51 protein-coding genes, 3 tRNA genes, 1 pseudogene and 2 riboswitches (2 of these 57 cut by a window edge) are annotated in these 57,671 nt (G+C 59.2%); of the genes and pseudogenes, 27 read left to right on the forward strand and 28 right to left on the reverse strand.

The window, feature by feature from the left end:
- From V8J63_RS03720 to V8J63_RS03735, 4 genes are all read left to right on the forward strand, one after another.
- Nucleotides 1-72, forward strand: the 3' portion of a protein-coding gene (locus V8J63_RS03720; RefSeq protein WP_042609811.1) for an NAD(P)-dependent oxidoreductase. The gene continues 780 nt to the left of window position 1, outside the view; the window shows 72 of its 852 coding nt (coding positions 781-852); the start codon falls outside the window, past its left edge; its stop codon occupies nt 70-72.
- Between the two features lie 34 nt (nt 73-106).
- Nucleotides 107-439 (forward strand): chorismate mutase, encoded by a 333-nt coding sequence (locus tag V8J63_RS03725; RefSeq protein WP_042609810.1) that lies wholly within the window; start codon nt 107-109, stop codon nt 437-439.
- Nucleotides 440-485: 46 nt separating this feature from the next.
- Nucleotides 486-1,139 (forward strand): hypothetical protein, encoded by a 654-nt coding sequence (locus V8J63_RS03730; protein ID WP_110599395.1) that lies wholly within the window; start codon nt 486-488, stop codon nt 1,137-1,139.
- Nucleotides 1,140-1,371: 232 nt separating this feature from the next.
- Complete coding sequence (locus V8J63_RS03735) at nt 1,372-1,764, forward strand: RidA family protein (protein ID WP_009049394.1); 393 nt, start codon at nt 1,372-1,374, stop codon at nt 1,762-1,764.
- 191 nt (nt 1,765-1,955) lie between these two features.
- On the opposite strand, the pseudogene V8J63_RS03740 reads toward V8J63_RS03735, so the two are convergent.
- Nucleotides 1,956-2,557, reverse strand: a pseudogene (locus V8J63_RS03740) (terminase small subunit).
- A gap of 256 nt (nt 2,558-2,813) precedes the next feature.
- Here V8J63_RS03740 and V8J63_RS03745 point away from each other — a divergent pair.
- The 3 genes from V8J63_RS03745 to V8J63_RS03755 are packed head-to-tail and all read left to right on the forward strand — an operon-like array spanning nt 2,814 to nt 4,330.
- Nucleotides 2,814-3,095, forward strand: a complete 282-nt coding sequence (locus V8J63_RS03745; RefSeq protein WP_373877960.1) for a hypothetical protein — start codon at nt 2,814-2,816, stop codon at nt 3,093-3,095.
- Entirely contained in the window at nt 3,092-3,298 is a 207-nt protein-coding gene (locus V8J63_RS03750) for a DUF4224 domain-containing protein (protein WP_083368980.1), read from the forward strand. The genes V8J63_RS03745 and V8J63_RS03750 overlap by 4 nt, the downstream gene beginning before the upstream one ends.
- Nucleotides 3,299-4,330, forward strand: coding sequence for a site-specific integrase (locus V8J63_RS03755; RefSeq protein ID WP_336463602.1), 1,032 nt, complete (start codon nt 3,299-3,301; stop codon nt 4,328-4,330). It abuts the gene before it with no gap.
- 93 nt (nt 4,331-4,423) lie between these two features.
- Here the strand turns inward: V8J63_RS03755 and V8J63_RS03760 are convergent.
- A tRNA-Leu gene (locus tag V8J63_RS03760) sits at nt 4,424-4,510 on the reverse strand.
- A 495-nt stretch (nt 4,511-5,005) separates the two neighbouring features.
- On the opposite strand from V8J63_RS03760, the gene V8J63_RS03765 reads away from it, so the two are divergent.
- Nucleotides 5,006-5,539, forward strand: coding sequence for a GAF domain-containing protein (locus V8J63_RS03765; protein ID WP_163012213.1), 534 nt, complete (start codon nt 5,006-5,008; stop codon nt 5,537-5,539).
- Nucleotides 5,540-5,620: 81 nt separating this feature from the next.
- Here the strand turns inward: V8J63_RS03765 and V8J63_RS03770 are convergent.
- From V8J63_RS03770 to V8J63_RS03795, 6 genes are all read right to left on the reverse strand, one after another.
- Nucleotides 5,621-5,694, reverse strand: a tRNA-Cys gene (locus V8J63_RS03770).
- A gap of 46 nt (nt 5,695-5,740) precedes the next feature.
- Nucleotides 5,741-5,816, reverse strand: a tRNA-Gly gene (locus tag V8J63_RS03775).
- A gap of 60 nt (nt 5,817-5,876) precedes the next feature.
- The gene (pgsA, locus tag V8J63_RS03780; protein WP_016774513.1) at nt 5,877-6,437 is read right to left on the reverse strand and encodes a CDP-diacylglycerol--glycerol-3-phosphate 3-phosphatidyltransferase; all 561 of its coding nucleotides are present in this window, start codon (nt 6,435-6,437) and stop codon (nt 5,877-5,879) included.
- 32 nt (nt 6,438-6,469) lie between these two features.
- A complete protein-coding gene (gene uvrC / locus V8J63_RS03785; protein ID WP_024012762.1) occupies nt 6,470-8,293 on the reverse strand; it encodes an excinuclease ABC subunit UvrC in 1,824 nt (607 codons plus the stop codon).
- A 2-nt stretch (nt 8,294-8,295) separates the two neighbouring features.
- Entirely contained in the window at nt 8,296-8,937 is a 642-nt protein-coding gene (gene gacA, locus V8J63_RS03790) for a response regulator transcription factor GacA (RefSeq protein WP_336463603.1), read from the reverse strand.
- Between the two features lie 127 nt (nt 8,938-9,064).
- On the reverse strand, nt 9,065-9,508 hold the full coding sequence (locus V8J63_RS03795) for a GNAT family N-acetyltransferase (RefSeq protein WP_122699220.1): 444 nt from the start codon (nt 9,506-9,508) through the stop codon (nt 9,065-9,067).
- A 603-nt stretch (nt 9,509-10,111) separates the two neighbouring features.
- On the opposite strand from V8J63_RS03795, the gene V8J63_RS03800 reads away from it, so the two are divergent.
- The gene (locus V8J63_RS03800) at nt 10,112-11,185 is read left to right on the forward strand and encodes a 3-deoxy-7-phosphoheptulonate synthase (protein ID WP_071172273.1); all 1,074 of its coding nucleotides are present in this window, start codon (nt 10,112-10,114) and stop codon (nt 11,183-11,185) included.
- A gap of 17 nt (nt 11,186-11,202) precedes the next feature.
- Here the strand turns inward: V8J63_RS03800 and V8J63_RS03805 are convergent, their stop codons facing one another.
- Nucleotides 11,203-12,315: a hypothetical protein gene (locus tag V8J63_RS03805; RefSeq protein WP_336463604.1), complete on the reverse strand. Its 1,113-nt coding sequence runs from the start codon at nt 12,313-12,315 to the stop codon at nt 11,203-11,205.
- 334 nt (nt 12,316-12,649) lie between these two features.
- On the opposite strand from V8J63_RS03805, the gene V8J63_RS03810 reads away from it, so the two are divergent.
- The 10 genes from V8J63_RS03810 (at nt 12,650) to V8J63_RS03855 (ending at nt 25,575) form a co-directional block, all read left to right on the forward strand.
- A complete protein-coding gene (locus tag V8J63_RS03810) occupies nt 12,650-13,519 on the forward strand; it encodes an esterase/lipase family protein (RefSeq protein WP_051600704.1) in 870 nt (289 codons plus the stop codon).
- Nucleotides 13,520-13,614: 95 nt separating this feature from the next.
- Entirely contained in the window at nt 13,615-13,896 is a 282-nt protein-coding gene (locus tag V8J63_RS03815; RefSeq protein ID WP_016774509.1) for a peptidylprolyl isomerase, read from the forward strand.
- Nucleotides 13,897-14,027: 131 nt separating this feature from the next.
- Entirely contained in the window at nt 14,028-15,896 is a 1,869-nt protein-coding gene (locus V8J63_RS03820; RefSeq protein WP_336463605.1) for an extracellular solute-binding protein, read from the forward strand.
- Complete coding sequence (locus tag V8J63_RS03825) at nt 15,896-16,957, forward strand: microcin C ABC transporter permease YejB (protein WP_125926815.1); 1,062 nt, start codon at nt 15,896-15,898, stop codon at nt 16,955-16,957. Before V8J63_RS03820 ends, V8J63_RS03825 begins: the two co-directional genes overlap by 1 nt.
- On the forward strand, nt 16,957-17,979 hold the full coding sequence (locus tag V8J63_RS03830) for an ABC transporter permease (protein ID WP_122610514.1): 1,023 nt from the start codon (nt 16,957-16,959) through the stop codon (nt 17,977-17,979). The genes V8J63_RS03825 and V8J63_RS03830 overlap by 1 nt, the downstream gene beginning before the upstream one ends.
- A 9-nt stretch (nt 17,980-17,988) precedes the next feature.
- A complete protein-coding gene (locus tag V8J63_RS03835; protein ID WP_336463606.1) occupies nt 17,989-19,563 on the forward strand; it encodes an ABC transporter ATP-binding protein in 1,575 nt (524 codons plus the stop codon).
- 132 nt (nt 19,564-19,695) lie between these two features.
- Nucleotides 19,696-21,135, forward strand: a complete 1,440-nt coding sequence (locus V8J63_RS03840; RefSeq protein WP_130887827.1) for a sigma-54 interaction domain-containing protein — start codon at nt 19,696-19,698, stop codon at nt 21,133-21,135.
- Between the two features lie 253 nt (nt 21,136-21,388).
- Nucleotides 21,389-22,780: a GntP family permease gene (locus V8J63_RS03845; RefSeq protein WP_016774505.1), complete on the forward strand. Its 1,392-nt coding sequence runs from the start codon at nt 21,389-21,391 to the stop codon at nt 22,778-22,780.
- A gap of 7 nt (nt 22,781-22,787) precedes the next feature.
- The gene (gene hbdH, locus V8J63_RS03850; RefSeq protein ID WP_262138069.1) at nt 22,788-23,561 is read left to right on the forward strand and encodes a 3-hydroxybutyrate dehydrogenase; all 774 of its coding nucleotides are present in this window, start codon (nt 22,788-22,790) and stop codon (nt 23,559-23,561) included.
- A 58-nt stretch (nt 23,562-23,619) separates the two neighbouring features.
- On the forward strand, nt 23,620-25,575 hold the full coding sequence (locus V8J63_RS03855) for an acetoacetate--CoA ligase (protein ID WP_336463607.1): 1,956 nt from the start codon (nt 23,620-23,622) through the stop codon (nt 25,573-25,575).
- A gap of 48 nt (nt 25,576-25,623) precedes the next feature.
- Here V8J63_RS03855 and V8J63_RS03860 read toward each other — a convergent pair whose 3' ends face one another.
- Nucleotides 25,624-29,382 (reverse strand): hypothetical protein, encoded by a 3,759-nt coding sequence (locus V8J63_RS03860; RefSeq protein WP_336463608.1) that lies wholly within the window; start codon nt 29,380-29,382, stop codon nt 25,624-25,626.
- A 134-nt stretch (nt 29,383-29,516) separates the two neighbouring features.
- Complete coding sequence (locus V8J63_RS03865; protein ID WP_336463609.1) at nt 29,517-30,626, reverse strand: PilT/PilU family type 4a pilus ATPase; 1,110 nt, start codon at nt 30,624-30,626, stop codon at nt 29,517-29,519.
- A 109-nt stretch (nt 30,627-30,735) separates the two neighbouring features.
- Between V8J63_RS03865 and V8J63_RS03870 the strand changes: the two genes are divergently transcribed.
- Together V8J63_RS03870 and V8J63_RS03875 are read left to right on the forward strand one after the other, a co-directional pair.
- The gene (locus tag V8J63_RS03870; RefSeq protein WP_336463610.1) at nt 30,736-33,285 is read left to right on the forward strand and encodes a PAS domain-containing hybrid sensor histidine kinase/response regulator; all 2,550 of its coding nucleotides are present in this window, start codon (nt 30,736-30,738) and stop codon (nt 33,283-33,285) included.
- Nucleotides 33,286-33,325: 40 nt separating this feature from the next.
- Nucleotides 33,326-33,601: a peptidylprolyl isomerase gene (locus V8J63_RS03875; protein WP_007912322.1), complete on the forward strand. Its 276-nt coding sequence runs from the start codon at nt 33,326-33,328 to the stop codon at nt 33,599-33,601.
- A gap of 116 nt (nt 33,602-33,717) precedes the next feature.
- Here V8J63_RS03875 and V8J63_RS03880 read toward each other — a convergent pair whose 3' ends face one another.
- From V8J63_RS03880 to V8J63_RS03925, 10 genes are all read right to left on the reverse strand, one after another.
- Nucleotides 33,718-34,638 carry a sugar kinase gene (locus tag V8J63_RS03880; protein WP_336463611.1) on the reverse strand — a complete coding sequence of 307 codons (921 nt, stop codon included), beginning with the start codon at nt 34,636-34,638 and terminating at the stop codon, nt 33,718-33,720.
- A gap of 134 nt (nt 34,639-34,772) precedes the next feature.
- Nucleotides 34,773-35,987, reverse strand: a complete 1,215-nt coding sequence (locus V8J63_RS03885; RefSeq protein ID WP_336463612.1) for an amino acid deaminase — start codon at nt 35,985-35,987, stop codon at nt 34,773-34,775.
- A 38-nt stretch (nt 35,988-36,025) separates the two neighbouring features.
- Nucleotides 36,026-36,790 (reverse strand): IclR family transcriptional regulator, encoded by a 765-nt coding sequence (locus V8J63_RS03890; protein WP_130901692.1) that lies wholly within the window; start codon nt 36,788-36,790, stop codon nt 36,026-36,028.
- A gap of 158 nt (nt 36,791-36,948) precedes the next feature.
- A complete protein-coding gene (locus V8J63_RS03895; protein WP_130926602.1) occupies nt 36,949-37,338 on the reverse strand; it encodes a RidA family protein in 390 nt (129 codons plus the stop codon).
- Between the two features lie 31 nt (nt 37,339-37,369).
- On the reverse strand, nt 37,370-38,161 hold the full coding sequence (locus V8J63_RS03900; protein WP_262138059.1) for an amino acid ABC transporter ATP-binding protein: 792 nt from the start codon (nt 38,159-38,161) through the stop codon (nt 37,370-37,372).
- Nucleotides 38,158-38,820, reverse strand: coding sequence for an amino acid ABC transporter permease (locus V8J63_RS03905; RefSeq protein WP_122507098.1), 663 nt, complete (start codon nt 38,818-38,820; stop codon nt 38,158-38,160). Before V8J63_RS03905 ends, V8J63_RS03900 begins: the two co-directional genes overlap by 4 nt.
- A 9-nt stretch (nt 38,821-38,829) precedes the next feature.
- On the reverse strand, nt 38,830-39,492 hold the full coding sequence (locus V8J63_RS03910; RefSeq protein ID WP_024012746.1) for an amino acid ABC transporter permease: 663 nt from the start codon (nt 39,490-39,492) through the stop codon (nt 38,830-38,832).
- Between the two features lie 51 nt (nt 39,493-39,543).
- Nucleotides 39,544-40,392, reverse strand: coding sequence for a transporter substrate-binding domain-containing protein (locus V8J63_RS03915; protein ID WP_016774493.1), 849 nt, complete (start codon nt 40,390-40,392; stop codon nt 39,544-39,546).
- Nucleotides 40,393-40,673: 281 nt separating this feature from the next.
- The gene (locus tag V8J63_RS03920) at nt 40,674-40,955 is read right to left on the reverse strand and encodes a type II toxin-antitoxin system RelE family toxin (RefSeq protein ID WP_336463613.1); all 282 of its coding nucleotides are present in this window, start codon (nt 40,953-40,955) and stop codon (nt 40,674-40,676) included.
- Nucleotides 40,945-41,193: a type II toxin-antitoxin system Phd/YefM family antitoxin gene (locus tag V8J63_RS03925; RefSeq protein ID WP_039758605.1), complete on the reverse strand. Its 249-nt coding sequence runs from the start codon at nt 41,191-41,193 to the stop codon at nt 40,945-40,947. The genes V8J63_RS03920 and V8J63_RS03925 overlap by 11 nt, the downstream gene beginning before the upstream one ends.
- Nucleotides 41,194-41,441: 248 nt before the next feature.
- On the opposite strand from V8J63_RS03925, the gene V8J63_RS03930 reads away from it, so the two are divergent.
- Both V8J63_RS03930 and V8J63_RS03935 read left to right on the forward strand, forming a co-directional pair.
- On the forward strand, nt 41,442-41,873 hold the full coding sequence (locus V8J63_RS03930; protein WP_125926827.1) for a thioredoxin family protein: 432 nt from the start codon (nt 41,442-41,444) through the stop codon (nt 41,871-41,873).
- A 115-nt stretch (nt 41,874-41,988) separates the two neighbouring features.
- Nucleotides 41,989-43,065 carry a GGDEF domain-containing protein gene (locus tag V8J63_RS03935; protein ID WP_125926828.1) on the forward strand — a complete coding sequence of 359 codons (1,077 nt, stop codon included), beginning with the start codon at nt 41,989-41,991 and terminating at the stop codon, nt 43,063-43,065.
- Between the two features lie 35 nt (nt 43,066-43,100).
- Here V8J63_RS03935 and V8J63_RS03940 read toward each other — a convergent pair whose 3' ends face one another.
- The 5 genes from V8J63_RS03940 to cobW all read right to left on the reverse strand — a co-directional run bounded on the left by V8J63_RS03940 (nt 43,101) and on the right by cobW (nt 51,834).
- The gene (locus V8J63_RS03940) at nt 43,101-44,660 is read right to left on the reverse strand and encodes a TerC family protein (protein ID WP_130889008.1); all 1,560 of its coding nucleotides are present in this window, start codon (nt 44,658-44,660) and stop codon (nt 43,101-43,103) included.
- A 357-nt stretch (nt 44,661-45,017) separates the two neighbouring features.
- Nucleotides 45,018-45,710 carry a vWA domain-containing protein gene (locus V8J63_RS03945; RefSeq protein WP_336463714.1) on the reverse strand — a complete coding sequence of 231 codons (693 nt, stop codon included), beginning with the start codon at nt 45,708-45,710 and terminating at the stop codon, nt 45,018-45,020.
- Nucleotides 45,683-46,693: an ATP-binding protein gene (locus V8J63_RS03950; protein ID WP_110646494.1), complete on the reverse strand. Its 1,011-nt coding sequence runs from the start codon at nt 46,691-46,693 to the stop codon at nt 45,683-45,685. The genes V8J63_RS03945 and V8J63_RS03950 overlap by 28 nt, the downstream gene beginning before the upstream one ends.
- Before the next feature lie 224 nt (nt 46,694-46,917).
- Entirely contained in the window at nt 46,918-50,766 is a 3,849-nt protein-coding gene (gene cobN / locus V8J63_RS03955) for a cobaltochelatase subunit CobN (RefSeq protein ID WP_197890166.1), read from the reverse strand.
- A 3-nt stretch (nt 50,767-50,769) separates the two neighbouring features.
- Nucleotides 50,770-51,834, reverse strand: a complete 1,065-nt coding sequence (gene cobW / locus V8J63_RS03960) for a cobalamin biosynthesis protein CobW (RefSeq protein ID WP_042610347.1) — start codon at nt 51,832-51,834, stop codon at nt 50,770-50,772.
- 99 nt (nt 51,835-51,933) lie between these two features.
- Nucleotides 51,934-52,145: riboswitch (cobalamin riboswitch) on the reverse strand.
- Between the two features lie 611 nt (nt 52,146-52,756).
- Nucleotides 52,757-52,975: riboswitch (cobalamin riboswitch) on the forward strand.
- Nucleotides 52,976-53,098: 123 nt separating this feature from the next.
- Here cobW and V8J63_RS03965 point away from each other — a divergent pair.
- The 4 genes from V8J63_RS03965 to cobM all read left to right on the forward strand — a co-directional run bounded on the left by V8J63_RS03965 (nt 53,099) and on the right by cobM (nt 55,244).
- Entirely contained in the window at nt 53,099-53,296 is a 198-nt protein-coding gene (locus V8J63_RS03965; protein ID WP_130889011.1) for a CbtB domain-containing protein, read from the forward strand.
- Between the two features lie 11 nt (nt 53,297-53,307).
- Nucleotides 53,308-54,009, forward strand: a complete 702-nt coding sequence (locus tag V8J63_RS03970) for a CbtA family protein (protein WP_110599348.1) — start codon at nt 53,308-53,310, stop codon at nt 54,007-54,009.
- The gene (locus V8J63_RS03975) at nt 54,006-54,419 is read left to right on the forward strand and encodes a cobalamin biosynthesis protein (protein ID WP_071172073.1); all 414 of its coding nucleotides are present in this window, start codon (nt 54,006-54,008) and stop codon (nt 54,417-54,419) included. Before V8J63_RS03970 ends, V8J63_RS03975 begins: the two co-directional genes overlap by 4 nt.
- A 78-nt stretch (nt 54,420-54,497) precedes the next feature.
- Nucleotides 54,498-55,244, forward strand: a complete 747-nt coding sequence (gene cobM / locus V8J63_RS03980) for a precorrin-4 C(11)-methyltransferase (protein WP_016774483.1) — start codon at nt 54,498-54,500, stop codon at nt 55,242-55,244.
- A gap of 116 nt (nt 55,245-55,360) precedes the next feature.
- Here the strand turns inward: cobM and nfuA are convergent, their stop codons facing one another.
- Nucleotides 55,361-55,945 (reverse strand): Fe-S biogenesis protein NfuA, encoded by a 585-nt coding sequence (gene nfuA, locus V8J63_RS03985; RefSeq protein ID WP_003225494.1) that lies wholly within the window; start codon nt 55,943-55,945, stop codon nt 55,361-55,363.
- A gap of 103 nt (nt 55,946-56,048) precedes the next feature.
- Nucleotides 56,049-57,671, reverse strand: partial view of a fatty acid cis/trans isomerase gene (locus tag V8J63_RS03990; RefSeq protein ID WP_130889012.1) — the 3' portion only. It continues 672 nt past the right edge of the window; the window shows 1,623 of its 2,295 coding nt (coding positions 673-2,295); its start codon lies off the right edge, out of view; its stop codon occupies nt 56,049-56,051.

Below are 57,671 nucleotides of genomic sequence, written 5' to 3' on the forward strand. Positions count from 1 at the left end.
ATGACGTCGGCGGTAGCCAGGGGAGATGGCGACAAGGACTGGTCGGTTTTTGCTCAGCAGACGAATCATTGAGAAGCTCTTTCGAACACCTGTCACGAGGTCATTCATGGAAAACTCCGACATCGCGCGTCAACTCTCAACATTCAGGAAAACCATCGACAATATCGACGCCGCTCTCATCCACCTGCTCGCGGAACGGTTTCGCTGTACCGATGAGGTCGGATTGCTCAAGGCCCGATATCAGTTGCCTGCGGTAGACGAGGCCAGAGAGCAGCAGCAATACCAGCGTCTGGCAGCACTTGCTCAGGAGGCCGAGCTGGATACGGCCATCGTGCAGAGGCTGATGCAGTTGGTCATTGGCGAAGTGGTCGAGCGCCACAGGCAGATCGCCGCCAGGCATGCCCCGGCACCCGCCAATAACCCTGACCCTCGGGCCTGACCCCGGCGCCACTTATCGAAGCAATCAGACAAACGAGCAGAACCGCATGAAATGGCCAACGATCGAGCAAATTCGCAGCTTCACCGATTTACCCTATGGCTACAGTTGGGATTACCTGAAACGTGAGGAGATCAATGTCGCGACAGATTTTTTCCGGACATGGTTTCCCTCCATTTCGGTGGGGTTGGCAAGCCCGTTTCTGGACCAGCAGTTCTACGCAGACAACGTGGTGCTCGAAGACGATCCGGATCGAGGCATATTCGCTACCGTCGTCCGCCAGAACGATGAGATTGTCGCTATCGCCACGTGGGAAAAAATTGACGGTGCTGACGTTATTTTCGGGCGGGTCGGCGCGGTAGCCAAACCGCACAGACAAGCCAGACTGGCCGTTGCGGCCCAGGACCTGGGAGAAAAAATCGGCACGTTCATGGGCGCGGGGCTGATCTATGGCATGGCAACAACCCGCACGCCGTATATGCAACAAGCACTGGAGCAAGCCGGTTACAAAGCGGTAGGGATAATGCCTGGCCTGGACCGGGAAGAAACAGCACCTGGAATCGTGCGCAGGGTTTACGAAGTCATCTACGTAAAACGGCTCGCACCACACGCCGACTTTCTCATTCCTGCCGGTCATAACCTTACCCCTACAGTCGCGCGACTTTACGCAGATATATTTCAAGGTGATGACGACACGAACTGACGAGCCAGCCTAGCAGCGAACCAACCATCGAAATGCTTCTGATCAGTAACGCTACCGGCTCGCGCCTTTTGCATCGATCGAGGTAGCCACATTAGGTAATGAGTTCAAAAAGACTCAGCAGCGGCTAAAAGCACCTGTGGGGTTGATTAATAGATGAGAAGTGAACTGAGTGGACGCGGCTCTGGCCCCTGAGTTAGCTTTCGTAACCGTTCTAACTTGGGGCTCCGCAATCATGACTGACCGTCAGATCATTGTTCCAGATGGCATGAGATTGATCTACGAGCGCGCGGGTTATGCACCAGCAGTAAAGGTAGGAAAAACTCTCTACTGCGCGGGTCAGGTAGGCAGGACGCCGGAATTATCCGTCATTGAAGAACCTGAGCAGCAGTTTTTAGCTGCATGGGACAATCTCCGGATCGTCTTGGAGGCAGGTGGCTGTAAATTTGAAGATGTCGTAGAAATGACAACTTACCACGTCGACATGCACCGTCACATGCCAATTTTCAGACGCGTAAAGGATAAAGTATTTCCGAGAAGCACTTGTGCATGGACCTGCATTGGTGTCAGTGAATTAGCTCGACCTGGCCTTCTCGTGGAGATCAAGTGCGTCGCAGTAGAGCGATAACCCTCTGACAAGAACCTGCATATCCAGGTCTTAAAATGGGTGACTACGCATGCGGTGGTAGATTCAAAATTACACTTGCCTGCTGCATCGGTAGGCGCGTGATAACACTTTACGCCGACGGCTAATACTGACTGGAAGCAGGCGCCAATCAATTCCGATGTGAGCAGAAAAATGCCTATCAGCGGATATCCTTAGCACTCGCTAAACGCAAATCCAAAGTCATCGCTTGACACTTGTGCCGCTTCGTTAAGTCGTTGGCGCAGCGCAGCCGTTAGCTGCCTCTCCACCACCCACGGATCCGACAGCGCGGCGAGTTGTGGCGCCAATTGCGGCGACAGGCTCATTAGCGAATGATTAAGCGATCGCGCCGTTTCAAAAGCGGCTTTCTGCACAAAGCTGATTTCCACCAGCTCCCCCTGCGCCTTGCGAAACTCCATCTCAGCCATCCGCGCCAAGTAGTGCTCGCGATGTGCACGCGCTTTCTGAAAGTCCGGGGACTGCCCTTGCGCGGGATCAACGGGCGGCGGCGCAGCCATGTTGGTCGGTTCGGATTGTGTAGCGACGTGGCTGTACACATTACGCTGAAGCCGCTCCTGTTGGTGGCGAGCAGCGACGGCAGCCTTGCTCGGGTCAGCGGTATCGCGGATCAATGCTTCGGTGGCCAGAACGTCGACCTGCTTGCCATTGGGGACAGGACCAGTCGACCGTTTTCCTTCAGCCAGGTGATGTAACTCGGTGAGCGGCCGATGTGTGCGGCGAAGGCGCTCTTGGATAGGTACGTGGCTGCGGTCATAAGCCCTCCTTTTCAGCGGCTTTTCAATGAATGCTTTCAAGATTTCAGTGGATTGAAATTTCAGTAAGCTGGTGGGCCTCCCACTAACAAGATCCCGCGGGTTTCCGACCCCGTGTCCTTTGGAAGTCCCCAGGGTCCCCGGCGGTTTTCCGCCCGGTCCGGTCGCTCGACTGCCATGCCCTGCCCCCATCCCTTTGGAAAGACGGACATCCCTGCAAAGGTTTCAGCTAGAGAGATCTCGCGAGTTCGATAACCCGTGTACACGCGCCTGGCAAAAGCCTGCAAACGACTTGAAGCAGATCCGCACTTCGGCCCGGCCGAGCACCAGACGCTGGTCGCCATCGGCGAGCTGCTGCGTATCGCGGCCGAGACGTTCAGCGCTTTTCGTACCGGGAAGAAACTTGAACGTGATGCTCGGTCCCTTCGTACACAAGCACTTGCGATGGCAGGAAGCTTGCCGCCGACCTCGAAGGACGAACACTCCAATCAGCAAGCACCTTTGAGAAGCGCTTTCGGACCTAGCAAGGAGGCAGCATGACAATCCAGTTTTTGAGCCATGAGCAAGTATGCGAATTGACCGGCGCCAAAACTAAAGCAGGTCAGATCACCGTTTTAAAGCGAAATGGCATCCGCCATACGATAAAAAGGAATGGATGGCCCTGCGTCGTGACTTCAGCGCTAACAGGGTCAACCACCACCACATCGGAAACGCCGAAGTGGCAGCCACGCTTGGTGGGATAGATGGGACGAAGACCAACGAAACCGGGGAGCATTCCCCGCTTGCGTGAGAGAAAGCGCGGCAAAACAACCTACTACTTGTACGACACTGGTGGAAAACCGCGCAAAGAAATCCCCCTGGGTACTGACTATGGCCTTGCCATCTTAGAGTACGCAAAACTGGAAAAAAGCCGTGTATCTCAGGCTTTAATGCAAGAAGTATTAACTTTTGCATACGTTGCCGAGCTCTATATGAAGGAGGTCGTTCCAACCAAAGCCCATGCCACTCGAAAGGACAACGCGCGCGAACTTAAAAACCTTCTGCTGTTCTTCAACGATCCGCCTGCCCCGCTTGAAGCGATCGAACCGAAGCATGTCAGTCAGTACCTTCGTCACCGGGGCAAAACAGCACCAATTCGCGCGAATCGAGAAAAGACCTTACTCAGCTCCATTTGGAACTTTGCTCGCGAGAATGGTTACACGTCTCTGGCAAACCCCTGCGCCGGGATAAAGGGTAACAAGGAATCTGGTCGCGACGTATATGTCGAAGACGACGTTCTTGCCAAAGTATATCTGTACGCCGATCAACCATTGAGAGATGCCCTGGACCTGTTCTATCTGACAGGACAAAGGGTGGCCGACACACTGAAGATGGATGAGCGAGATATCAAAGACGGAAAGCTTTCCGTCCAGCAGGGGAAGACTGGTGCGAAACGAAGGATCGAGATTATTGGAGAGCTCAGAATTGTGATAGATCGAATCATGGCTCGAAAGGCTGGCTACAAAATCAGATCAACACGTCTTGTGGTAATCGACTCTGGACAGCCGATGACGACGAGCATGCTCAGGAAAAGATTTGATGACGCTAGGGAGGCAGCCGGGATTCCGAAAGCAGAATTTCAGATGCGGGATTTACGAGCAAAAGCGGCAACGGACAAAGAGGAGTCGACGGGGAGCATTCGCGAAGCTCGAGACCAGTTAGGGCATACAACTGTCGGGATGACGGAGCAGTACATTCGGATGCGTAAGGGCATGAAGGTAACCCCTACGAAGTGACCAACGGTTTCGAATTGCGGAAAAGATTTTCTGATTGCGGAAAAAAGAATTAAGGGCTTGCACGAGGTATCTCATGCAAGCCCTTGATATTCATGGTGCCCGAAGCCGGAATCGAACCGGCACGCCCTTACGAGCGGGGGATTTTAAGTCCCATGCGTCTACCAGTTTCGCCATTCGGGCGGTAGCGCGGTGTTGCTTTGTCCAGCCTTGCGGTTGCGATCCTGACAGGATGGTCGCTTGAAAAGCCGAGCGGGGAATATATACATCACGTCCCGGTGAAGCAAGTTTGGAGTGCGCGATTTGAGAACTAAATATCGCTGACCGCGGAAAATCAAAAAGCCTCAGAAATCAGGGAGCTACGGAGTTTGCTTGAAGTAGACGCCGAGGTTACTGGCAAATCGCAGCAACTAGTCTGGAAATCGGGGCGATAAACTCAAAAGAATCAGATGCTCACCATCACCTTAGCTGCACGGGTGACAGATATTTCATCGATTGAGATTATGAGCAGGCAACCCAGGACTGGACGGGATGTCTACGCTAAAGGATGGCGCCGAAATCAATAATCAAAGGGTAATCAGCACGCCCCCCCCCTTCAGCCACGATCACGCCTCACAGAACGTCACCAGAGCAGTGCTCAGGGATGTACAAGCAATCAGGAGATTTGATTCCATGCAAATGAGTGACACCGTTCTAAAAGCGTCTTTAAGCCAAGAGGAGCGCTCGGCGATTGCCGAGATCGAAGCAACTACCAACATCCTGCAGCTTGTCACCCGTCTGACCGGTACACGCTTCGCCGGTATCGCAAAATTCACTGAAACAGAGTGGATCGTTTGTTCGGCGTACGATCCGATTGAACTGGGAATAAATGTTGGCGATACGCTGGATCTGGAAACCACCCTTTGCAGTGAGTTTCGACGAAACCCTCAAGCCCTGTTCCTTCCACAAATCAGCCAGGATGGACGACTTTCGTCACGTCCTGTGGTGAAGCAGTATTCAATTGAAAGCTACGCAGGCGCGCCTGTTTTCCTGCCGGACGGGAGACTCTGGGGTGCCTTATGTGCTCTGGACTCAAGGGCTGTTCTGTTTGACAACCCCGATCTTGCAGAGACATTGACGCTGTTCGCGCGGCTCATTGGCTGCATCTTTTTCTCGAATCTCACGGTGGAAGGTGCCAGCCACATCCAGACCGGATCGTGCTTGACTGATTGACCCTCCGCAAACATGTGAATACCAGTTTTTTGCAGACAACAAAAAACCCCGTAGATCATTGATCTACGGGGCTTTTGATAGTGGAGGCCGAGGTCGGAATCGAACCGGCGTAGGTGGATTTGCAATCCACTGCATAACCATTTTGCTACTCGGCCTCAAAGTCTTTGCTGTCAGTAGCACAACAACAAACACTGTACAAATTGGAGCGGGAAACGAGACTCGAACTCGCGACCCCGACCTTGGCAAGGTCGTGCTCTACCAACTGAGCTATTCCCGCTTGGTGTGGCGCATTCTATAGAATTAAGATGCCCCGTCAACCCCTTGATTCAAAAAACTTTTATTTCTTTTCGACATCGGTCTTCAGGTGCGGCCAGGCAGCGCGAAGGTATTGAACCATCGACCACAGGGTAAGCCCTGCCGATACGATCAGCAGCGTATAACCGAGCACGACCCAGAAGCTGAATGCCTTTGGATGAGCCAGCAGAATCACCAGCGCGAGCATCTGCGCAGCGGTTTTCCATTTGCCCAGATTGGAAACGGCCACCTGCGCTCGTGCGCCGAGTTCGGCCATCCATTCGCGCAGGGCCGAAATCACGATCTCGCGACCGATGATGACCGCCGCTGGCAGCGTCAGCCAAAGATTGCCGTGTTCCTGCACCAGCAGGACCAGGGCAACAGCGACCATCAGCTTGTCGGCGACCGGATCGAGGAAGGCACCGAACGGTGTGCTTTGCTCCAATCGGCGCGCCAGATAACCATCGAGCCAGTCGGTTGCAGCCGCGAAGGCGAACACCGAAGCGGAGGCCATGTAACTCCACTCGTAGGGCAGATAGAACAGCAAAATAAAGATCGGGATGAGCAGGACGCGTAGAACGGTAATCAGATTAGGGATATTCATCGGCACAACTGGCTACGAGGTGAAGGGGCATTCTACTCACTATGCAGGTTCGCATAAATCGACTCAGCGAGCTTTTTACTGATCCCCGGGGCTTTGGCGATCTCTTCGATGCTTGCACGAGACAGCTCCTGCAATCCACCAAAATGTTTCAACAGGTCACGGCGGCGGGTCGGCCCTACCCCTGCCACGCCTTCCAGCGTTGAGGTTCGGCGGGTCTTGCCGCGACGAGCGCGGTGCCCCGTAATTGCGAAGCGGTGCGCCTCATCGCGGATCTGCTGAATCAGGTGCAAGGCGGGTGAATCGCCGCGCAAGGTGAACTCGTGGGCTGCATCATTCAGATACAACGTTTCGAAACCGGCCTTGCGCGTGGCGCCCTTGGCGACGCCTAACAGGATCAGATCCGGCACAGCCAGTTCGTTGAGCACATCACGGGCCATCGACAATTGACCCTTGCCACCGTCGACCAGCAGGATGTCCGGCAACTTGCCTTCGCCGTCCTTGAGTTTGCTGAACCGGCGGGTCAGCGCCTGGTGCATGGCCGCATAATCGTCGCCGGCGGTGACGCCTTCGATGTTGTAGCGGCGGTAATCCGACTTGATCGCACCTTCCGGCCCGAACACCACGCAGGAGGCAACCGTAGCTTCGCCGCTGGAATGACTGATGTCGTAGCATTCCAAACGTTGCGGCGGCTCATCCAGATTCAGCACTTCGGCCAGCGCGTCGAATCGCGCGGCGGTGTGCTGACGGTTGGCCAGACGCGCGCCCAAGGCTTGCTCAGCGTTGGTCACTGCCAGTTGCTGCCAGCGCGCACGGGTACCGCGCACCCGGTGACTGATGGCCAATTCGCGGCCGCGCAAGGTATGAATCCCTTCGATCAGCGCTGGAAAATCTTCGTGAACCACATTCACGATCAACTCGCTCGGCAAATCGCGCTCGGGGCTGCTGATGTAGTACTGGCCGAGAAACGCCGCCATGACTTCGGAAACGTCTTCCTCGATGCCGACCTGCGGGAAAAAATTCTTGCTACCCAGCACTCGCCCGCCGCGCACGCTGATCAGGTGGACACAGGCGCCGCCTGGGTTGACGAATGCGGCAATAACGTCGATATCGCCGGTTCCGCCTTCCATGCTTTGCTGGTCCTGCACCCGGCGCAGCAAGGCGATCTGGTCACGCAATTCGGCCGCGCGTTCGAATTCGAGATTGATCGCTGCCTCTTCCATCGCGGTGGACAGCTCATTAGTCAGCGCGTGGCTGCGACCTTCGAGGAACATCACCGAGTGGCGCACGTCTTCGGCGTAGACGTCAGGCTCGACCAAACCCACGCATGGTGCCTTGCAGCGTTTGATCTGGTATTGCAGGCACGGACGGGTGCGGTTCTTGTAATAGCTGTCTTCACACTGACGGACGAAAAAGGTTTTTTGCAGGATGCTCAGGCTTTCGCGAATGGCGCCGGCACTCGGATAGGGGCCGAAATACTTGCCCTTGGCCTTTTTTGCGCCGCGATGGATGCTCAGGCGCGGAAACTGTCCGTCGGAGAGAAACACGTACGGATAGGATTTATCGTCGCGCAGCAGGATGTTGTACGGCGGGCGCCACTCCTTGATCAGCGTCTGTTCCAGCAGCAGCGCTTCGGTTTCGTTGGCGGTGATGGTCGTCTCGACCTGAGCGATACGCCCGACCAGTGCAGCCGTTTTCGGCGCCAGCCCGGTCTTGCGAAAGTAGCTCGCCAGACGTTTCTTCAGGTTTTTCGCTTTGCCGACATAGAGCAGGCGCGCTTCGCTGTCGAACATGCGATAGACGCCGGGCCGACCGCTGACGGTCGACAGGAAAGCACTGGAATCAAATGTCTCGGTCATGGTCAGGCGCTGGCATCCACCATGCCGTGACGCACCGCGAGCAGTGTCAGCTCGACGTCGCTGCTGATCGAAAGCTTCTCGAAAATGCGGTAGCGGTAGGTGTTCACGGTTTTCGGCGACAGGCACAACTTGTCGGAAATGATCTGGACTTTCTGGCAGCCGACAATCATCAAGGCAATCTGGATTTCCCGCTCCGACAAGGCATCGAACGGCGAATCATTGGTTGGCTGGAATGATTTGATCGCCAACTGCTGAGCAATCTGCGGACTGATGTAACGCTGCCCGGCGAAAACCAGCCGAATGGCCTGAACCATTTCCGGCAGACCCGCCCCCTTGGTCAGGTAACCGGCGGCGCCGGCCTGCAGCAAATGCGTCGGGAAAGGGTCTTCCTCGCACACCGTAACGGCAACCACCTTGATGTCCGGGTGGCTGCGCAGCAGTTTTCGTGTGGCTTCGAGGCCGCCGATGCCGGGCATCTTGACGTCCATGAGCACTACGTCAGGCTTCAATTCACGGGCTTTGATCAGGGACTCTTCACCTGACTCGGCCTGACCCACCACCTGCAGGCCATCGATATCGGCCAGCATCCGTGTAATGCCTGTACGAACGAGATCATGGTCGTCGACCACTAGCACCCTAATCAAGCAGACACCTCGCGATATGGTCTTATTGGGATGCCGGACACCTTAGCAAAAAGTGCCAGACAGACCTAGCGGAAAGCCGCATTTAAAAAGTTTCAATTCGTCATTCAGGGCTTGCCGGCTGTGGGTTTCAGAGCACAGCTGTACTCAAATCGAGCTGCATTCTGAGGAAACACTCATCCCTGCCCACGATGTGCAGTCCTTTAGATGCATACAGTTTTTGCGCCGGGTTATTGTCAAACACTGTCAGCCGCAGTGCCGGTCGCCTTGCCTGCCGAGCCATCTCGACCACCTGATCAATGGCCCAGGACCCGGCGCCCTGCCCTTGCCACGGATGATCAATCTGCAATTCGCGTATGTACAGCGCTCGGGCATCCTGGCTCAGACTGACAAAGCCGATCAGCAGTTCATCCTGAAGGATCATCCAGTTCTCACGATGCTGCCAGCCTGCGTCGAATGCCTCGTCCTGCCACAACAGATCGTGGTCAATGTAATAACGCAGCATGTTGCGACAGGTCAGGTCCCGCGCAAAAGCAAGATCATCATGGGTGGCATGCCGAATTCGATAACTCATTCAGCTCTCTCCAATCGTAAAAATGTACTTTAACCAGATCGTTTGCCAGTGATAGCCGTTTCGCTCGGCACGCAATAGCATTTTCTGATTGCTGAGGCGTATCAGCGTCGAGTAAGCTCGGCGCATCCCTCGGAGACAGACCATGTTCAACGCCCCTTCACAGTCTTGCATCGCCAGCGCCTCGCGCTCGATTGCGGCTGCGTGGGTGAACGACGCCTGCGCTCCAGACGACTTTTATTTTGGGTATTGGTTTAGCCACTGGCGCGCCTGATACCCAAACGGCGCCCATGATAACGGGTCGCCTACCAGAGATTTCTCAACCCCCGGTCGGCCTCCCGACCGGGGGTTTTGTTTTTTCAGGCCCATCACTTTCAGCGACACACCACATTTCGAGGATTCCACCATGAACTACGCCACTTATTACCGTTACGACAGCTTTAGCGCCTGGCGATTTACCAGCCTCCGCTCGGGACAGCCTGCCGCCTCCGATCGGTCACCTACAGGTGGCAAACACACACGCCTAGCCAGTACGGCCATTTGTCGAACACCCCAGTAGGGCCGAGTGCGCGGGAAAAACCCGCCATCCGCCCAGGAAGACCGAACATGAACTCTTCAGTTTCCGCTTTGCCGCTGTCCACTCTCGACTCTGCCAACGAAGCGCTGACCCTGCGTCTGCCCAGTTCATTGCAGCTCAAACAGCAATTACCGCTCAGCCACTCCTTGCATCAGCAGGTCAATGCCCATCGCCAGGCGGTGCGCGCCATCCTCGACGGTGAAGACCCGCGCCTGCTGGTCATCGTTGGCCCCTGCTCTATCCATGATCCGCAGTCGGCAATCGAATACGCCAGCAAACTCGCTCGCCTGGCCGAAGATGTCAGCGGTGAAATGCTGCTGGTCATGCGTGCCTACGTCGAAAAGCCGCGAACGACGATCGGCTGGAAAGGTCTGGCCTACGATCCGCATCTGGACGGCACTGACGATATGGCAGCCGGTCTGACGCTGTCGCGCGAACTGATGCTGGAAATGATCCGGCTCGGACTACCGGTCGCTACCGAACTCCTGCAACCCATGGCCGCCAACTACTTTGATGACCTGCTGAGCTGGGTGGCCATTGGTGCGCGCACCACCGAATCGCAAATCCACCGCGAAATGGCCAGCGGCCTGAACATGCCGGTGGGCTTCAAGAACGGCACCGACGGCGGCGCCGCCGTTGCTGTCGACGCCATGCGCTCGGCAGCCCATCCGCATCGGCACTTCGGCGTCGACAGCCAAGGGCATCCGGCGATCGTGCAGACAGCCGGCAACGCTGACACCCACATCGTGCTGCGCGGTGGCCATCAAGGGCCGAACTACGATGCAACCAGCGTGGCCAACATCAGCGCCGAGCTCAGCAGACTGAAGATCCCCAGCCGGATCATGGTCGATTGCAGCCATGCCAACAGCGGCAAGGATCCACTGCGCCAGCCAGCAGTCTTCAATGACGTCCTTGAACAACGCCTGCGGGGAAACCACTCGCTGATCGGCATGATGCTGGAATCTCACCTGTTCGAAGGCTGCCAGCCGCTGAGCAGCTCTCTGCGCTACGGCGTATCGATCACCGACGGCTGCCTCGGCTTCGATGCAACTGAGCGATTGCTGACCGATGCCGCACGACGCGTCGCGCAAGCCGAACGTTGATCGAACCGCCCTCCCGCTCATTCAAAGCGCGGAGGGCCGGCATTCACTGGCAAAGCCTCCACGCTGATTTGCCTAACGGGGGATTGCTGACTGACATCGTCCAGACGCTCCACGGTGTAGGCGATCTGCACCGTTGTGCCGTGATGCTCACGCCAGAACCGGTGAGGGACGATGAAACACACCGCTTGACCAGCCGTCTCCCGCGTAATTTCAAGATCATCCCGGTGACTGAAGAACTCACCGTCACACTTGAGATAGACCAACTCATCCTCTTGCACCTGCGCCCCTTCGATGAGAACGGAAACGCCGTCGACCGAATCCTTCAGTGACAACACGTTTTCAACTGCCTCAACGACATCTGGCGCAGGCAATTGCGCACGCACTGCAGGCCCGAGGAAAACCGTGGCAGGCTCGGACGCTCGAACCGTTCCACAGCGCTGTTCGACACGGTAGGCGACGACCACTTCACCACCTCGGTGAGCTTCGATGTAGCTACCCGGCACCCAGAACGACAGGCATTGCGCGACGGAGTAGGCCTCCACGTTCAATGAGTCGGTAAAGATCTCGGGCGAGGTATCGCCGTGCCAGGACAACATCACCCGATCGCCCGCCGACATCCTCGCGTAAGGCTGCAGAGTCACCAGGGTGCCCTCGGCCACTCGCGATGGCTCCAGCGCTCCGTTTACCGAGCCTTCGATCTGTGGCGCCAACAATTGCGTGCGTATGTCGCCCACAGACAGTTGCAGGCGTGCAGATTCCACTGCCTTGGGCGCGGACGCACTTTGCAGTGTCCAGTAAACCTCCAGCGAGCCTCCATCCAGCGCAGCCACATGCATGGCCTTGATGACGAAGATTACGTCCCTGCCGACCTGAGCCTGGCTGATGAATCGAACACTCTCGTATTGATAGGTGAAGCCTTCGATATCCAGCCCCTCCCAATACAGCGTCAGCTGATCGCCGCAGCTCATGTTGGCATAAGGAGAAATGCGAACGATGGCTTTGACCAGTGAAGGATCCAACACGCTCCCGCTGAGCCCGTCAATCATCGGCGCGACAAGAGTTTCGATGGCCACTTCGGCAACCATCGGCTGACGCATCCGCCAGCAAAACTCGACTTCATGGCTATTCATTTTCGTTTCCACTCCCTGGAAAACGTGCCGCCCCGAATGGCGACACTGACATCTACATTGAGGACTTCTTTGAATGTTCTTGATGTCAGCCGAATACACCGCGACGACGGCGCAAGCGCTACTCGCAAGGTAGGCAACCGGGGAGTTCGCGCTGTTATGCCGACAAACGACCCACTGAACTTCCGATTCGGATTTCACAGCTCTCCGAAATTTCGTACGCCTCGTAGTCCATTTTCAAACACAACGCGAAGCCTCTTCGTACTTCCTCAGCGACAGGGGTGTTTTAGAGTGGCTCGGTGATTTCCCGATGAACTTCTACGAAAAAGGTAAGAACATGCAACGGAATGCTACAACTCGTTATCCCATCCTGTTGGTCCACGGTCTGTTCGGGTTCGAGCGTATCGGTCATTTCGAGCTGTTCCATGACGTCAAATCCGCGCTGAAAGCGGCTGGCTGTCGATTGTTTGTTCCACACCTTTCGGCCACCCATGACAATGAAATGCGGGGTGAGCAATTACTGTCACAGATGGCCTGCGTGCTGCGAGGCACAGGAGCGAAGAAAGTCAACCTTATAGGACACAGTCAAGGTGCACTCGCTGCACGTTATGCGGCAGCGCTTGCACCAAACGTCGTCGCTTCAGTCACCTCCGTCAGTGGTCCGAACCATGGTTCGGAGCTCGCCGACTTCCTGCGCAAGGCACTGGTCCCGGGCAAGCTGCCGGAGGTCGTTGCACAAAACGTGGCGACGCAATTTGCCGATTTGTTGTCGCTGCTCAGTGGCAGCGTGGCACTGCCACAGAATGCGGTGGCTGCTCTCAACGCACTGACCACCGTCGGCGTCGGGCAATTCAATGACAAATTCCCACAAGGACTGCCACACACCTGGGGCGGTCACGGCCCGGAGCAAGTCAACGGCGTGCGCTATTACTCGTGGAGCGGAGTTGTTGCGCAATCCAGGCTGCCGGCGCTGGATCCGGTTCAAGCAACCTGCCGCGTCCTGTCGCAGTATTTCACCACCGAACCCCAGCAGAATGACGGCTTCGTCGGACGCTTCAGTAGCCATCTCGGCCAAGTGATCCGCTCTGATTATCCAATGGATCACCTGGCTAGTTTGCGGCGCAGCCCGGAAGTAACCGCGTCTTCGCCGGACCCTATCGAGCTGTACGTCGAGCATGCCCGGCGCCTGCGTGCGGCGGATCTTTGAGTAGAGTCAGGGAATCAGAATGGAACTTTGCCGAGAATTCACCGACTGATTCCGGTACGCTCCACCTTTTATTGAAACAGTTCGGAGAATTCCCCATGGCCAAAGCCACTGCCCGCCACATCCTGGTTTCCAGCGAAGACAAGTGCAACGAACTCAAGGCTCAGATCGAAGCCGGCGCCGATTTTGCTGAAGTCGCCAAAGCCAACTCCAGCTGCCCATCCAGCCGTCAGGGCGGTGACCTGGGTTCGTTCGGTCCTGGCCAGATGGTCAAGGAATTCGACACCGTGGTGTTCAGCGCGCCGATCAACGTCGTGCAAGGCCCGGTGAAGACCCAGTTCGGTTACCACCTGCTGGAAGTCACCAGCCGTCAGGACTGATTCGTCGTCCTGTTGCTGACAACGGCCCACCCTTTGGTGGGCCGTTGTGTTTCGGTTACATATACGGCTGGCGAGTGGCGCGCCGCTCGCGTACAACTTGCGCTTATCGATTTTGCGTTCCAAGGCTGACGATGCGACTGGTTTTCCCCACACTGATGCTCACCGCCCTCGCCCTGCTCACGGGTGCCGCCGGTGCGACCGCTGCCCCGCAACACGCACTGACCGTTTACGGCGAACCGGCCAAATACCCCGCCGGCTTCGGCCATTTCGACTACACCAATCCGCAGGCGCCGAAGGGTGGGACGATGCGGCGCTCGGCAATCGAAATCGGCCACTTCGATCATCTGCTGCCCTATATAGACAAAGGCATCGGCGTGACGCAGATCGACGGCCTGCTGTATTCGCCGCTGGCCCAGCGCTCGCTGGATGAGCCCTACACGGTGTACGGTCTGGTGGCGGAGAAAATGGAACGCTCGGACGACGGTCTGTCGCTGCGCTTCTTCATCAATCCGAAGGCGCGTTTTGCCGATGGCAAACCGATCACCGCCGAGGACGTTTGCTACACCTACAACCTGCTGATGACCCAGGGCAGCCTGCGTTATCGCACCCAGTTTGCCGACGTCAAAGGCGTCGAGATCGAGGCGCCGCTGACCGTGCGCTTCGACTTCAAAAGCAACGAAAACCGCAGCCTGCCCCTGGATATCGCGACCCTGCCGGTGTTCCCCGAACACTGGTGGAAGAGTCGCGATTTCGCCGGCGGCGGTGGTTATGAGCCGCCGCTGGGCAGCGGGCCGTACCGGGTCGGCAAGGTCGACTCCGGGCGCAGCATCACTTTCGAACGCAATGGCGACTGGTGGGGCAAGGACCTGCCGGTCAGTCGTGGCCTGTACAACTTCGACCATTTCAGTATCGAGTATTTCGGCGACACCGATGTCGCCCGTCAGGTGCTGCGTGGCGGTGCCTATGACTACAACCGCGAGTTTTCCGCGACCGGCTATTCGATCGGCTACGACAGTCCCGCCCTCAGCGATGGCCGTTTACAGAAGGCCCACCTCGCCACTGAAGCGCCGCAATCGGCCCAGGGTTTCGTGTTCAATCTGCAAAAGCCGATGTTCCAGGACCGCCGGGTACGCCAGGCGCTGGCGATGCTCTGGGACTTCGAATGGAGCAACCGGCAGATGATGCGCAACGTCTATATCCGCCAGCAGAGCTACTTTTCCAATACCGATCTCGCCGCCCGGCAGTTGCCCGACGCTCAAGAGCTGAAGATTCTCGAACCGCTGCGCGGTCAGGTGCCTGAGGAAGTGTTCAGTAAAGTCTTCGAGGCGCCGAAGACCGACGGCAGCGGCATCATCCGTGACAAGCAGTTGCAAGCCCTGCAACTGCTCGAGCAGGCCGGCTGGAAACCGGATGGCGATCAACTGGTCAACGGCGCCGGCGAGCCGCTGAGCTTCACTTTTCTGGTCAGCCAGAACGGCATGGACCGCCTGCTGTTGCCCTACAAGCGCACGCTGAAGCAGATCGGCATCGAGCTGAATATCCGTCGCATCGACGCCTCGCAATACGTCAATCGCCTGATGAGTCGCGACTACGACATGATCGTCACCGGCTACCCCGTTACCACTTCTCCGGGCGGTGAGTTGCTCAACTATTTCGGCTCGGCAGCGGCCAACGATCCGGGCGCGAACAATTACATGGTGTTGAAAAACCCGGCGGTCGACACCTTGATCAACGGCCTGATCCGCGCCTCTACTCAGTCGGACATGCTGCATTACGCCCATGCGCTGGACCGGGTGCTGCAATGGAATTACTACTGGATTCCCAACTATTACCCGCCGGGCACTTCGACCGTGTGGTGGAACCGCTTCGGCATTCCCACGGTGCAGGCGAGCAATGACGAAGCCATCGAGAGCTGGTGGGAAATCAGCCGCACGCCACTGACCAATCAGCAGATGACCGCCGAGAAAATCAGTCGCGGCAGACCCGGAGGGCCGCACTGATGTGGGGTTACATACTGCGGCGCCTGCTGCTGATCATTCCGACGCTCGTGATCATCCTGCTGGTCAATTTCGTCATCATCCAAGCCGCGCCCGGCGGACCAGTGGAACAAGCCATCGCCCATCTGCAAGGCATTGGCGGCGCCAGTGTCGGCGGCGGAGCCGGCGAGACATCGAGCAACGCTTCGCGCGCCAGCCGTGGCCTCGATCCGCAATTGATCAAGGACATTGAAAAACAGTACGGCTTCGACAAACCGGCCCACGAGCGCCTGTGGCTGATGCTGAAGAATTACGCGCAATTGGACTTCGGCAAGAGCTTCTTCCGTGGTGCAACAGTCACCGACCTGATTCTGGAAAAGATGCCGGTGACCATTTCGCTCGGATTGTGGGCGACGCTGATCACCTATCTGGTGTCGATCCCGCTGGGCATCCGCAAGGCTGTGCACCACGGCAGCCATTTCGACATCTGGAGCAGCACGGCGATCATCATCGGTTACGCCATGCCGGCGTTTCTGTTCGCGATGTTCCTGATCGTGGTATTCGCCGGCGGTACTTCGTTGAACTGGTTTCCGGTGCGCGGACTGGTTTCGGACAACTTCGAATCGCTATCGACCCTGGGCAAGATCGCCGATTACTTATGGCATCTGGTGCTGCCGGTCACCGCGCTGGTGATCGGTGGATTCGCGACCTTGACGATCCTTACAAAAAACTCGTTCCTCAATGAAATCACCCGACAGTATGTAGTAACGGCTCGCGCCAAAGGCTTGAGCGAACGCCGCGTGCTGTACGGACACGTGTTTCGCAACGCCATGCTGTTGGTGGTCTCGGGGATACCTCAGGCGTTCATCAGTGTGTTTTTCGCCGGCTCACTGCTGATCGAAGTGATCTTCTCCCTCGATGGCCTTGGGCGCATGAGTTACGAAGCAGCGGTATCGCGGGACTATCCAGTGGTGTTCGGTTCGCTGTTCATCTTCACCCTGTTCGGCCTGCTGATAAAACTGATCGGCGACCTCTGCTACACCCTGGTCGACCCGCGTATCGACTTTGCCGCGAGGAATGCCTGATGTTCAAGCTCTCGCCTTTGGGTCGTCGCCGTTTCGAACGCTTCAAGAAAAACCGTCGTGGCTGGTGGTCGCTGTGGCTGTTCATCGGCCTGTTCCTGCTGACGCTGGGTGGCGAATTGATCGCCAACGACAAACCGTTGATGGTCAGTTATCAGGGCCAATGGTACTTCCCGGTGTTCAAGCGCCATACCGAACAGGAGTTCGGCGGGCAACTGCCGTTCCAGGCCGATTACCGCAGCGATTACGTGCAGAATCTGATTCGCAAGGACGGCGGCTGGTTGCTGTTCCCGCCGATTCCGTTCAGCGACGACACGCCCAACTATGACCTGAACAAACCGGCGCCGAGTCCGCCGACTTCGGTCAATTGGCTGGGCACCGACGATCAGGCGCGCGATGTGCTGGCGCGGGTCATCTTTGGTGCTCGGGTATCGATTCTGTTTGCCCTGATGCTGACTTTCGTCAGCGCGCTGATCGGCATCGCCGCCGGCGCATTGCAGGGGTATTACGGTGGCTGGGTCGACCTGCTCGGACAGCGCGTGCTGGAAGTCTGGTCGGGGCTGCCAGTGTTGTATCTACTGATCATCCTTTCCGGGTTCGTAGAGCCGAATTTCTGGTGGCTGCTGGGGATCATGGCGCTGTTTTCCTGGTTGGCGCTGGTGGACGTGGTGCGCGCCGAGTTCCTGCGCGGGCGCAATCTGGAATACGTCAAAGCCGCACGCGCCCTGGGCCTGACTGACCGCAAGGTGATCTTCCGGCACATCCTGCCCAACGCAATGAACGCGACGCTCAGCTACCTGCCGTTCATTCTGACCGGCGCCATTTCAACGCTGACCGCGCTGGATTTCCTCGGCTTCGGCATGCCGGCCGGCAGTGCCTCGCTGGGCGAACTGATCGGTCAGGGCAAGCAGAACCTGCAAGCGCCGTGGCTCGGGTTGACCGCGTTCTTTACCCTGGCGTTGATCCTTTCGTTATTGGTATTCATCGGCGAAGCGTTGCGCGACGCTTTTGACCCTCGATCCTGAAGCGTGACCATGACAGAAAACCTGATTGAAATCCGCAACCTCAATGTCGCCTTCCATGGCCAGACCGTGGTGCGTGACCTGTGCCTGGATATCCGCCCCGGTGAGTGCCTGGCACTGGTGGGCGAATCGGGCTCGGGGAAATCGGTGACCGCGCATTCGATCCTGCAACTGTTACCTGAGAGCGAGGCGCAAACCCGTGGCAGCATCCGCTATCGCGGGCAAGAATTGCTCGGTGCTGATCCGAAGGTCTTGCGAGAACTGCGCGGCAATCGCATCGCCATGATCTTTCAGGAGCCGATGACTTCGCTCAATCCGTTGCACACCATCGAAAAACAGATTGGCGAAACCCTGTTGCTGCACCGCGGCCTCGGCGGCAAGCAAGCCCAGCAGCGCATTCTCGAATTGCTCGGACTGGTCGGTATTCAGAAGCCCAAGGAGCGTTTGAAAGCCTATCCGCATCAGCTCTCTGGCGGGCAACGGCAACGGGTGATGATCGCCATGGCCCTGGCCTGCGAACCGGAGTTGTTGATTGCCGACGAGCCGACCACGGCGCTGGATGTCACCGTGCAGCGCAAGATTCTCTTGCTGCTCAAGTCCCTGCAACAGCGGCTCGGCATGTCGCTGCTGCTGATCAGTCACGATCTCAATCTGGTTCGCAGCATCGCGCAGCGGGTGTGCGTGATGAAGGCTGGCGAGATCGTCGAGCAGGCGCCCTGTGAAACCCTGTTTACCGAACCCAAACACCCTTACAGCTGCGTGCTGTTGAACGCAGAGCCGGAAGGTGAAGCCCTGCCCCGTGACGAACGCGAAAATGTGCTGGAGGTCGCTGATCTGCGCGTCGATTTCCAGGTCGGCGGCGGGCTGTTCAGGCGCAAGCAGTATCTGCGCGCTGTCGATGGCATCAGTCTGAATATTCAGCGCGGCAAGACCTTGGGCATAGTTGGCGAATCCGGTTCAGGCAAGTCGACGCTGGGTCAGGCGATCCTGCGCTTGCTGGATTCCGAGGGCAGCATTCGCTTTCAGGGCGAAGCGCTGGATGGCCTCAATCAAAAGCAATTGCGGCCGTGGCGGCGGCAGATGCAGGTGGTTTTTCAGGATCCGTTTGGCAGCCTCAGCCCGCGCATGTCGGTGGCACAGATCATCAGCGAAGGTCTGGAAGTGCATTGCGAGTCGACCGCTAATGAATGTGATGAGCAAGTGATTCGCGTGCTCAAGGAAGTCGGCCTCGACCCGGAAAGCCGCCATCGCTACCCGCATGAATTTTCCGGCGGCCAACGCCAGCGCATCGCCATCGCCCGGGCTCTGGTGCTCAAACCCGCGCTGATCCTGCTCGATGAACCGACCTCGGCCCTCGATCGCACCGTACAGAAACAAGTGGTCACCCTGCTCCGTGATTTGCAGGAAAAATACGGTTTGACCTACCTGTTTATCAGCCATGATTTGGCTGTGGTGCGCGCGTTGGCCCACGACATGATCGTGATCAAGGACGGTCAGGTGGTCGAGCGTGGTGCCAGTCACGACGTGTTTGACAACCCGCAGCATCCCTACACCAAAGAGCTGTTGGCGGCGGCGCATCCGGGGTAGGTTTTTTTCTGCTTATTCTCGGCGCGGCATTCGCGAGCAGGCTCACTCCCACATTGGAATGCAGCCCCCTGTGGGAGCGAGCCTGCTCGCGAAGGGACCGGTACCGGCAACAAACAATCAGGATCAGCCTCCATGAACACCACCGAAAGCCTCAAGGACTACCAACGGGTGCGCACCCTGGCGATCCGTTCGCTGTTCGAGATCATCGAGCAATCCAGTGAGGGCACGGTGATTGTTGACCGCGATGCGAATATCGTCTGGATGAACGAACGCTACGCCCGGCGCTTCGGTCTGGATTCAGCGGCAGGCGCTATCGGCAAACCCTGCGAAAGCGTGATCCCCGGCAGCCTGCTGCGCGAGGTGGTACGCACCGGTCGGCCGATTCTGCTGGACATGCAGGACACCCCAAAAGAACCGCTGGTGGTGATGCGCCTGCCGATCCACGACGATGCCGGCAGCGTGATCGGCGCCATCGGTTTTGCCCTGTTCGACGAGTTGCGCACGCTGTCGCCGATGCTCAAGCGCTACCTGAGCATGCAGGAAGAACTCGCCTCGACCCGCTCGCTACTGCGTGCGCGGCAGACCAAATACAACTTCGCCCACTTCATCGGTACCAGCGCTGCCAGCCTTGAAGTCAAACGCCGTGCGCGGCGCAGTGCCAGTGCTGATTCGCCGGTTCTGCTGCTGGGGGAAACCGGCACCGGTAAAGAGTTGCTTGCTCAAGCGATCCACAGCGCCTCACCCCGCGCACACAAAGCCTTCGTCAGCATCAACAGCGCGGCAATTCCCGAGGCGCTGCTGGAAGCCGAGTTCTTTGGCACGGCACCCGGCGCCTTTACCGGCGCTGACCGCAAGGGCCGCACCGGTAAATTACAAATCGCTCAGGGTGGCACGCTGTTTCTCGATGAGATCGGCGATATGCCGCTGCCGCTGCAAAGCAAACTGCTGCGCGTGTTGCAGGAAAAGGAGTTCGAGCCGGTCGGCTCCAATGAAGTGATTCAGAGCGATGTGCGGGTAATCGCCGCGACGTCGACGGATTTGCAGGCGGCGATCAAGCGCGGCGAATTTCGCGCCGATTTGTACTACCGCCTCAACGTACTGCCGATCCAGGTGCCGCCGCTGCGTGAACGTCTCGACGATTTGCCGGCGCTGAGCGAGGCGATTCTCGAAGAACTGCGCAGCCAGCATGAACTGCACCGCGATGCGCTGGCGTTGCTCGGCCAGCATGCCTGGCCGGGCAACATCCGTGAGTTGCGCAATGTGCTGGAGCGGGCGGCGTTGCTCAGTGATGATCTGATGCTGACCGAGCAGGATATTCGCGGCGCGATTGGCACGTTTACTCCGGTTGAGCGAACGTCCGAGCCGAGCATGCAAGCCTCCGCTGGGGAGACATTTGCACAGGCGCGGGCGCGGTTTGATCGGCAGTTGATCGAGTCGACCCTGGCGCAATGCGCGGGAAAAGTGCCGGAGGCGGCGGTTCGACTGGGGCTGGGGCGGTCGACGCTGTACAAAAAAATGGCTGCGCTGGGGATCGTTGAGTCTACATATAGAGACATCCGATCTCCATTTTAAGACTAGAGCAAAAGCTTCGCGAGCAGGCTCGCTCCCACAGGGGAATGCATGACCAATGTGGGAGCGAGCCTGCTCGCGAAGGCGCCGGCCCACTCAAAGAAAATCTCAACTAAGAGACAAAAACAGCTACCAGAACGCGACCCGGATCAAATTTCGTTATATTTCAACCAGTTAGGAGATTGGCACAAATCTCGCTAACCCACTCTCCACACCCGTTCCACCCACAAAAATAACAATCCTGGAGAGACACACCATGAGTGTGATCATTGCCTTGGCAGCCCTGACGCTGCTGATGCTCGCCGCCTACCGTGGCTACAGCGTCATCCTCTTTGCCCCGATCGCCGCCCTCGGCGCGGTCCTGCTCACCGATCCGTCCGCCGTTGCCCCTGCGTTCACCGGGGTGTTCATGGACAAGATGGTCGGTTTCATCAAGCTCTATTTCCCGGTATTCCTGCTCGGCGCGGTGTTCGGCAAGCTGATCGAGCTGTCGGGTTTCTCGCGCTCGATCGTGGCCGCTGCGATTCGCTTGCTCGGGACTAAACAAGCGATGCTGGTGATCGTGCTGGTCTGCGCCCTGCTGACTTATGGCGGCGTGTCGTTGTTCGTCGTCGTCTTCGCTGTTTACCCGTTTGCAGCGGAGATGTTCCGCCAGAGCAATATTCCCAAACGTCTGATCCCGGCGACCATTGCCCTCGGTGCATTCTCGTTCACCATGGACGCCCTGCCCGGCACGCCGCAGATCCAGAACATCATCCCCAGCACCTTCTTCAACACCACCGCATGGGCGGCGCCGTGGCTGGGGGTGATCGGCACGATTTTCGTGTTCTGCGCCGGCATGCTGTTTCTGCAGCGCCAACGCAACAAGGCGCAACGTGCCGGCGAAGGTTACGGCACTGAACTGCGCAACGAACCGGAAACCGCCGAAGACCTGAAGCTGCCCAACCCGTGGATTGCCCTGTCGCCATTGCTGGCGGTGGGCATCATGAACCTGCTCTTCACCCAGTGGATTCCGCAGTGGTACGGCAAGACCCACAGCCTGGCACTGCCGGGCATGGCCGCGCCGGTCACCACCGAAATCGCCAAGCTCACGGCGATCTGGGCGGTGCAGGCGGCGTTGCTGGTCGGCATCCTCATGGTCCTGGCGTTCGGTTTTAAGGCGATCAAAAGCAAGCTCGCCGAAGGCAGCAAAAGCGCGGTCAGCGGTGCGTTGCTCGCAGCCATGAACACCGCGTCTGAATACGGCTTTGGTGCGGTAATCGCTTCGCTGCCGGGCTTTTTGGTGCTGGCCGACTGGCTCAAGCAGATTCCCAATCCGTTGGTCAACGAAGCGATCACCGTGACGCTGCTCGCCGGCATTACCGGATCGGCGTCGGGCGGCATGAGCATCGCGCTGGCGGCGATGTCCGAGCAGTTCATCAGTGCGGCGCACGCGGCGAATATCCCGCTGGAAGTGCTGCACCGCGTGGCCGCGATGGCCAGCGGCGGCATGGACACCCTGCCGCACAACGGCGCGGTAATCACGTTGCTGGCGGTGACCGGACTGACCCACCGCGAAGCCTACAAAGACATTTTCTGTATTACGCTGATCAAGACCCTGGCGGTTTTCGTGGTGATCGGCACTTTCTACGCCACTGGCATTGTGTGAGGTATTCATGACCACTCTTTCCGGCAAGACAGCGTTGGTAACCGGCTCCACCAGCGGCATCGGCCTGGGCATCGCGCTGACTCTCGCGAAAGCGGGCGCCAACCTGATTCTCAATGGCTTCGGCGATGCCTCGAAGGTGATCGCCGACGTCGCTCAGTACGGCGGCAAGGTCGGCCATCATCCCGCCGATGTCAGCGACCCGGCACAGATTGCCGACATGGTCGCCTACGCCGAGCGCGAGTTTGGCGGCGTCGACATTCTGGTCAACAACGCCGGCATTCAGCACGTTGCGGCCGTAGAAGAGTTCCCTGTTGAGCGCTGGGATTCGATCATCGCGATCAACCTGTCATCGGTATTCCACAGCACGCGGTTGAGCCTGCCGGGCATGCGCAGCAAGAACTGGGGGCGCATCATTAATATCGCCTCGGTGCACGGCCAGGTCGGCTCCACCGGCAAAGCCGCGTACGTTGCCGCCAAGCATGGCGTGATCGGCCTGACCAAAGTAGTCGGGCTGGAAACCGCGACCAGCAATGTCACCTGCAATGCGATCTGTCCGGGTTGGGTGCTGACGCCGCTGGTGCAGAAGCAGATCGATGATCGCGCGGCCAAGGGTGTCGATCCGCAGCAGGCGCAGCATGATCTGCTGGCGGAAAAACAGCCGTCGCTGGAGTTCGTTACACCGCAGCATCTGGGTGAGCTGGTGTTGTTCTTGTGCAGTGAAGCCGGCAGCCAGGTGCGCGGCGCGGCGTGGAATATTGATGGTGGCTGGCTGGCGCAATAAACACCTGGCCATTGTGGGAGCGAGCCAGCTCGCGAATCCGATAAGAAGAGGCAAACCCATGTCCGACATCCTCTGGCAACCCGACGCCCAGCGTATCGCCGGTTCGCGTATGGACGTTTTCCGGCGCGAAATCAATCAGCGGCATTCGCTTAAGCTCGACGACTTCCCTGCCCTGCACCAATGGAGCATCGATCAGCGCCCGGCGTTCTGGCAGGCGATCGTCGATTTCTTCGACATCCGCTTCCACTCTCAGCCCGACGCCATCTTGCGTGAAGGTGCAGAAATGCCCAGCGCCGAGTGGTTCCCCGGCGCGACGCTGAACTTCGCTGAACACCTGCTGCGCCGCCGCGACGATGCCGTGGCGGTGGTTGCTGTGGCGGAAAACGGCCAGCGCGAACAACTGACCTGGGCCGAACTGGCCGAACACGTCGCCGGTTTTCAGGCGAGCCTGCGCGCGGCGGGCGTTGACCGGGGTGATCGCGTGGCGGCTTGCATGCCCAACACCTGGCAAACCCTGGTGGCGATGTTGGCCACCACCAGCCTCGGCGCGATCTGGTCCTGCTCGTCGCCGGACTTCGGCACCCACGGCGTGATCGATCGCTTTGGCCAGATCGAACCGAAAGTGCTGCTCACCTGCGCCGGTTATCAATACGCCGGAAAAATCCTGGATCAGACCGCCAAGCTCAACGAAATCCTGATACAGCTGCCGTCGCTGCAGCAGTTGATCATCGTCCCGTACGCCCGTCCGCAAGCGCGCATCGAGGATTATCAAACCCACGCTGATGTCTGCTTGTGGGAAGACTTCTATCAACCCGACGGCGAACCGGTTTTCACCCCGGTGCCGTTCAATCATCCGCTCTACGTGCTGTACTCCAGCGGTACCACTGGCGTGCCGAAATGCATCGTCCACAGCACCGGCGGTGTGCTGCTGCAACACGTCAAGGAACATGGTTTGCACTGCGACCTCGGTCCCGGTGACCGCTTGTTCTACTACACGACCTGCGGCTGGATGATGTGGAACTGGCTGGTTTCAGCGCTCGCGGTTGGCAGCGCCGTGGTGCTCTACGACGGCTCGCCGTTTTATCCGGACCATCAGCGCTTGCTCGATCTGATCGACGATGAACGCATCAGCGTGTTTGGCACCAGTCCGAAATTCCTCGCGACGCTGGAAAGCAGCGGCGCCAGGCCCCGCGAAAGTCATGACTTGAGCAGCTTGAAAACCCTGCTGTGCACGGGCTCGGCTTTGTCACCGCAAAGCTACGATTTCGTTTACCGCGACTTCAAAACCGAGGTGTGCCTGGCCTCGATGTCCGGTGGTACCGACATCGTTTCGTGCTTCGTCAATGGCAACCCACTGTCAGCGGCACGTCGCGGAGAAATCATGGGCAAGAGCCTGGGCATGGCCGTCGAGGTGTGGAACGACGCTGGCCAGCCGGTGATCGGTGAGAAAGGTGAACTGGTCTGCACACGGCATTTCCCGGCGATGCCGATCGGCTTGTGGAATGACCCCGACGGCTCAAAACTCCGCCAGTCCTACTTCAGCCTGTTCCCCGGCGTCTGGGCACAAGGTGATTACGCCGAACAGTTGCCCCACGGCGCGATGATGATCCATGGCCGCTCGGATGCGGTACTGAACCCGGGCGGCGTGCGTATCGGCACGGCGGAAATCTATCGTCAGGTCGAGAAAATCACCGAGGTACTGGACAGCGTCGCCATCGGTCAGCAGTGGCAGGATGATGTGCGGGTCGTGCTGTTCGTGCGTTTGCGCGATGGGGTCGAACTCGATCAAGGACTCGAACAGCGAATCCGCGAGGTGATCCGCGCCAATACCACGCCGAGGCATGTCCCGGCGCGGATTGTTGCAGTGACGGACATACCGCGCACCATCAGCGGCAAAGTCGTGGAGCTGGCGGTGCGTGATGTCGTGCATGGAAGGCCGGTAAAAAACACCGATGCACTGGCCAATCCCGAAGCGCTGGAGCAGTTTCGGGAACGGCCGGAACTGGCTGATTGAAATCGGCACTGACGCCCTCATCCGACAGGCTGGCGGCAGTGCTTTTCATCAACGAGGTTTGTTCAAGGTAATGACCACCGGCTCGCCAATCGCCCGGCCTGCACTGGCCTCGAGCGCACTGGCAAGAACAGTCATGTTTTGATCGAAAGTGACCTCGTCAGTGATCAGTTGACTCAGCAATGAGGTGACCAGCGTGAGCGAGTCGGCGTTTTCGAAGGCTCTGGACGGCGCATGACAATCAGTGCCGCTCTGCGACTGCGCCAGGCAACCTGCCCCCAGATTGAGCAATACGGACACATCCAGCTGCTGTCCGCTGTCACTGGCATGCACGGCGTCGGTGGCATAACCGACATCGTCGGTTTGTGCGCTGGCGTGGAACAGCTCATGAATCAGGTCGTCGGCGATCACATCGTGGTTCAGACCCATGCTGACGAAGTGTCGATTGAAGTTTTTCGTGTAGACCTCAACAAACGCTATAGCGCAATCACCGCTCGAACCCGCGTCTTTCCAGCGCTGGTAATTGTTTGCATCGAACGATGCCAGGGTGTCGTTGATCTTGAGGCCGTCGAGAACCATGTTGCTCAAGGAGAAACCGGCGAAATCGAAGCGGATCAAACGCAAGTAGTTCACCAGCCGATCAGTGGACACCTGAGAAGCATCGCCGAACACGATCTTCATCAGCGCGTCGCGATCGCGTTTGAAATCATGACGGTTGAAGATTTCCAATGCGTTGTCGATCTTGGCCCGTGCACGGGGCAGGCTTTGCTCGATGAACTTGCGCGTGTAACTGAGCGGCAACGTGCGCGGCGAAGCAGGCAGCTGCAAGGGGGCTTGATACACAAAACCCTCCAGAGACTTGCCCCACAAGTTGCCGCGTCGATTCAGCGAGTACCATTTGTCACCACTGCGCGCGGCCAGCACGGCGACGGCTTCATGCGTAGCCCCGCGTGGCCGCCAGCTCCCCAACCCGAATTGCGCGTTATCGGCCGCTTCAAGCAGATCATAGGATTGCCGGCGACCGCTGATCCTGTGCAATTGCCCCCTGGCCAGAGTAATCAGGTCATGAGTGTTCTTGTTGAACCGCAGCAGGCCCTTGTGTACCAGTTTACCGCCCGCCTGCAGACCAGAGGGCACACCGTCGAAGGGATTGAAAAGCGAGATGGCCGAAGTAAACGCCAGCCGGGTGAAACGCGCGGCCTTGGCAGTAGTGGAAATGGCCCTGGTGGAAATACTCAGCGCCTTCGAGCTGGCGCCAGCCACTGTTCCCACCAGGCCGATGCCGTCCATCAAACATCCGTAAACCCCGTCCACCATCTTGTTGTGTTCGCCCGAGGCGATGTCCTCGATGCATTTTTTGAACGGCACCAACAGGTCGATAAAGTAAGTCAGCAAGCGTTCGCCCTCTTCCCGGGAGAGTTCGAGCGGCGTCGGTACACGCACAAGCTCTCTGAGCTCGGTTTTATTCAGGAACGGTCTGTTCTCGGCGAGAAACCCGGCGATGCGCACGATGTTAGGGTCGTTGAATTTCTGGTAGAACCCTGTCTGCAACCGCGCAGATTGCGCTGGTGCTTTCAGCGCGCCGAAGTAATCGATGATCGCCATACTGCTGCTGATCGAAGCGTCCTCGGCCGCGGCATGGGTATAGCGCCTGATGTTCAGCGGAACGCTCTGGGTCAGGGTGTTGCTCAGGGGCGTCGTCATGTTGGCACTGGCGCTCATTCTTGAGCGTTGCTGAAGCTTTTTTTCCCGACTGATGAAAGCACCCAGCGCATCATTCCTGCGGGTTTCTGCACGCGAAGTGAATAATTCATAACAAAGATCAGCGTCTTCATCAGACGTGTACATCACAACGCCGAAGCGTCCCGTGGCGGCATCCCGGCTTTGTTGTGTTTCTTGTTCAAGCCCTAGATTCAAAGGTCCGCCGGCCCGGCGCGTAGTCACATAGGATGCCGATTCACGCACGGTAAAAAAATGAATGTCAGCATTCATGAACACTTGCAGATCCGCTTCCGGCATGTGTGCCAACGCCAGCTTGACGGCAGACATCATGCCGCCGTTCACCGCTTCGAAATGCACGGCCAACTGACGATCCATTTCCTCGTCACAGGATTCAATCGTCAGCAGTCGCGGATAACGCTGATAAAGACTGAGACCCGCAGGGTTGTAGTTGATCGCAGGTTGCAGCAATCCGTTGACGATCAAACGTACGGTGCGCCTGTCCCACTGACCGGTGACCAGATCGCCCGATTGATGCAGCTCGACCATGGACATGATTTGCTGTCCGCCTTTCTCGGATAGCGCCTTTTCGTCCAGTGTGTCGCAGCCCGGTGCAGCTTTTCTCAATTGGGTTCGGGCAATTTCCGCTCGGTTGGGTAACGGTGTCGAAAATGCGCGAGCTAGCTGGGCGAATTGGTCTGCGTGGTGCTCAAACGCGTCAATCGCCCTTCGTGTACAGGTTTCTTCTGCCTCTTCGAGTTCGGCTCTGGAGATAATCCGGTTAAGCAACGCCCACTCCACGATCGGGTCGATCAGCGCCAGATCGCGCATATGCTTCTGCGCTTCACTGACCGGCTCCAGTTCGCCGTAAGCGATGATCTGTGCATAGGTCAATTCCCGCGAGGCCCCGGTCTTTACCGCCTCGACCAATACTACAGCGCGACAGAACTTGATCCAGGCGATCGATCCAAGTGTGACCTCTGTCGGAATTTTCCTGACCAGAAATTCGGGCGCGTTGCGTGCCAGGAGAAGATGAACCACCAGAGGCGCCAATATCGGATCTACCCAGCGCTTGTTCCGCACAAACTCGGTGTACTCCTCGAGTATCTCTGATGGATGGCGCTCAAGATTGTCTGGCGAGTACAGGTCCCGCCGTTCGACCAAGTGGCGATGGCCGATTGATGGGGCCAGGTCGAGTAAAATCGCGGTCATCAACAATTGGCGGAGAATATTTTCGGAAAGCGTTTGCCCGTCATTCACCCCGTACCAATTCAGCTCTTTGATATAACTTCTGGCAAGATCCAGCGAAACTGGATAGGCGACAAATTCAAAGAGGCGCTGCGCCGCCGTTTCGTGAGATATATCCGCGCGCCCTGTGACGTTGTACAAGGCTGACAACAGTTTTCGCTTCGGCATCAATTTGGTGGTGGCGCCACGAATATCTGCAAACTGCTCTTCGGATAACGCGTTGTGACTCTGCTCACCGGATTGAAAGTGATCCCAAAAAGCAACTGGCTCCCTGACCTCGGGTGAAAACTTGAACAAGCCGATCAAGTTACTGATCTTGGCCTTGGTGTCAGGCAGATCGATATCATGAAACTTGAACCACTGATCCAGGGTTACATCCAGATCGGGCCATACAAAACCGCCGGCGACTGCGGCAATGTCGGCGATGAGACTCACCGTCGAGCGCGTAGGTTGACTGTATTCAAAATACTGCGCCGCAACCAGATCTACCCAACCTCTGACGGCACGGACTTCCATCCTGCCTTCCGGCGTAATCCGAACCAGGCCGTTATGCTCGCGCGCCTCCTCTCGACCGATTGCACCAATGACCGGCCCGGTTTTCAGCAGCTCATTGAGCAGAAGTCTGCCGGGGTTATATATTTCATGCAGTGAAGAGCCTGGTTGCAACTCTACTTCACGCCCATACCAGTCTATACCGTGATCTTCGGTGTACTCATTCAATGCCTCTTCCAGATGCCGAAGAACCATATCGCGCTCGGTAGCATCTGCCGCAGACCGATACTTCCATTCAGCCAGCGCAACTTTCGATGGCCGGAATACTTTATTTTTCTTAACTTCGTTCACAGTAAAACCTCATCAAACCAACTAGCTGACCATTCAGCGTGATGACGTTTTACCCAAACACATACAACCGAACCATGAGTCAATTATTAAGTGTTGTTGCCGTGCAAACACTCGATGCAATCGAAGACACCAAGTCAATCCATCAAACCCCACTCGCCGGGGCCTGTATTGTTAACACTTGCCTGGTCGTGCTGAAGTTTGATTCGCAACTTCAAGTTATTCACCGAATCGGCATTCTTCAATGCTTCCTGCTCACTGATTGCACCTTCTGCAAACAGCGCAAACAGTGCCGCGTCAAATGTCTGCATACCGAGTCCGGTCGATTTTTCCATCATCGGCTTGAGCTCTTCGAACTGGCCGCGTCGGACCAGGTCAGCGATGGTCGGCGTACCCAGAAGAATTTCGACTGCCGCGCGCCTTTGGCCATCGACAGTGCGGACCAGACGCTGCGAAACACAGGCTTTGAGGTTGTTGCCCAATGTCTGCAAAAGCTGTTCGCGCTTCTCCTCGGGAAACATATTGATGATTCGATCCAGCGCCTGATTGGCGTTGGTCGCATGCAGCGTCGACAACACAAGATGGCCGGTATCAGCGAATGACAGCGCATGCTCCATGGTTTCGCGGTCACGGATCTCACCAATCAATACAACATCCGGAGCCTGGCGCAGAGTGTTCTTCAAAGCCGCATGAAAGCTTCGGGTATCTACGCCGACTTCACGCTGATTGATGATCGAGCGCTTGTGTCGATGGATATATTCGATCGGGTCTTCGATCGTCACGATGTGTCCGGCGCTGTGGCGGTTACGGTGATCGATGAGCGCCGCCAGTGAAGTCGACTTGCCTGAACTGGTCGCGCCGACAAAAAGAATCAGGCCACGTTTGAGCATCACCGTTTCCAGCAGCACCGGCGGCAGCTTCAGGTCTTCGAATCGCGGGATGTCGACCTTGACGTTGCGGATCACGATCGAAACGTCGTTGCGCTGCTTGAAAATGTTCACCCGGAACCGCCCGACGCCCGTTCGGGAGATTGCCAGGTTCATTTCCAGATCCCGGTCGAACTCCCGGCGCTGCTCGGCGTCCATCAGGGAGGTGGCGATGGCCGCGGTTTCGCCGGGCTTGAAGGGCTGATCGCTGAGCGCCGTCAGCACGCCATCAATGCGCGCGCTCGGCGCTGCGCCGGTAGAGAGGAACAGATCCGAGCCGTTTTTTTGCGACAATATTGACAACAGTGCGTCGATTTCCATGGCTGAAAGCACCCGCGAAGCATTGAATGAGCAGATTTGGCCGACGCTTGGCGCGGCTCCTGCAACAATGATAGACCCCGTCTCACCGAACCACGCTCAGGATTGAAACATGAATGCTGTACCCGCCACCGATGACGCTCAGGCCCTGATTGCCCGCACCGACTGGAGCCGCAGCCCGCTGGGCGCCGCCGGCACCTGGCCGCAGAGCCTGCGCACGGCGGTGGACATCGTGATTCATTCGCCGATGCCGATGCTGCTGTTATGGGGTCCGCAACTCACGCAGATCTACAACAATGGCTTTGCCCTGCTCGCTGGCAGCAAGCATCCCGAAGCGTTCGGGCAGCCGACGCATGAGGTCTGGCCAGAGGTGCGGGATTTTGCCGAGCCGATTTACCAAGCGGTGCTGCAGGGTCAGGTGCGCAGCTTCAGCGAGCAGCGGTTCAGCGTGCAGCGGGACGGCAAAAAAACCGATTTCTGGCTGGATCTGACCTACAGCCCGATTCGCGATGAAACCGCACAGGTGGCCGGGATTCTGATCACTGCCATCGAAACCAACGAGCGCCGACGCATTGCCCTGGAATTGCAGCGTCGTTCCGAAGAAAGCCTCAAGGCCCAGCGCCAGTCCGAGGAGCGTCTGCAACTGGCCCTCGCCGCCACCGACGCCGTCGGCACCTGGGATTGGGACATTGGCGAAGACCGTTTCATCGCCGATGCGCACTTCGCCGAATTGCACGGCGTGGATCCGGCCAGGGCCGGGCAGTTGCCGATCAGCGAATACATGCACGGGGTGCACCCCGAAGACCGCGCCATGGTCGCGCGCGGCATCAAGTACTGCATCACCCATGGCACCGAGTACGCTGAGGAATATCGCCTGTTGCAGGCCGATGGCACGCTGCGCTGGGTGTTCGCGCGCGGGCGTTGCTACAAGGATCATCATGGGCGGCCGATGCGCTTTCTCGGCGCGGCGCTGGACCTGACCGAACGCAAACATACGGAACAGGCGCTGCGTCAGAGCCAGACCGAATTGCAGTTGATCATCAACGCCATGCCGATCCTGATCAGCTACGTCGACGCCGAAGAGCGTTTTCGCCTCAACAACGCAGCCTATCTCGACTGGTACGGCCTGACGCCGCAGGAGTTGTATGGGCGCACGATCCGCGAAGTCATCGGCGAAGAGGCGTATTTCCTGCGTGCGCCGTACATCGCCGAAGCACTGGCCGGGCGCTCCTGCTCCTTCAGTTTCTACACGCCGCACCGCGACGGCAGCACCCGTCATGCCCTCATGAATTATCTGCCGCGACATGGCGCAGACGGTGCAGTGAATGGCTTCTACATTTTTGTCATCGACGAAACCGAGCGCAAGAAAACCGAGGAAGCCCTGCGCAATCTCAACGAGACCCTCGAAGAGCGGGTCAGCGCGCGCACCGAGCAACTGGCTCAGGCCAACGAGCGTTTGCAGAACGAGATGTTCGAACGCGAGCGCGCCGAAGACGCTTTGCGCCACGCGCAGAAGATGGAAGCCGTCGGCCAGCTCACCGGCGGCATCGCCCACGACTTCAACAACATGCTCACCGGCATCATCGGCAGCCTCGACTTGATGCAGCGCTACATCGCCAACGGTCGCGCCGATGAGATTGGTCGCTTCACCGAGGCGGCCGTGTCGTCGGCCAACCGTGCGGCCGCGCTGACGCATCGCTTGCTGGCCTTCTCGCGGCGCCAGTCGCTGGACCGCAAGCAACTGCACGTCAATGAACTGGTGCATTCACTGGAAGACCTGATCCGCCGCACCAAGGGCGATGCCATCGAGCTGCAACTGCGCCTGCCCGAGGATTTGTGGCCGGTGAGTACCGACGTCAGCCAGCTGGAAAATGCCCTGCTCAATCTGGTGATCAATGCCCGCGATGCGATGCCCGAAGGCGGCACGTTGCTGATCCAGACCGCGAACGTGTATCTCGACAGCAGCGACACCACCATTCTCGAGCCGGTGAAGGCCGGGGAATACGTGATGCTCGCGGTCAGCGATAACGGCACCGGCATGACTCCGTCAATTCGCTCCAAAGCGTTCGACCCGTTTTTCACCACCAAACCGATCGGCCAAGGCACCGGGCTTGGGCTGTCGATGATTTACGGATTCGCCCAGCAGTCCGGCGGCCATGTCAGCCTCGACAGTGTGCCGGGGCAAGGCACTTGTGTACGTCTGTACTTGCCGCGTTTGCTTGAGCCGACGCCCGAATCCTCGTCTGTGGAGAAAGCTGAACCGATTGCCGCTTCATCTTCGGGCGAGACCGCGATTGTGGTCGAGGATGATCCGGCAGTGCGCATGCTGGTGCTCGATCTGCTCAAGGAACTGGGCTACACAACCTTCGAAGCGGAAAACGCCACGAACGCCCTGCCCGTGCTCGAGTCCGTGCAGCGCGTCGATCTGCTGGTTACTGATGTCGGGCTGCCGGGCATGAACGGTCGGCAGTTGGCGGAGATTGCTCGCCAACATCGTCCGGGGCTTAAAGTGCTGTTCATGACCGGTTACGCGCAGATTGCTGCCGAGCGTCAGGGCTTTCTTGAAGAGGGCATGGACATGGTCGCCAAGCCCTTTGTCCTTGAAGTGCTGGCGAGCAAGATTCGCAAGTTGAGCAACCCGACCCCGCGACTTGAGGCATAATCGCGCGCCCCGCTGTCACCCCGTTATCAGGTATTGCACGATGAAAGCCCAAGCCCGCCACATTCTGGTGAAAACCGCCGAAGAGGCCGAACAACTCAAACAGCGCATTGCCAAGGGCGAAGCGTTCGATGTGCTGGCGAAGAAATTTTCCACCTGCCCGTCCGGCAAACGCGGCGGCGACCTGGGCGAAGTGCGGCCGGGGCAGATGGTCGGCGCGATTGATGCGGTGATTTTCAAGAAACCGCTGCGCACCGTGCATGGGCCGATCAAAAGCAAGTTTGGTTATCACCTGGTGCAGGTGTTTTATCGGGATTGATCGGCTGGCTGCCGGGCTTCTTCGCGAGCAGGCTCGCTCCCCCATGTCGACCGCGTTTTCATTGTGGGAGCGAGCCTGCTCGCGAACCGATTGCGCAGCAAGCGGCCATTCTCTGATTACCTGGGGATCAGCGCTCCAGGCACCTGTATCACCCGACTGGCCAATTCATGTCCCGCTTGCGCCGCCTCTGCCGGACTGCCGCCGAGCAAGCGCCTGGCCAGATACGCCGCACTGAACGAATCCCCCGCCGCTGTGGTGTCGACGACCTTGTCGACCTTCTGCGCCGGCACTTCAAACGCGTCCCCCTGACAACGAATCAGACACGCCTCGGCGCCGCGCTTGAGCACCACTTCCGGTGTGCCGATCTGCGCGTACGTGGCAAACACCTCAGCGCAATCGGCAAACCCGAACAACGCCTGTTCGTCATCCACCGTCAGCAAAGCCAGATCGACATAAGGCAGGACGCTGCGATACGCCGCCCGCGCCTCTTCCACAGAAGCCCACAAGCGTGGACGGTAATTATTGTCAAACACGATGCGCGCATCGCGCTGCCGGGCTTCGCTCAACGTCTTGATCAGGCGGGCACGGCCTTGCATGCCAAGTACAGCGAGGGTGATCCCGCTGAAATACAGCACGTCGTAGTTCGGCAACGCCGCGAGGATCGGCTCGGCCGCAGGGGTGGTGAAGCAATCGCGTACTGCCGCTTCGTTGCGCCAGTACAGGAAACGCCGCTCGCCGTTGGCGTCGGTCTGGATGCAGTACAGACCGGGCAGCCGACCGGGCAAACGCTGCACCAGATCGAGGCCGATGCCTTCGCTGCGCCAGATCTGGCACATGGCGTCGCTGAAACTGTCATCGCCCAGCGCGGTGACGTAGTCGACTTGCGCCTTGTCGCCCAGCGCACGGGACAGGTACACCGCCGTGTTGAGGGTATCGCCACCGAAGCTTTGCTGCAGACTACCGTCGGCGCGTTGTTGCAGTTCGATCATGCATTCGCCAATCAGGGCGATGCGTGGGGTGTTGCTGAGGATTTTCATCGGGTGGGATCTCGGGTGGTTCAGTGGTGGCTAAGCGGGCGTCTTCGCGAGCAGGCTCGCTCCCACAATGGAACGCATTGATCTTGTGGGAGCGAGCCTGCTCGCGAATAGCCGCCGCAACGCAATCTCAAGCCTTAGAAACAAGTCTCCATGGTCTCGATGACCGCCATCTGCTCATCCACCAGCAACCCAACACGCCATTTGTCAAACGTCAGGCATGGATGCGAAGTACCAAAGGAAATGATGTCGCCGACCCGCAACTCGACACCCGGCGCTACGGTCATGAACGCATGCTGATCCATCACCGCGGTGACCTTGCACGCGCCGACATCATCCCCCGCCGCCGGCACCACGCCGGCCTTGTAGCGCAACAACGGCACCGGCAAACCGGCATCGAAGGCGACATCGCGCTTGCCCAGGGCGATCACCGCAAAACCCGGTTCCGGCAGCGACTGCACATGAGCCCAGACTTCCAGCGCCGGGCGCAGGCCTTCGTGCAGGTCGCTGCGACGGTCGAGCACGCAGCACTGCGCCTCTTTGTAGATGCCATGGTCGTGCGCGACATAACTGCCCGGGCGCAACACGCTGAGGAAGCGGCCAGCGGCGTTCTGGGTTTCGAAAGATTCGGCGATCAGGTCGTACCAGGCCGAACCCGACGCTGTGATGATCGGTCTGGCGATGGCAAAGGCGCCGCTGTCCTGTAGCTGCACCGCGAGACGAACCAGCGACGCGGCGAATTCGCGAATGCCACTGACCGCATGATCGCCATGAATTACGCCTTCGTAACCTTCAATACCGGTGAGGGCCAGTGCCGGTTGCGCATCGATGGCCTTGGCCAACTCGATGACTTCCTGCTCGCTGCGGCAACCGCAACGGCCGCCGACCACGCCGTATTCGATCATCACGTTGAGCTTGACCCCACGGGAAGCGAAGTAACTTCCGAGATCGGCGACGTTGTCCGGGTGGTCGACCATGCAATGGAAGTCGAACGTCGGATCGGCGAGCAGATCGGCAATCAACGCCATGTTCGGCGTACCAACCAACTGGTTGGCCATCAACACGCGACGCACGCCGTGGGCATAAGCCGCGCGGGTCTGGGTGGCGCTGGCGAGGGTGATTCCCCAGGCGCCGACGTCGAGCTGTAGTTTGAACAGTGCCGGGGTCATGCTGGTTTTGCCGTGGGGCGCCAGTTCGGCGCCGCTGTCGCTGACAAATTTCTGCATCCAGCGAATGTTGTGCTCCAGCGCCTCGCGGTGCAGCACCAGCGCCGGCAGGCTGACGTCGCGGGTCAATTGCGCGCCGATGACGGCGTCGCCTTTTTCTACGGCAGAGTTGATGGCAGTGGTCATGGTCCAATCCTCACAGACGCGGCCGCAGGCAGCCACGGTTATTCGTTGATCCGCCGGGCGAGGCTGTTGGCGCTCTCGATCAGCACCCGGCGATAGTCGTCGTAATTGTTTTTCGCATCGGCGCGCGGGGCGACGATGCACAACGTGCAAATGGCCACGCCCTGCCGGTCTTTGACCGGCGCGGCGAAGCAATGGGTGAAGGTGTCGGCGACGCTGTCGAAGGAGAAGAAGCCATCGCTGCCGGCCTGACGAATCTCCGCCAGAAAACGGTCCAGTGGCAGGCGTTCGCCGTCGGGCAGGATGTAGTCGTCTTCGTCGATCAGGTCGATGATCTGTTGATCGCTCAAGTGCGCGAGCAACAGACGCCCGGAAGCTGTCCATGGGATCGGCGCGTTTTCGCCAATATCGGAGGAAATGCGGAAATGCCGCTCGCCCTCTTTCATCAACGCCACGGTGTATTTGCGCCCGTTGAGCAGGCACATCTGCGCAGTTTCGCGGGTCTGGCTGACGATCTCCTGCAAGGCGTGATCGGCCTCGCGACTGAGGTCGAAATGGCGCAGATGCGCCTGACCAAGGAAGTACAACTGGCGGCCAAGGTAGACGTGGCCATCCTTGCCCACCGGCTCGAGAATCCGCCGTTCCAGCAAGGACGCGACCAGTTCGTAGACCGTCGACTTCGGACTGCCGATGCCATTGGCAATGTCGTTGGGGCGCAGGGGCTGGCCGATTTCCTTGAGAAAATCGAGGATATCGAACGCCCGGTCCAGACCGCGTGCCCGGCGCTTGATGGTGTCTTCGGTCATGTCAGTGGTTTCCATTCAAAGTCGCCGGGAGTTTACAGCCAATGATCGTTCCCATGCTCCGCGTGGGAATGCCTTACCGGACGCTCCGCGTCCACTTTTGGGACGCAGAGCGTCCCGGGCTGCATTCCCACGCAGAGCGTGGGAACGATCGGCGTGTATCAGGCCTTCTTCTTGTAGGCAATGCAGTCAATCTCAACCTTGCAATCAACCATCATGCTCGCCTGCACACAGGCCCGCGCCGGGGCGTGTTCGGGTTTGAAATACTCGGCGAAGACCTTGTTGAAACTGCTGAAATCACGTGGATCGTCCAGCCAGACGCCAGTGCGGACCACATCTTCAAGGCCATAACCAGCCTCTTCGAGAATGGCGATCAGGTTCTTCATGGTCTGGTGGGTCTGTTCGACAATGCCACCAACGATGATCTCGCCGTCCACCGCCGGAACCTGGCCGGACACATGCAGCCAGCCATCCGCTTCAACTGCGCGGGCGAATGGACGAGGCTGGCCGCCGGCGGCGGTGCTGCCGGTGCCGTAACGCGTAATGCTCATGGGTGTTTCTCCTGATTGCAAAAGTACAGATTCAAAACCGCGTGCTTTTGAGAAATTCCGCCAGACGCGGCGATTGCGGGCGTTCGAACAGTTCCTTGGGAGGCCCCTGCTCTTCGATTCGCCCTTGATTCATGAAAACGATCTTGTCCGAGACCTCGAAGGCGAAACGCATTTCGTGGGTCACCAGCAACATGGTCATGCCGTCCTCGGCCAGCCCTTTGATCACGTTGAGCACCTCACCGACCAGTTCCGGGTCGAGGGCCGAAGTGACCTCATCGAAGAGCATCAGGCTCGGGTTCATCGCAATCGCTCGGGCAATCGCCACGCGTTGTTGCTGGCCGCCGGACAACTGACCGGGAAAGTGATTGCGCCGCTCCAGCAGGCCAACGCGCTCCAGCCATTTTTCCGCGAGCACCACGGCTTCGTCCTTGTGCATCTTCTTCACTTTGAGCAGGCCCAAGGTGACGTTCTGCAACGCGGTCAGGTGCGGAAACAAGTTGAATTGCTGGAAGGCCATGCCGGTCATCGCACGATGCCGGGCAATGACCTTTTCCGGGTGACGCACGCGCTTACCGTTGACCTCGTCGTAGCCGATGGACTCGCCGTCGAGCAGGATCTGCCCGCCCTGGAATTCTTCGAGCATGTTCACGCAACGCAGCAGCGTGGTTTTGCCCGAACCGCTGGAGCCGATCAGCGTGACGACATTGCCGCGCTGCATGCTCAGGTCGACACCCTTGAGCACTTGCACCGCGCCGTACTGTTTGTGCAGGCCGCGAATGTCCAGCAATGCCTGATCCTGTGAAGCAACTTGAGCTTGAGTCATGGCAGGGCCACCCGCTTTTCAATGTGCCGGCCGAGTAATTCGATGCCGTAGTTGATGACGAAGAACAGAAAACCGGCGAACAGGTAGAACTCCAGGGTCATGAAGTTCCGGGCGATGATCTGTTGCGTGCTGAGCAGCAATTCGGCGACGCCGATCACCGAGAGCAAGGTCGAAGCCTTGACGATTTCGGTGGACGAGTTGACCCAGGTCGGCAAAATCTGCCGCAGCGCCTGAGGCAACAGCACGTAGCCGAGGGATTGGTAGAACGTCAGGCCGATGGCTTTCCCCGCCTCCATCTGCCCGCGCGGCAAGGCTTGCAGCGCACCACGGACAATCTCGGCGACGTGCGAGCCGCAGAACAGCGTCAGGCCCAGGGCTCCGGCCTGAAACGCGCTGATCTGCCAGCCGAGCGCCGGCGCCATATAAAAGCAGGCCAGCACCAATACAAACACCGGCGTGCCGCGAATCAGATCGACGTACAGCCGAAACGGCGCACGCATCCAGAATCTGCCGTAAGTCAGGACCAGGCCGGCAACCACGCCGAGCATGGTGCCCAGGACAATGGCCAGCGCCGAGACCTGCACGCTGGTCAGAAAGCCCTGCCACAACGGCTCGCGCGCGACCCACAATTCATGCAACCAACTGGGAGATTGGTACATCGCAGCCTCCTATCGGCGGATCGCCAGACGCTGCTCGAGGTAACGCAGCAGCATGGCAATGAGATAACAGGCCGCGACATACAACGCCGTGGTCACCAGCCAGGTTTCGATCACCCGGTAGCTCTCGACGTTGATCTTGCGCGCGTAATAGGTCAGCTCCGGTACCGCAATCGCAGCGGCAAGCGAGGTGTCCTTGAACAGCGAAATGAAGTTGTTCGACAGCGCCGGCAACACGTTGCGCAGCATCACCGGCACGGTGACGTAAGCCTTGACCTGCCATTCACCGAGACCGATTGCCAGCCCGGCTTCGCGCTGGCCTTTGGGAATGCTCAGCAAGCCGCCACGGAAGACTTCGGTCAGGTACGCGCCGGCATACAGCGACAGCGTGATGATGAACGAAGGAATCTTGTCCAGCCGAATGCCAAGGCTGGGCAGTGCAAAGTAGATCAACAGAATCAACACCAGGATCGGCGTGTTACGCACTACCGTGACGTACACCGAGGCCAACACCCGCAAGGCGCGATGTTTGGAGAGCAAGGCAAACGCCATCAGCAGGCCAATCACGCAGCCGATGGCGATCGACACCAGCGCCAGCTGCAAGCCCAGACCGAGCCCCGCCAGCAAGGTGTCGAAATCGCGCCACACGGCGGCAAAGTTCAACTGATAGTTCATGGTCAGCAGTACCTTGAGCGGGGCGATTTGACTCGCCCCACTCTCACGGGATCATTTGAATTCGACAGGGAAACCGATGGCTGGAGATGGCAGATCAACACCGAACCATTGTTTGAACGAAGCGGCGTAGGTCGGGAACTCAACTCCGGTCATGGCTTCATGCAGCGCGGTGTTGACGAAGTTCAGCCAGTCCTGATCGCCACGTTTGACGGCGCAAGCGTAAGTCTGCGGGCTCCAGGCGTAGCTCGGGCTGCGGTAGCGGCCAGGGTTCTGCACCATCAGGTATTTGACCGACGACTGATCGGTGGCGGCGGCATCGGCGCGACCGGAGTTCACGGCCTGGTACATCAAGTCGACGCTGTCGTACTGATCGACTTTGGCCTTGGGCAATGCCTGATGCACCAGTTCTTCGGCGTAGACGTTCTGCAGCACCGCAACGGTGACGTCATCGCCCGCCGCCTGCAGGTCTTCGATTTCCTTGTACTTGCTGTTGTTCGGCAACAGCAGGCCAACACCTTCGCGGTAGTACGGCAGGGTGAACGCGACTTGCTGGGCGCGGCTGGCGGTAACGGTGATGAACTGGCAGCTCATGTCGACCTTGTCGGTGAGCAGATTGGGAATCCGCGCATCGGACGACTGCACCACGAACTCGACTTTGCTCGGGTCGTTGAACAGCCCTTTGGCCACGATCCTGGCGATGTCGATATCAAAACCCTGCAACTTGCCGTCCGCGCCCTGAAAGTGCCACGGCGCATTGGTGCTGCCGGTGCCCACGATCAACTTGCCACGGGCGAGAACACTGTCGAGCTTGCTGTCGGCAGCCTGGGCCAGGCCCATGACCGAGGAAGAAGCTGCAAGAACAAAAACACACGCTTTGAACAACGAAGGACGGCGATGCATGGCAAGCACTCCAGAATTGTGTTTATTCCGCTATACCGGAACACGGTTTGTTACTACGGAATAGACAGCAGAAAGTGTGCCACAGGAATCAGGAGAAATCTGTAGTCGTATTGAATGCTTTGTTAATCAAGGAGATATGGACTTGCGGACCAATTGATCGGTCCGACCCAATACGCAGGAAGGTCCCTGCGATCACTAATGAAAGGGGTGATTCGTTCCCAACTTGGGTCAGATGGCGTCGTGATGGTGCGAATCAGGGTTACAGTTGAGCAATACCTGTGTCAGCGGTTGAGTGCCTGCCTGTACACATCACCACCCTGCCGTTTCCCAACCGCTATCACCGTAACGACCAGTACCTCGTCCCTGACCCGATAGACCAACCGATATCCAGCGCTTCGAAGCTTGATTTTATAGGCGTTACTCAATCCTTTCAGACGAGCCGCCGAAACGTGGGGATTTGCCAGCCTTTCAACAAGTTTATTTTTGAACTGCTCTCTGAGCTCCGACCCAAGCTTTCGCCACTCCTTCCAAGCCTTTTCAGAAAATTCCAGTTCATAGGTCATCAATGGATACCTTGATGGTCGGATCGTTTTCTCGCTCCTTGCAAAGGGCGATCAGTTCCAGATCCTCCAGGCGCTCCATCATTGCTTCATATTCCTTGGCAGGAACACAGTAGAAGGCCGGTTCGTTTCGATTAAGGATCGCCACAGACCGGCCTCCACCAGCTGCCACTGTACCCATAGGATTTTTTTTCAATTCGGAAATACTCGCTACGACGTGAGAAAGAACAATGTGCGTCATGAACTGTGCCTCTTGAAGAGCTCTGATTAGTGCTCAAAATAGCACTCCAAGTGATGCTCGGCGCAATGCATTGAGGTTATCACGCGGTTTCTTGTGAGGTTCCCGCATTGGTTGTCAGGTCTATCTGGCGTTCTTGTGCGATTAATCTCGTGGTTACGCACCCCACCTGTAATTTCTGACAGTAGACCGCGACACCCCTGCTCCTTTAACGTCAAGGTGCCTACCCGCTCGTTGAAAAGGACCCTTCGATGAACGCCACAAACACTACTTCCGCGCTGGACCCGGTTTACCGCAAAGCCCTGAAAACCTGGCGTCCGGTCATTCTGTATTTCGCCAATGAACACTGCCCCGCCTGCGAGTGGGCCGGGCCGATCTTTCGGCAGATTGCCGAGCCTTACCGACTGCGCGCCAACATCTATATGCTCAACACCAGCCAATCGCCCAAGCACCCAAACGTCACGGGCACGCCAACAGTGCTGTTCTATAAAAACGGCAGGCTGCTGAAAAAGCTCAAAGGTATCGGCACCGAGGAAACCCTGGCGAGGGATATGGCCCGGCATGTCGGCAGGACAAAGGCTCCCGCAACGCCACGCAAACCTCACCATGATCTGGCATGGCTGAGGCGAACACTCAAGTCATTGCGCACCGTCACTGGTTCGCGCCACCGGCTTCTGCGCTGAACCCGACCGGGATTGGACAACCCGCGGTCTGCCTGCTTTGCTGTTGAGCGAACACATTGCGCGCCGCCCGCCGGTTCGGGTGGTTGCCAGGATCGGCGCAGACAGCGGGATAAGCATGTTCGAAACCATTGAAGCGCAAGCGTTGAAGGAAACCGCGTCTAACGAGTTGAGGGAAGAGTTTCTCCAGCGCGAGTTCGAACGGCTCAAACCGTTCAGCCTGTTGATCTACGTGGTCAGTGTGTTCATGTGGCTGCTGTTTGATCTGATCGTCAGTTTTCTCGGCGGCCAAGGCTTCACGTGGCGCTCGATGGCGTTTCTCGCTGGTTTCGCGCTGTTGACGGTGGTGCTCGGTTTTACGCGCAGGGCTAGCCATTTCGATGTGCTCACCCTGTTGCTGGTCCTGGGATTGACCGTCGGTGTGCGAATGATCGTCGACGGCCTCGCGCCTGCTTCGCACAGCTTGTGGCTGGTGCTGGCAGCAGCGAGCATGTTGTACAGCGTGTCGGTACTGCCGCTGCGGCGCTGGGCGTTCTTTGCGGTACAAGTTGTGATCTGGGTGATCCTCAACCCGTTTCTTGCCACCACTACCGAAATCACTGAACTGCGCGGCGTCCTGACTGCCTGCTACAGCGTGTTTCTCTGCGCACTCACGGTGTACACCTTCTTGAAGTTTCGTGAGGCCAAGCTGAACAACTACCTGATGTCGCGGCTGCTGCTGGATCAGGCCTATAACGACCCGCTGACGCAGATTCCCAACCGACGCTCATTCATGACCCACGCAGGGCAACGGCTGCTGGCAAGCCCGCGCGAGCGCGATCATTACCTGATGATGATCGACATCGACAACTTCAAGAAGGTCAACGACACCTACGGGCATGACATTGGTGATGAGGTGCTCATTCGCGTCGCTGCCGATATCAAGACAGTGATGATTGCGTTTGACTACGCGCGTATGGGCGGTGAGGAGTTCGCGATCTATCTGGCGGGAGTGCGGCGCGAGGATGTTGAAAGCCTTGCCACGCAACTGTGCCAATCAGTGCGTGAACAGCCCACCCAGCACCCGGTCACCATCAGCATCGGCATTACCCGGGTGGCTGAGGGTGACTCGTTGAATCAGGCGCTGATCAAGGCGGATGCGGCGTTGTACGCATCAAAGCATACGGGCAAGGACCGCTTTACGTTTCATCAGTAACAAGCGCAGCGACCGCTGCGCCATTCCGCGAATGCTCAAGCCACCTCACGCTCCAGCAACACCCGCGTCACCCGCCGTTCTTCTACCGCTTTGACGGTCAGTTGCCAGCCCTCGTATTCCAGTCGATCACCGGTCATCGGCAACCGATCCAGCAGACTCATGACCAACCCGGCCATGGTCTGATAATCCTCGGTCGGCTCGGCATCGAAGCCGGTACGCTGGCGAACGCGAGCCAAGGGCAGCGCGCCGCTGACCAGAAACCCGCCGCGCTCTTCGACCACATCAGGGCCTTCGATTTCACTGGCATCGGGCAACTCACCGGCGATCGATTCGAGGATGTCAGTCATCGTCAATACACCGACGAAATCGCCAAACTCATTGACCACGAAGGCGATGTGCGTCGATGCCGCGCGCATCTGCTCCAGGGCATTGAGGATCGAATAACTGTCGAGCAGATTGACGGTCTTGCGTGCCAGATGCTCCAGGTTCGGCTCATTGCCGGCCAGATACTCCTTGAGCAATTCCTTCTTGTGTACGAAGCCAAGCGGCTCGTCCACCGCGCCATCGCGAATCAGCGGCAAGCGTGAATACGACGAATGCATCAACTTCGTGCGAATGGTTTCGGCGTCATCGGCAAGATCAATCAGGTCAACGTCGGCGCGCACCGTCATCAGGTTGCGAATCGGCCGCTCCGCCAGTTGCAGCACACCGCTGATCATCACCCGCTCACGACGGTCGAACAGCTCGGCCACCGGCGCTTCACCGTTGTCCAGCAGATCGGAGATTTCCTCACCAACCTCCTCCGCCGCCAGCTTGCGGCCACCGAGCAGACGCATCACCGCATGGGCTGTGCGCTCGCGCATCGGGCGCACGCCCTGCATCGAACGTTTGCGCCGAGCCCGGGCGATCTGGTTGAAGACTTCGATGAGGATCGAGAAACCGATGGCGGCGTACAGGTAACCTTTCGGGATATGGAAGCCCAGACCTTCTGCGGTCAGGGCAAAACCGATCATCATCAGGAAGCCCAGACACAGCATGATCACGGTCGGATGTGCGTTGACGAAGCGGGTCAGCGGCTTGCTGGCAACGATCATCAGGCCGATGGAAATGATCACGGCGATCATCATCACCGCCAGTTCATCGACCATGCCCACGGCGGTAATCACCGCGTCGAGGGAGAACACCGCGTCGAGCACCACAATCTGCGCCACGATTGGCCAGAACAGCGCGTAGGCTGTGTTGGTCGAGCGCTCGCCGACATGGCCTTCGAGCCGCTCATGCAACTCCATCGTCGCCTTGAACAACAGGAACACGCCACCGAACAGCATGATCAGATCACGACCGGAGAAGCTCTTGTCGAACACCTCGAACAACGGCTGCGTGAGCGTAACCAGCCAGGAAATGCTCGCCAACAGGCCCAGGCGCATGATCAACGCCAGCGACAGGCCGATGATCCGCGCGCGATCACGCTGATGCGGCGGCAGTTTGTCGGCAAGAATTGCGATGAACACCAGGTTGTCGATACCCAGTACCAGTTCCAGCACGATCAGAGTCAACAGGCCTAACCAGGCTGTGGGATCCGCTAACCATTCCATAAAACGTCTCGATCTCTCTTCAGTGAATTCAGGCGGCCGGACACGGCGAAGTGCAACGCAAAGGCTCAAGAGCCGCGTTATCAACCATAGTCGGGAGTCGGAAGACGGGGTGCTGCGAAAGGATCAAGACCGCGCGAAGGCGTGCTGGAGAGTGCTGACTGGGAGGCTCCGAGAGGGTGTTCATGTAGATCCTGAATGAAAAATGGCCTTCGAGCGTACAGCGTCGACCGACCTGCTCCACAGCGGTAAATCATTTCAAAATCTGTATGAATGACCTTGATCGCAGACTTTCAGCGTTGCTGAAGCAGCCTTCGCGAGCAGGCTCGCTCCCACAGGGTGCGAGCGGTGCGGCGGATTTCAGCGCAAATCCAGCTCATCGATATGCTGATACTGCGCTTGCAGCGCGGTCGCCAGATCCTTCGCCCGGCCCAGTCGAATCGGCCCGCGCTCGATGTCGATCAGCAATCCCGGACACGCCAGCACTGGCAACGCCGACAGTTCTTTCACGCGACCATCGGTCACGATCAGGCAGCGTTGCTGTTCGGCAGAAAAGCGCTTGCGTCGCAGCGTCAGCCATTGCTGCGCCTGCTCCAGTGCCGCGAGCAACGGCGTGCCGCCACCGGCGCCCAGACCGTCGAGCCAGGCGCTCAGGCCGCTTGAGGCCTTCAAGCCTTGCACTTGCCATTTCGGCGCAGAACCACTGGCGGTCAGCAACGCCAGCCGCGCTCGCTGGTGGTAAGCATCGTCGAACAACTGCGCGAGCAGGCCCTTGGCATCGCTCAAGGCCTGATGGCGACGGGTCGAGGCCGACGCGTCGACGATCACCAGCCAGATTTCATGGGGCGCGCGGGTGCGCTGTTGAAACAGCAGATCGGCGCGGCGCTGGGGGCGGCCATTGAGCAGCGTGCCCGGCCAGTTCACCGATCCGCTGCCGGCCCCATGCCGCTGGCCCTGGCGGCCATTGTCGAGTTGTCCGGCACGGGGCTTGGCATTCGCCCCCGCGTCGGACCGGGGGCGAATGCCTAGGGCTTTTTTGCCAGGGGCGGCCAGCTCGGAACTTCGCGGCGGGCACCGGTGGCTTGCGCCGTCGCCGGCATCTCGCCCCACTGGCCCTGCCCTTCACCGGATTTGCTGTCTGCGCCTGACGGAGATTGCGCTTGTGGCTCTGCGCCAGCCAAGGGCTGCTCGCGACGGCGATGGCGCAGGGCAAATTCGGCCACCGCATCGATGTCCTCTTCAGCAATCGCATCCGCCCCACGCCACGCGGCATGGGCGCGGGCCGCGCGCAACCAGACCAGATCGGCACGCAAGCCATCGACGCCAGCAGCGAAACAACGCTCGGTAATCAACGCCAATGCCGCGTCATCCAGCGGAATGGCTGCCAAGCGCTCGCGGGCGCTTTCACAGCGCGAACGCAGGATGTGTTGCTCGCTCGCCCACTGCGCGCAGAACCCTTGTGGATCGCTGTCGAAATCCAGCCGCCGGCGAATGATCTGTCCGCGTTCGGCGGGCGCGGTGTGGCCGCTCAGGGCAACGTTCAAGCCGAAGCGGTCAAGCAGTTGCGGCCGCAGCTCGCCCTCTTCCGGGTTCATGGTGCCGATCAGGACGAATTTGGCCGAATGCCGATGGGAAATGCCGTCACGCTCGATCAGATTGGTACCGCTGGCGGCGACATCGAGCAGCAGGTCGACCAAGTGATCGGGCAGCAGATTGACCTCATCGACATAGAGCACGCCACCGTCAGCCTTGGCCAGAACACCGGGCGAAAACTGCGCGCGACCGTCGCTCAGGGCAGCATCGAGGTCGAGGGTGCCGACTAGCCGCTCTTCGGTAGCGCCCAACGGCAAAGTGACAAACTGGCCGCTGGCGAGCAGATCCGCCAGGCCCCGCGCCAGCGTCGACTTGGCCATGCCGCGCGGACCTTCGATGAGTACGCCGCCGATTTTCGGGTCGATGGCGGTCAGGCACAGGGCGAGCTTCAGGTCATCGGCGCCGACCACGGCGGAGAGTGGGAAATGCGGGGTGTCGGTCATTTGGGTTTTCCCTTTCGTGGTCTTTGGTGTGCTTGAGTTTTAGTGGCGTGTCAGTTGGGTGGCCCTCACCCTAACCCTCTCCCAGAGGGAGAGGGAACTGATCTGGGTGTTCTTGCAAGTTGCGCCGACCTGAATTATCGAGTTGAACTCAGGCCTCAAAACCAACACAAATCGGCTCCCTCTCCCTCCGGGAGAGGGCTGGGGTGAGGGTAGCTTTTTAGCGGCTACATATCTTCCTCGATATCCAACAGCAAATTCTCCAGCGCCTCTTTATAAGCCCCAGGCTCCTGCCACATCCCGCGCTGCTGCGCTTCGAGCATGCGTTCGGTCATGTCGCGCAGAGCATGCGGATTATGTTCACGAACAAAATCCCGGGTCGCCGGATCAAGCAAATATGCCTCCGCCAGCAGCGCGTACTGATGGTCATCGATCAACTGCGTAGTCGCATCGAAGGCGAACAGATTATCAACCGTCGCCGCCAGTTCGAACGCGCCTTTGTAGCCGTGACGCTTGATTCCGTCGATCCACTTCGGATTCGCCGCGCGCGAGCGCACCACGCGGTTCAACTCTTCCTTCAGGGTACGAATCTTCGGCAGATCCGGCTGGCTGTGATCGCCGTGATAACTGGCCGCCGCTTCGCCGCGCAGCGTCTCCACCGCCGCGAGCATGCCGCCCTGGAACTGGTAGTAATCGTTGGAATCGAGCAAGTCATGCTCGCGGTTGTCCTGGTTCTGCAGAACTGCCTGTACCTGGCTCAGACGCTGGCTGAACTGCTCGCGGGCAGCCGTGCCCTCGTCGGCGCCGCCGTAAGCGTAGGCGCCCCAGTTCAGGTAGACCTCGGCGAGGTCTTCGCGGGTCTGCCACAAACGCCCGTCGATGGCGCCTTGCACCCCGGCGCCATACGCCCCCGGTTTCGCGCCGAAGATGCGCCACTCGGCCTGACGCCGCGCGGTGTCTTCATCGACGCCCGACTGCAACAGCGCCTCGCGTTCGGCACGCACTTTAGCGGCCAGCGGATTCAGGTCGTCCGGCTCGTCCAGCGCGGCCACCGCTTGCACGGCGGCGTCGAACAGGCGGATGAGGTTGGCAAACGCATCACGGAAAAACCCCGAAACCCGCAGCGTCACGTCGACTCTTGGACGATCGAGCAGACTCAGCGGCAGAATCTCGAAATCATCCACGCGCTGACTGCCCGTGGCCCAGACCGGACGCACGCCCATCAACGCCATGGCCTGAGCGATGTCGTCGCCGCCGGTGCGCATGGTTGCGGTGCCCCACACGGACAAGCCGAGTTGGCGCAAGTGATCGCCGTGGTCCTGCAGATGCCGTTCGAGGATAAGCGTCGCCGACTGGAATCCGATGCGCCACGCGGTGGTGGTCGGCAGATTGCGCACGTCCACCGAATAGAAATTACGACCGGTGGGCAGCACGTCGAGACGGCCACGGCTGGGTGCGCCGCTGGGGCCGGCGGGGACGAAACGACCGCTGAGGGCGTCAAGCAGACCGCGCATTTCGGCCGGGCCGCAAGCATCGAGGCGCGGGGCGACGACTACGCGCAGATGCTCGAGTATCGAATCTACCTCAGCCCACCCCGGCCCTTTTGGGAGCGAGCCTGTTCGCGAAGGCGTCGGGTCAGACAACTGATATTTTACTGACACACCGCTTTCGCGAGCAGGCTCGCTTCCACAGGGGACATTCAGTGCTTGGGAGATCAGGTCTGCAGCGAAGAGTTCGAGGCGTTCGCGGGTGTCGCCGGCGGTGCGCCAGACTTCTTCGCTGATGGCCTGCAACTCGGTCGGACGCGGGCCGCTCCAGGCATCGGCCAACGCGCAATCCAGCGGATCAAAACCAAGATCAAACGCTTTGGCCAGTGCTCGCAGCAGACTCGACTGCGCGCCCTTGCCGTCACCGCGCGGGATGCGCAGCAACGCCAGCAAGGTGTCGATACGCAAGCGGCCGCTCGGCGATTCGCCAAAAATGTGCAACCCATCGCGAATCTGCGATTCCTTCAAATCGCACAGATAAGTGTCGAGACGCGGCAACCAGATCGCCGCATCGGCGTCGCTGTCCAGCGCTGCGTCCAGTTGCAGTTCGCGGTCGATCTGCGTGTCACGCACCAATTGCAGAATGTCGCGTTGCAACTCACGGGCGCGGCGCGGATCGAGCAGTTGCGCCTCGTAATACTCGTCGGCCAGCAGCTCCAGATTGCGCAGCGGCCCGTAGGTTTCGGCGCGGGTCAGCGGTGGCATCAAGTGGTCGATGATCACCGCCTGCGTGCGCCGTTTGGCCTGAGCGCCCTCGCCCGGATCGTTGACGATAAACGGATAGATATTCGGCAGCGGCCCTAGCAGCGCGTCCGGCCAGCAATTCTCCGAAAGGCCGACGCCTTTGCCCGGCAACCATTCGAGATTGCCATGCTTGCCGACGTGGATCACGCCGTGGGCCCCGTAGGTGTTGCGCAACCAGAAATAGAACGCCAGATAGCCGTGCGGCGGGACCAGATCCGGGTCGTGATACACCGCGCTCGGATCGACCTGATAACCCCGGGCCGGCTGGATGCCGACAAAGGTCAGACCGAAACGCAGACCGGCGATCATCAGGCGACCGTCGCGGCACATCGGATCGTTTTGCGGCGCCCCCCAACGCTCCATCACCGCCGCGCGATTCGCCTCCGGCAACGCGTTGAACATCGCCAGGTAATCATCCATCGCCAGGCTCTGCTGGCACGGGCGCAGGTCGAGACTATCGAGGTCGTTGCTGACACCGCCGAGCAGTTGCTGGATCAGTTCGGTGCCGCTCTCGGGCAACTCGGCCGTGATCGGATAACCCTCTTCGCGCAACGCGCACAGGATGTTCAGCGCCGCCGCTGGCGTATCGAGGCCGACACCGTTGCCGATGCGGCCGTCGCGGGTCGGATAGTTGGCGAGGATCAGCGCGATGCGTTTTTTGCCATTGGCCACGCGCGCCAGATCAACCCAGCGCCGCGCCAGTTCGGCGACGAAATCCATGCGTTCGGGCTGGGCGCGATAGCAGACCACATCGGACTGACTGCGCTCGCTGCGCCAGGCCAGATCCTTGAAGCTGATCGGTCGGCTGATGATGCGCCCGTCAAGCTCCGGCAAAGCAATGTGCATCGCCAGATCACGCGGCCCGAGGCCCTGTTCGCTGTCGCGCCAGCCGGGTTCGTTGTCCTGAGCGCAGATGGCTTGAATCACTGGGATGTTGCGGCGAAACGGCCGCAGATGCGGCGCTTCGGGGCTGGACTGGGCAAAACCGGTGGTATTGAGAATCACCCCCGCCTCGACTTCATCCAGCCAGTCCTCGACCACAGACAAGCAACCGGGTTCTTTCAGACTGGCCACCGCGATCGGCAGCGGATTGAGCCCGGCTGCCCGCAAACGCTGACAGAACACATCAATGAACGCCGTGTTCGCCGCCTGCAAATGCGAGCGATAAAACAACAGCGCCGCCACCGGTTGACCGGGTAGCCATTCGGCTTGCCAGTCGCTCAGGGCAGCGCTGTTTTTCTGTGGGTGATAAATCGCCGTGCGCGGCAGGGTTTGCGGCTCGCTCCACGGGTAATCGCGGGCAAACCATTGGTTGCCCAGGCAACGGAAGAAATCCAGTGCATTGCCCATGCCGCCCTGACGCAGAAATTGCCAGAGTCGATCGCGTACTTCGGCGCTGACCGTGCTCAAGTCGCTGAGCTCGGGGTCCGGACGGTCATCGCCGGGCACCAGAATCAGTTGCACGCCGCGTTCCGACAACTCGACCAGCCGCTCGACGCCATAGCGCCAATAGGCGATGCCGCCGTGCAGCGAGATCAGAATGACCTTGGCGTGGCGCAGCACTTCGTCGACATACAGATCGACCGAGGCATGATTCTGCACCTGCATCGGGTTGGCCAGACGCAGGCTCGGGTAGTCATCGGGCAATTGCTGCGCAGCCTCGGCGAGCAGCGCCAGGCTGGAATCGCCGCTGCACAGGATCACCAGCTCGGCGGGGGTTTGTCCGAGATCGGCAATGTTGTCGTCCGAGACGAATCCGCCGGGCTGGGTCCTGAGCAGGTGCATGGTTTAAACGCTGAGCGCAGCGCGCAATTGCGCTTCGAGTTGTGCGGCATCGAGTTCCTGACCGATCAGCACCAGACGCGTGACGCGCGCTTCTTCGGCGCCCCACTGACGGTCGAAATGCTTGTCGAAACGCGTGCCCACACCCTGGATCAACAGGCGCATCGGCTTGTTCGGAATCGCCGCGAAGCCTTTCACGCGCAGAATGCCGTGTTGCACCACGAGTTGCGTCAGCGCGTCGAGCAGCAGGCTTTCATCGGCTTGCGGCAGTTCGATTGAGATCGAATCGAACGCGTCGTGATCGTGATCGTCGTCATCACCGTCATGGTGGTGATCGTGGTGACTGTGGCGGCTGTCGATGTGCTCCTCGGAGCCGGCACCGAGGCCGATCAGCACGTCGAGCGGCAGGCGGCCATTGCTGGCTTCGATGATTTTTACCGCTGGCGGCAGCTCTTCGGCGACTTCAGCGCGCACCCGTGCGAGATCTTCCGGGCTGGTCTGGTCGGCCTTGTTGAGGATGACCAGGTCAGCACTGGCCAGTTGATCGGCGAACAATTCGTGCAGCGGCGACTCGTGATCAAGGTTCGGATCGAGTTTGCGCTGGGCATCGACCTGATCCGGGAACGCTGCGAAGGTGCCAGCAGCGACGGCCGGGCTGTCGACCACGGTGATCACCGCGTCAACGGTGCAGGCGCTACGGATTTCCGGCCACTGGAAGGCCTGCACCAGCGGTTTTGGCAGGGCCAGGCCCGAGGTTTCAATAAGGATGTGGTCGAGATCGCCGCGACGGGCAACCAGTTCGCGCATTACCGGGAAGAATTCTTCCTGCACCGTGCAGCACAGGCAGCCGTTGGCTAGTTCGTAAACACGGCCGCTGGCCTCTTCTTCGGTGCAGCCGATGGTGCATTGCTTGAGGATTTCACCGTCGATGCCCAGCTCGCCAAACTCGTTGACGATCACCGCGATGCGCCGGCCCTGAGCGTTGTCGAGCATGTGCCGCAGCAGCGTGGTTTTGCCCGAACCGAGGAAACCGGTGACGATGGTGACGGGGAGTTTGGCCAGTGTTTTCATCGGTATGCCCTTTGGCAAGCGGCGGGCATACGGGACGAGAACCGGCAGCGCGCATGCACGCCGGAAGCATTCGCCACCGGATCACCCCGCCCGGTTGTAGTGAGAATCTGTGACGAGGCAGGTCTCCTGGCTGACGGCGTTCAGGCGCGAGACCTGGCGTCCATTGCGCCTTCCCGCTGGCTCATCGGTTGAGCTGGCAGTGGCGTGGCAACGAACATCACCGTTCACAGTTGCGGGGGCAGCCGCGGCTTTGACCGCGTTCCCTTCTTAGCTTCGGCGAGTGCCGAAGAACCTCGAAAGCGCAAGGCTACGCATGGGTCCGTCGTGGGTCAATGGTCGGTGAGTCTGAAACTGGGGGTATATCCGTTGCTGCGGTAACGGCTTCCTATGGTTTCGCTCTTACAGCGAGTCCCTTTTTCAAACGCCGGAGTGCCGGCACAGCAAAAAGAAACCAAAAGGCTTTGCCCCGGCGCACGGCCCGCTCGCTGGGGCTCGGGGTACCTTCGTTACGGGACCGATCCGGGCGCAGCCTGCTGAAGGGGCAAAAGATCAAAGCCAAAGCAAAAGCCAGATCTAGAGCCCCTCACCCTAGCCCTCTCCCCGAGGGAGAGGGGACTGACCGAGGTGTTTAGGCGAAATACGCCGACTTGCGTTACCGAGTCGAATGCAGATTTTGAACACCACACAAATCGGCTCCCTCTCCCTCGGGAGAGGGCTGGGGTGAGGGGCAGCAACAACACAAATTAAAAGCCGAACACCCACGCTTTTCACCACTCAATAAGCCGAGTGTCAGCTCGCCTGCTCTTGATCTTGATCTTGATCCACCGGCGACGGATATACACACAAAAAACATCAGAAAAACACCCCCAGCGCAGCACCGAAAACTCCCCGGAAATTGACTAAAAACCCAAACCCATGTTCTCCTGCCCACCTTGTTACGGGTGCCCTTCACAGGGTGAAACGGGAAACCGGTGAATCATGTGCTTTACTCAAGGCCATGTCAGTCCGGTGCTGCCCCCGCAACGGTAAGCGAGCGAAGCGTCAGATCCACTGTGCCCCGGCATGGGAAGGTGATGCTTGCAGGTCGGCCTCGTGCCAACCCCTCGCGAGCCCGGAGACCGGCCCGCAACACCCAGCGCGCGCAAGCGCCGCTGACCACAAACAAACCCGCGGTGGGCGGGCGCTGTTCGAAATCCCTGCGTGCCCGGCTCGCAGGGATTTTCATGCGCTCTGTTTACCCGCTGACATTTCAGAGGGAAGCGCTATGTCGATCATCAGCAATACCGTCAGCCAAACTGACAACATCTCCAGCAGCACCACACTCGGCCAACGCGTCGCCGCCGCCCTCTTCGCCTCGATCCTCGGTGCCAGTCTGGTCTGGTTCGCCGGTTTCTCGCACATCGAAGCGGTGCACAACGCCGCCCACGATACCCGCCACAGCGCCGCGTTCCCGTGCCACTGAGGCTTGCCGAGATGATCAAGCGTATCGCGCAAACCGCAGGCTTCACCGGCTTGCTCGCCGCCCTGCTGCTGACCCTGCTGCAGAGTTTCTGGGTATCGCCACTGATTCTGCAGGCCGAATCCTTCGAGAAATCCGAACCGGTCGCGCAAGTTCACGAACACGCCGCCGGCACCGCCGCCCACAGCCATGATGGCGAAGCCTGGGAGCCGGAAGACGGCTGGCAGCGCGTGGTCTCGACCACTGGCGGCAATCTGGTGGTGGCGGTGGGTTTCGCCCTGATGCTCGCCGGCCTGTACACCTTGCGCGCGCCGACCAAAACCTCGCAAGGGCTGCTCTGGGGTCTGGCCGGTTACGCGACGTTCGTTCTCGCGCCGACCTTGGGCCTGCCACCTGAATTGCCGGGCACTGCGGCTGCCGATCTGGCATCGCGGCAGATCTGGTGGATCGGCACTGCCGCATCGACCGCCGTCGGCCTGGCACTGATCGCCTTCAGCCGCCACTGGCTGATGAAGCTTCTCGGTGTGGCGATTCTCGCCGTGCCGCATGTGATCGGCGCGCCGCAACCCCAGGTGCATTCGATGCTTGCCCCAGAGGCACTGGAAACCCAATTCAAAATCGCTTCGCAGCTGACCAACGTCGCGTTCTGGCTGGCCTTGGGCTTGATCAGTGCATGGTTGTTCCGGCGCAAAAGCGCAGGCCGATATCAGGCATGACCGATGACCGCGCAGCGCCGACCTTCGTGGTCGGCCTCGGCTGCCAGCGCGGCTGCCCGGCCAGTACGTTGCGTGCATTACTCGATCAAGCGTTGCAGGCGCACCGCATCGAGCTGCGAGCGGTCAAGGCTTTGGCGAGTATCGACCTCAAGCGCGACGAACCGGGGTTGCTGGAACTGGCCACACAATTGAACCTGCCCCTGCAGTATTTCAACAGTGCCGAACTGGCGCCTTATCAACAGCGCCTCAGTCATCAATCGCAGATCGCCTTTGAGCGCACCGGCTGCTACGGCGTGGCGGAAAGCGCCGCGCTGGCGCTGGCCGAGCAACTGATTCAGGCGCCGGCGAAACTGCTGATCCACCGCCAGAAATATGCGCAGGCCACGCTGGCATTGGCCGGCGCTGCATAAAATCCCGATAATCCCCGCCATTGATCATGAGCACGCTTCATCTGCAGTGGGGCTGCGCCTCTTCACAAGGATTCAACGATGACCGTCTACTTCATCGGCGCCGGCCCCGGCGACCCGGAGCTCATCACCGTCAAAGGCCAACGGCTGATTCGCAGCTGCCCGGTGATCATTTATGCCGGCTCGCTGGTACCTGCCGCGGTGCTGGAAGGTCATCAGGCCGAAACCGTGGTCAACAGCGCTGAACTGCATCTGGAACAGATCATCGATCTGATCAGGACGGCCCATGCCAAAGGCCAGGATGTTGCCCGCGTGCATTCGGGGGATCCAGGTCTGTACGGCGCGATTGGTGAGCAGATCCGCTACTTGCGTGAGCTGAGCATTCCTTTCGAGATCATTCCGGGCGTGACCGCGACGGCGGCATGCGCAGCGCTGCTGGGCGCCGAGCTCACTCTGCCGGACATCTCGCAAAGCGTGATCCTGACCCGTTACGCCGACAAGACCGCGATGCCCGTTGGCGAGGAGCTGGCCAGCCTGGCGCAGCATGGCGCGACCATGGCCATTCATCTGGGGGTCAATCATCTGGAAAAGATTTTGGTTGAATTGCTGCCGCATTACGGCGCGGACTGCCCGATTGCCGTGATTCACCGCGCGACATGGCCGGATCAGGACTGGGTCGTCGGTACACTGGCGGACATTGCCGCAAAGGTCGAGGCCAAAGGGTTTCGGCGTACGGCGCTGATTCTGGTCGGGCGGGTGTTGGGCAGTGAAGTGTTCAGCGAGTCTTCGCTGTATCGCGCCGGGCATGCGCATTTGTACCGACCGTGAGTGGAACGCGGAGCGTCCCGGGCTGCATGCCCACGCGGAGCGTGGGCATGATCAAGCCACAGGCATAAAAAAACGGCGCTCACGGGGCGCCGTTTTTCATGTTCGCAGCGAACGCCTTAGTAGTAGGCGTTTTCTTTCTGCGTGTGGTCAGTCACGTCGCGAACGCCCTTGAGCTCCGGGATGCGCTCGAGCAGCGTGCGCTCGATGCCTTCCTTCAAGGTCACGTCAGCCTGGCCGCAGCCCTGGCAACCGCCACCGAACTGCAACACGGCGATGCCGTCCTCGACCACATCGATCAGGCTGACCTGACCGCCGTGGCTGGCCAGCCCCGGGTTGATCTCGGTTTGCAGGTAGTAGTTGATGCGCTCGTTGACCGGGCTGTCGGCATTGACCATCGGCACCTTGGCATTTGGCGCCTTGATGGTCAGCTGGCCGCCCATACGGTCGGTGGCATAGTCGACAACGGCGTCGTCAAGAAACGCTTCGCTGAAGGAATCGATGTAAGCGGTGAAGCTTTTCAGCCCCAGCGCAGTATCTTCAGGCTTCTCTTCGCCCGGCTTGCAGTAGGCAATGCAGGTTTCGGCGTACTGGGTGCCAGGCTGGGTGATGAAGACACGGATGCCGATGCCCGGGGTGTTCTGCTTGGAGAGCAGATCGGCCAGGTAATCATGGGCGGCGTCGGTAATGGTAATAGCGGTCATAAAAACTCCTCGCAGGCTTGGGCGCAGTTTACGCCAATCGGCGCGGCTGACAAAGTCCTAGTATTTTTGTCGGGAAAGAATCCCGGCATATGCCTGCGAATGCTCAAAGGTTCTCGTACCGGTTCATATCCAGCACACCCTCTTCCACCGGATCGGTTTCGTGTATGTACTGGCTCAGATCGTGGAAATACAGCCAGAACTGCGGATGACTGCGACGAATGCCCCAGCGTTCGACGATCTTGTCGAACCGATTGGCATCCTTGGCATTCTCCATCGCATCGACGAACGCCGGCACCTGCTCGGCCGGTACGTTGAACATGAAGTTCGGGTAACTGGTGAGTACGCCCGGATAGATCGTCAATGTGTCGAGGCCCGGTTGATAGCGCAGCGACTCACCGAGCAAAAACGCCACGTTGCTGTGCGCGCGGTTGCGCAGCACGCTGTAGACCTCGCGCTTGCCGCTGGCGGTTTCGACGCGCAGCAAGGTCGCTTCGGGCAACTGGTCGATGACTTTCAACCCTGCGGCCGGTCGCGAGGCCAGACGGCTCAGGGCCTGCTCGGCGTTCTGCAACGCCGGATCGATATTCGGTCGCGAGCAATAAGCGCCGTCGCAGCGATTGATCGGGTCCGGCCGCGCGTTCAGATCACCGTAGCGCGCCAGCAACTGCATGGCGAAATCGTGTTTCGGGTCTTTTTCGTCGAGTTTGAGCGCGGTCGGTTTGTCGTCATCGATGGCCTCGTAATCGAGCCACATCTTGAACTGGCCGCCGTCCTGGTACCAATCGTTGAGGTAATCCTCGCGCGAGTCAGCGGGCATCAGGCGCAGGAAGTTCTGCTCGGCGCCGTTACGGATCAGGTCGAAATACAGACGGGTCTGCGCCTGATGGGAGACGTTGCCGAACACGTCGAAGTTGACCGCGAGCTGATAGTAGGTGCGCTCGAGCAGTGGATAGTCGAACAGCCACATGGTCTGCGGCACCTCACCGATAAGCCCCTTGGTCACCGAAGCGCTGTCGAAGTGGCGGAAAATGCTCAGCAAGGCGTTGTCGTTGCCGGCCCACAGCGTCGACCAGCTCGGCGCCGGCAGATCGGCATAGCTGTCACGGCGCAGTGCCTCGTATTCGTTGCGCTTGTCGCGATAGTTGCGCCACAGGCTCAGCACGCTGCCGACATCGTCGTTCTGCCCCGGCATCGCCAGCAGCGGCGTGGCCTGGCCACGGTAGTTCGGGTCGGTGATGTAGAGGTCATGCTCCGGGGCCTGGAACAGCGCCCAGAAGTTGTCGCGGATCACGTCGGTCGCGATCTGCCCACGGCACACCGGCCCGCGAATGAAGGTGCGGACGAAGTATTCGGCGTTATCGAGCATGAACTGATAGCGCGCCTGCGCCGGAATCGCCTCGAAGGTGGCAAACGGATTGGCACGGCTTTGCGGGCCATAACCCGGCAGCGCATTGACCTGCCAGTTGCCGTTGTAGAACAGGCTCTTGATCCGCGCCATTTTGGCTGCGCTCAGCGGATAAGTGATGTGCGTCTTGTGCACGATCACCCCCTGCACCGGCCACAAGCGGTAATACACCTGCGTGCCCGGGTCGTCGTTGGGGCGGCGCGTGGCGATCAGGTCGATCGGCTGGCCGCTCGGCGTCCGCGAACGTACCCACTGGAAATAATGCCCCGGCTCGCCGTCCTTGAAATAAATGTGCGCCAGATACCAGTGTTCGAACAACCA

It is taken from the genome of Pseudomonas sp. CCNWLW23 (assembly GCF_037095675.1).
GTDB classification, from domain to species: domain Bacteria; phylum Pseudomonadota; class Gammaproteobacteria; order Pseudomonadales; family Pseudomonadaceae; genus Aquipseudomonas; species Aquipseudomonas atacamensis.

Coding starts and splice junctions, on each gene's coding strand:
- V8J63_RS03800 (WP_071172273.1), top strand. CDS start 10,112: ATGAACTCTTCAGTTTCCGCTTTGCCGCTGTCCACTCTCGACTCTGCC.
- V8J63_RS03830 (WP_122610514.1), top strand. CDS start 16,957: ATGTTCAAGCTCTCGCCTTTGGGTCGTCGCCGTTTCGAACGCTTCAAG.
- V8J63_RS03750 (WP_083368980.1), top strand. CDS start 3,092: ATGACAATCCAGTTTTTGAGCCATGAGCAAGTATGCGAATTGACCGGC.
- V8J63_RS03795 (WP_122699220.1), bottom strand. CDS start 9,508: ATGAGTTATCGAATTCGGCATGCCACCCATGATGATCTTGCTTTTGCG.
- V8J63_RS03840 (WP_130887827.1), top strand. CDS start 19,696: ATGAACACCACCGAAAGCCTCAAGGACTACCAACGGGTGCGCACCCTG.
- V8J63_RS03815 (WP_016774509.1), top strand. CDS start 13,615: ATGGCCAAAGCCACTGCCCGCCACATCCTGGTTTCCAGCGAAGACAAG.
- V8J63_RS03965 (WP_130889011.1), top strand. CDS start 53,099: ATGTCGATCATCAGCAATACCGTCAGCCAAACTGACAACATCTCCAGC.
- V8J63_RS03885 (WP_336463612.1), bottom strand. CDS start 35,987: ATGACCACTGCCATCAACTCTGCCGTAGAAAAAGGCGACGCCGTCATC.
- V8J63_RS03875 (WP_007912322.1), top strand. CDS start 33,326: ATGAAAGCCCAAGCCCGCCACATTCTGGTGAAAACCGCCGAAGAGGCC.
- V8J63_RS03835 (WP_336463606.1), top strand. CDS start 17,989: ATGACAGAAAACCTGATTGAAATCCGCAACCTCAATGTCGCCTTCCAT.
- V8J63_RS03895 (WP_130926602.1), bottom strand. CDS start 37,338: ATGAGCATTACGCGTTACGGCACCGGCAGCACCGCCGCCGGCGGCCAG.
- nfuA (WP_003225494.1), bottom strand. CDS start 55,945: ATGACCGCTATTACCATTACCGACGCCGCCCATGATTACCTGGCCGAT.
- cobW (WP_042610347.1), bottom strand. CDS start 51,834: ATGAAAACACTGGCCAAACTCCCCGTCACCATCGTCACCGGTTTCCTC.
- hbdH (WP_262138069.1), top strand. CDS start 22,788: ATGACCACTCTTTCCGGCAAGACAGCGTTGGTAACCGGCTCCACCAGC.
- cobM (WP_016774483.1), top strand. CDS start 54,498: ATGACCGTCTACTTCATCGGCGCCGGCCCCGGCGACCCGGAGCTCATC.
- V8J63_RS03865 (WP_336463609.1), bottom strand. CDS start 30,626: ATGGAAATCGACGCACTGTTGTCAATATTGTCGCAAAAAAACGGCTCG.
- V8J63_RS03855 (WP_336463607.1), top strand. CDS start 23,620: ATGTCCGACATCCTCTGGCAACCCGACGCCCAGCGTATCGCCGGTTCG.
- V8J63_RS03905 (WP_122507098.1), bottom strand. CDS start 38,820: ATGTACCAATCTCCCAGTTGGTTGCATGAATTGTGGGTCGCGCGCGAG.
- V8J63_RS03910 (WP_024012746.1), bottom strand. CDS start 39,492: ATGAACTATCAGTTGAACTTTGCCGCCGTGTGGCGCGATTTCGACACC.
- V8J63_RS03930 (WP_125926827.1), top strand. CDS start 41,442: ATGAACGCCACAAACACTACTTCCGCGCTGGACCCGGTTTACCGCAAA.
- V8J63_RS03725 (WP_042609810.1), top strand. CDS start 107: ATGGAAAACTCCGACATCGCGCGTCAACTCTCAACATTCAGGAAAACC.
- uvrC (WP_024012762.1), bottom strand. CDS start 8,293: ATGACCGAGACATTTGATTCCAGTGCTTTCCTGTCGACCGTCAGCGGT.
- pgsA (WP_016774513.1), bottom strand. CDS start 6,437: ATGAATATCCCTAATCTGATTACCGTTCTACGCGTCCTGCTCATCCCG.
- V8J63_RS03730 (WP_110599395.1), top strand. CDS start 486: ATGAAATGGCCAACGATCGAGCAAATTCGCAGCTTCACCGATTTACCC.
- cobN (WP_197890166.1), bottom strand. CDS start 50,766: ATGCACCTGCTCAGGACCCAGCCCGGCGGATTCGTCTCGGACGACAAC.
- V8J63_RS03925 (WP_039758605.1), bottom strand. CDS start 41,193: ATGACGCACATTGTTCTTTCTCACGTCGTAGCGAGTATTTCCGAATTG.
- V8J63_RS03900 (WP_262138059.1), bottom strand. CDS start 38,161: ATGACTCAAGCTCAAGTTGCTTCACAGGATCAGGCATTGCTGGACATT.
- V8J63_RS03890 (WP_130901692.1), bottom strand. CDS start 36,790: ATGACCGAAGACACCATCAAGCGCCGGGCACGCGGTCTGGACCGGGCG.
- V8J63_RS03915 (WP_016774493.1), bottom strand. CDS start 40,392: ATGCATCGCCGTCCTTCGTTGTTCAAAGCGTGTGTTTTTGTTCTTGCA.
- V8J63_RS03735 (WP_009049394.1), top strand. CDS start 1,372: ATGACTGACCGTCAGATCATTGTTCCAGATGGCATGAGATTGATCTAC.
- V8J63_RS03975 (WP_071172073.1), top strand. CDS start 54,006: ATGACCGATGACCGCGCAGCGCCGACCTTCGTGGTCGGCCTCGGCTGC.
- V8J63_RS03970 (WP_110599348.1), top strand. CDS start 53,308: ATGATCAAGCGTATCGCGCAAACCGCAGGCTTCACCGGCTTGCTCGCC.
- V8J63_RS03755 (WP_336463602.1), top strand. CDS start 3,299: ATGGGACGAAGACCAACGAAACCGGGGAGCATTCCCCGCTTGCGTGAG.
- V8J63_RS03805 (WP_336463604.1), bottom strand. CDS start 12,315: ATGAATAGCCATGAAGTCGAGTTTTGCTGGCGGATGCGTCAGCCGATG.
- V8J63_RS03820 (WP_336463605.1), top strand. CDS start 14,028: ATGCGACTGGTTTTCCCCACACTGATGCTCACCGCCCTCGCCCTGCTC.
- V8J63_RS03845 (WP_016774505.1), top strand. CDS start 21,389: ATGAGTGTGATCATTGCCTTGGCAGCCCTGACGCTGCTGATGCTCGCC.
- V8J63_RS03940 (WP_130889008.1), bottom strand. CDS start 44,660: ATGGAATGGTTAGCGGATCCCACAGCCTGGTTAGGCCTGTTGACTCTG.
- V8J63_RS03810 (WP_051600704.1), top strand. CDS start 12,650: ATGCAACGGAATGCTACAACTCGTTATCCCATCCTGTTGGTCCACGGT.
- V8J63_RS03765 (WP_163012213.1), top strand. CDS start 5,006: ATGAGTGACACCGTTCTAAAAGCGTCTTTAAGCCAAGAGGAGCGCTCG.
- V8J63_RS03825 (WP_125926815.1), top strand. CDS start 15,896: ATGTGGGGTTACATACTGCGGCGCCTGCTGCTGATCATTCCGACGCTC.
- V8J63_RS03870 (WP_336463610.1), top strand. CDS start 30,736: ATGAATGCTGTACCCGCCACCGATGACGCTCAGGCCCTGATTGCCCGC.
- V8J63_RS03920 (WP_336463613.1), bottom strand. CDS start 40,955: ATGACCTATGAACTGGAATTTTCTGAAAAGGCTTGGAAGGAGTGGCGA.
- V8J63_RS03935 (WP_125926828.1), top strand. CDS start 41,989: ATGTTCGAAACCATTGAAGCGCAAGCGTTGAAGGAAACCGCGTCTAAC.
- V8J63_RS03880 (WP_336463611.1), bottom strand. CDS start 34,638: ATGAAAATCCTCAGCAACACCCCACGCATCGCCCTGATTGGCGAATGC.
- V8J63_RS03950 (WP_110646494.1), bottom strand. CDS start 46,693: ATGACCGACACCCCGCATTTCCCACTCTCCGCCGTGGTCGGCGCCGAT.